This is a genomic window from Methylibium sp., assembly GCF_965279545.1.
Lineage (GTDB): Bacteria > Pseudomonadota > Gammaproteobacteria > Burkholderiales > Burkholderiaceae_C > Methylibium.
In genome coordinates this window covers 2,138,106-2,192,264 of sequence record NZ_OZ257250.1, presented here as the reverse complement: position 1 = coordinate 2,192,264, position 54,159 = coordinate 2,138,106, and the positions used below count along the sequence as shown (strand labels likewise).

At 68.7% G+C, this 54,159-nt stretch carries 54 protein-coding genes and 1 tRNA gene (2 of these 55 running past the window's edge); 33 read left to right on the top strand and 22 right to left on the bottom strand.

Annotation, left to right across the window (positions count from 1 at the left end; all coding sequences use genetic code 11):
• The 3 genes from ACQY9S_RS10195 to ACQY9S_RS10185 form a co-directional block, all read left to right on the top strand.
• Positions 1 to 705, top strand: the 3' portion of a protein-coding gene (locus ACQY9S_RS10195) for a sulfite exporter TauE/SafE family protein (protein WP_428425684.1). The gene continues 51 nt to the left of window position 1, outside the view; 705 of the gene's 756 nt are visible here — the last part of the coding sequence; the start codon falls outside the window, past its left edge; the stop codon is at positions 703 to 705.
• A gap of 159 nt (positions 706 to 864) precedes the next feature.
• A complete protein-coding gene (locus ACQY9S_RS10190) occupies positions 865 to 1,653 on the top strand; it encodes an enoyl-CoA hydratase/isomerase family protein (protein WP_428425408.1) in 789 nt (262 codons plus the stop codon).
• Positions 1,654 to 1,670: 17 nt separating this feature from the next.
• Positions 1,671 to 3,203 carry a malonate--CoA ligase gene (locus tag ACQY9S_RS10185; protein WP_428425682.1) on the top strand — a complete coding sequence of 511 codons (1,533 nt, stop codon included), beginning with the start codon at positions 1,671 to 1,673 and terminating at the stop codon, positions 3,201 to 3,203.
• 9 nt (positions 3,204 to 3,212) lie between these two features.
• Here the strand turns inward: ACQY9S_RS10185 and ACQY9S_RS10180 are convergent, their stop codons facing one another.
• The gene (locus ACQY9S_RS10180; RefSeq protein WP_428425406.1) at positions 3,213 to 3,653 is read right to left on the bottom strand and encodes an NINE protein; all 441 of its coding nucleotides are present in this window, start codon (positions 3,651 to 3,653) and stop codon (positions 3,213 to 3,215) included.
• The gene (locus ACQY9S_RS10175; RefSeq protein WP_428425404.1) at positions 3,653 to 4,222 is read right to left on the bottom strand and encodes an N-acetyltransferase family protein; all 570 of its coding nucleotides are present in this window, start codon (positions 4,220 to 4,222) and stop codon (positions 3,653 to 3,655) included. Before ACQY9S_RS10175 ends, ACQY9S_RS10180 begins: the two co-directional genes overlap by 1 nt.
• Positions 4,223 to 4,407: 185 nt before the next feature.
• Here ACQY9S_RS10175 and rpsP point away from each other — a divergent pair, with 185 nt between their 5' ends.
• From rpsP to ACQY9S_RS10145, 6 genes are all read left to right on the top strand, one after another.
• Positions 4,408 to 4,668 carry a 30S ribosomal protein S16 gene (rpsP, locus tag ACQY9S_RS10170; RefSeq protein WP_036231012.1) on the top strand — a complete coding sequence of 87 codons (261 nt, stop codon included), beginning with the start codon at positions 4,408 to 4,410 and terminating at the stop codon, positions 4,666 to 4,668.
• Positions 4,669 to 4,696: 28 nt separating this feature from the next.
• Positions 4,697 to 5,290, top strand: a complete 594-nt coding sequence (gene rimM / locus ACQY9S_RS10165) for a ribosome maturation factor RimM (protein ID WP_428425402.1) — start codon at positions 4,697 to 4,699, stop codon at positions 5,288 to 5,290.
• A 17-nt stretch (positions 5,291 to 5,307) separates the two neighbouring features.
• The gene (gene trmD, locus ACQY9S_RS10160; RefSeq protein ID WP_428425400.1) at positions 5,308 to 6,078 is read left to right on the top strand and encodes a tRNA (guanosine(37)-N1)-methyltransferase TrmD; all 771 of its coding nucleotides are present in this window, start codon (positions 5,308 to 5,310) and stop codon (positions 6,076 to 6,078) included.
• Positions 6,079 to 6,165: 87 nt separating this feature from the next.
• Positions 6,166 to 6,519, top strand: coding sequence for a 50S ribosomal protein L19 (gene rplS, locus ACQY9S_RS10155; RefSeq protein ID WP_428425398.1), 354 nt, complete (start codon positions 6,166 to 6,168; stop codon positions 6,517 to 6,519).
• A gap of 164 nt (positions 6,520 to 6,683) precedes the next feature.
• Positions 6,684 to 7,367: a CoA pyrophosphatase gene (locus ACQY9S_RS10150; protein ID WP_428425396.1), complete on the top strand. Its 684-nt coding sequence runs from the start codon at positions 6,684 to 6,686 to the stop codon at positions 7,365 to 7,367.
• Between the two features lie 62 nt (positions 7,368 to 7,429).
• Positions 7,430 to 8,419, top strand: a complete 990-nt coding sequence (locus ACQY9S_RS10145) for a CobD/CbiB family protein (protein ID WP_428425394.1) — start codon at positions 7,430 to 7,432, stop codon at positions 8,417 to 8,419.
• Positions 8,420 to 8,523: 104 nt separating this feature from the next.
• On the opposite strand, the gene argH is transcribed toward ACQY9S_RS10145, so the two are convergent.
• Positions 8,524 to 9,927, bottom strand: a complete 1,404-nt coding sequence (gene argH / locus ACQY9S_RS10140; protein ID WP_428425392.1) for an argininosuccinate lyase — start codon at positions 9,925 to 9,927, stop codon at positions 8,524 to 8,526.
• Positions 9,928 to 9,968: 41 nt separating this feature from the next.
• On the opposite strand from argH, the gene ACQY9S_RS10135 reads away from it, so the two are divergent.
• The 4 genes from ACQY9S_RS10135 (at position 9,969) to ACQY9S_RS10120 (ending at position 14,565) form a co-directional block, all read left to right on the top strand.
• Entirely contained in the window at positions 9,969 to 11,138 is a 1,170-nt protein-coding gene (locus tag ACQY9S_RS10135; protein ID WP_428425390.1) for a sensor histidine kinase, read from the top strand.
• Complete coding sequence (locus ACQY9S_RS10130) at positions 11,135 to 11,905, top strand: LytR/AlgR family response regulator transcription factor (protein ID WP_428425388.1); 771 nt, start codon at positions 11,135 to 11,137, stop codon at positions 11,903 to 11,905. Before ACQY9S_RS10135 ends, ACQY9S_RS10130 begins: the two co-directional genes overlap by 4 nt.
• 49 nt (positions 11,906 to 11,954) lie before the next feature.
• Positions 11,955 to 13,214 (top strand): RsmB/NOP family class I SAM-dependent RNA methyltransferase, encoded by a 1,260-nt coding sequence (locus ACQY9S_RS10125; RefSeq protein ID WP_428425386.1) that lies wholly within the window; start codon positions 11,955 to 11,957, stop codon positions 13,212 to 13,214.
• A 127-nt stretch (positions 13,215 to 13,341) separates the two neighbouring features.
• Complete coding sequence (locus ACQY9S_RS10120; protein WP_428425384.1) at positions 13,342 to 14,565, top strand: DesA family fatty acid desaturase; 1,224 nt, start codon at positions 13,342 to 13,344, stop codon at positions 14,563 to 14,565.
• A 174-nt stretch (positions 14,566 to 14,739) separates the two neighbouring features.
• Here ACQY9S_RS10120 and rpmG read toward each other — a convergent pair whose 3' ends face one another.
• The 3 genes from rpmG to trxB form a co-directional block, all read right to left on the bottom strand.
• Positions 14,740 to 14,907: a 50S ribosomal protein L33 gene (gene rpmG, locus ACQY9S_RS10115; protein WP_011828714.1), complete on the bottom strand. Its 168-nt coding sequence runs from the start codon at positions 14,905 to 14,907 to the stop codon at positions 14,740 to 14,742.
• A 16-nt stretch (positions 14,908 to 14,923) separates the two neighbouring features.
• On the bottom strand, positions 14,924 to 15,157 hold the full coding sequence (gene rpmB, locus ACQY9S_RS10110; protein WP_428425680.1) for a 50S ribosomal protein L28: 234 nt from the start codon (positions 15,155 to 15,157) through the stop codon (positions 14,924 to 14,926).
• A 197-nt stretch (positions 15,158 to 15,354) separates the two neighbouring features.
• Positions 15,355 to 16,305 (bottom strand): thioredoxin-disulfide reductase, encoded by a 951-nt coding sequence (gene trxB, locus ACQY9S_RS10105; protein WP_428425382.1) that lies wholly within the window; start codon positions 16,303 to 16,305, stop codon positions 15,355 to 15,357.
• 218 nt (positions 16,306 to 16,523) lie between these two features.
• Between trxB and ACQY9S_RS10100 the strand changes: the two genes are divergently transcribed.
• The 8 genes from ACQY9S_RS10100 (at position 16,524) to ACQY9S_RS10065 (ending at position 25,434) form a co-directional block, all read left to right on the top strand.
• Positions 16,524 to 17,192 (top strand): Crp/Fnr family transcriptional regulator, encoded by a 669-nt coding sequence (locus ACQY9S_RS10100; RefSeq protein ID WP_428425380.1) that lies wholly within the window; start codon positions 16,524 to 16,526, stop codon positions 17,190 to 17,192.
• 87 nt (positions 17,193 to 17,279) lie between these two features.
• Complete coding sequence (locus ACQY9S_RS10095; RefSeq protein WP_428425378.1) at positions 17,280 to 19,613, top strand: DNA translocase FtsK; 2,334 nt, start codon at positions 17,280 to 17,282, stop codon at positions 19,611 to 19,613.
• Positions 19,610 to 20,221: an outer membrane lipoprotein chaperone LolA gene (gene lolA / locus ACQY9S_RS10090; protein WP_428425376.1), complete on the top strand. Its 612-nt coding sequence runs from the start codon at positions 19,610 to 19,612 to the stop codon at positions 20,219 to 20,221. The genes ACQY9S_RS10095 and lolA overlap by 4 nt, the downstream gene beginning before the upstream one ends.
• Before the next feature lie 120 nt (positions 20,222 to 20,341).
• On the top strand, positions 20,342 to 21,673 hold the full coding sequence (locus ACQY9S_RS10085) for a replication-associated recombination protein A (RefSeq protein ID WP_428425374.1): 1,332 nt from the start codon (positions 20,342 to 20,344) through the stop codon (positions 21,671 to 21,673).
• A 196-nt stretch (positions 21,674 to 21,869) separates the two neighbouring features.
• On the top strand, positions 21,870 to 22,793 hold the full coding sequence (locus tag ACQY9S_RS10080) for a branched-chain amino acid ABC transporter permease (protein WP_428425372.1): 924 nt from the start codon (positions 21,870 to 21,872) through the stop codon (positions 22,791 to 22,793).
• A 16-nt stretch (positions 22,794 to 22,809) separates the two neighbouring features.
• Entirely contained in the window at positions 22,810 to 23,919 is a 1,110-nt protein-coding gene (locus tag ACQY9S_RS10075) for a branched-chain amino acid ABC transporter permease (protein ID WP_428425678.1), read from the top strand.
• 10 nt (positions 23,920 to 23,929) lie between these two features.
• Positions 23,930 to 24,706, top strand: coding sequence for an ABC transporter ATP-binding protein (locus ACQY9S_RS10070; protein ID WP_428425370.1), 777 nt, complete (start codon positions 23,930 to 23,932; stop codon positions 24,704 to 24,706).
• A 14-nt stretch (positions 24,707 to 24,720) separates the two neighbouring features.
• Positions 24,721 to 25,434 (top strand): ABC transporter ATP-binding protein, encoded by a 714-nt coding sequence (locus ACQY9S_RS10065; RefSeq protein WP_428425368.1) that lies wholly within the window; start codon positions 24,721 to 24,723, stop codon positions 25,432 to 25,434.
• 24 nt (positions 25,435 to 25,458) lie between these two features.
• Here the strand turns inward: ACQY9S_RS10065 and ACQY9S_RS10060 are convergent, their stop codons facing one another.
• On the bottom strand, positions 25,459 to 26,484 hold the full coding sequence (locus ACQY9S_RS10060; RefSeq protein WP_428425366.1) for a CDP-6-deoxy-delta-3,4-glucoseen reductase: 1,026 nt from the start codon (positions 26,482 to 26,484) through the stop codon (positions 25,459 to 25,461).
• 75 nt (positions 26,485 to 26,559) lie between these two features.
• On the opposite strand from ACQY9S_RS10060, the gene ACQY9S_RS10055 reads away from it, so the two are divergent.
• Positions 26,560 to 27,468, top strand: a complete 909-nt coding sequence (locus ACQY9S_RS10055) for an SDR family oxidoreductase (protein ID WP_428425364.1) — start codon at positions 26,560 to 26,562, stop codon at positions 27,466 to 27,468.
• A 78-nt stretch (positions 27,469 to 27,546) separates the two neighbouring features.
• On the opposite strand, the gene ACQY9S_RS10050 is transcribed toward ACQY9S_RS10055, so the two are convergent.
• From ACQY9S_RS10050 to ACQY9S_RS10040, 3 genes are all read right to left on the bottom strand, one after another.
• A complete protein-coding gene (locus ACQY9S_RS10050; protein WP_428425362.1) occupies positions 27,547 to 28,593 on the bottom strand; it encodes a S1C family serine protease in 1,047 nt (348 codons plus the stop codon).
• Between the two features lie 135 nt (positions 28,594 to 28,728).
• Positions 28,729 to 29,319, bottom strand: a complete 591-nt coding sequence (locus ACQY9S_RS10045) for a rhomboid family intramembrane serine protease (RefSeq protein ID WP_428425360.1) — start codon at positions 29,317 to 29,319, stop codon at positions 28,729 to 28,731.
• An 88-nt stretch (positions 29,320 to 29,407) separates the two neighbouring features.
• Positions 29,408 to 29,492 (bottom strand) — tRNA-Leu (locus ACQY9S_RS10040).
• 233 nt (positions 29,493 to 29,725) lie between these two features.
• On the opposite strand from ACQY9S_RS10040, the gene cysM reads away from it, so the two are divergent.
• From cysM to ACQY9S_RS10025, 3 genes are read left to right on the top strand one after another with little or no spacing between them, the layout of a single operon-like run.
• Positions 29,726 to 30,631 carry a cysteine synthase CysM gene (gene cysM / locus ACQY9S_RS10035; RefSeq protein ID WP_428425676.1) on the top strand — a complete coding sequence of 302 codons (906 nt, stop codon included), beginning with the start codon at positions 29,726 to 29,728 and terminating at the stop codon, positions 30,629 to 30,631.
• Positions 30,632 to 30,652: 21 nt separating this feature from the next.
• Positions 30,653 to 31,195 (top strand): NUDIX domain-containing protein, encoded by a 543-nt coding sequence (locus ACQY9S_RS10030; RefSeq protein WP_428425358.1) that lies wholly within the window; start codon positions 30,653 to 30,655, stop codon positions 31,193 to 31,195.
• A gap of 23 nt (positions 31,196 to 31,218) precedes the next feature.
• Entirely contained in the window at positions 31,219 to 31,446 is a 228-nt protein-coding gene (locus ACQY9S_RS10025) for a sulfurtransferase TusA family protein (RefSeq protein ID WP_428425356.1), read from the top strand.
• Positions 31,447 to 31,514: 68 nt separating this feature from the next.
• Here the strand turns inward: ACQY9S_RS10025 and galU are convergent, their stop codons facing one another.
• Entirely contained in the window at positions 31,515 to 32,381 is an 867-nt protein-coding gene (gene galU, locus ACQY9S_RS10020) for a UTP--glucose-1-phosphate uridylyltransferase GalU (protein WP_428425354.1), read from the bottom strand.
• Positions 32,382 to 32,502: 121 nt separating this feature from the next.
• On the opposite strand from galU, the gene ACQY9S_RS10015 reads away from it, so the two are divergent.
• Positions 32,503 to 33,615 (top strand): NAD(P)-dependent oxidoreductase, encoded by a 1,113-nt coding sequence (locus ACQY9S_RS10015; protein ID WP_428425352.1) that lies wholly within the window; start codon positions 32,503 to 32,505, stop codon positions 33,613 to 33,615.
• On the opposite strand, the gene ACQY9S_RS10010 is transcribed toward ACQY9S_RS10015, so the two are convergent.
• From ACQY9S_RS10010 to ACQY9S_RS10000, 3 genes are all read right to left on the bottom strand, one after another.
• Positions 33,566 to 36,454, bottom strand: a complete 2,889-nt coding sequence (locus tag ACQY9S_RS10010; protein WP_428425350.1) for a valine--tRNA ligase — start codon at positions 36,452 to 36,454, stop codon at positions 33,566 to 33,568. The genes ACQY9S_RS10015 and ACQY9S_RS10010 overlap by 50 nt on opposite strands.
• A gap of 115 nt (positions 36,455 to 36,569) precedes the next feature.
• Positions 36,570 to 37,235, bottom strand: a complete 666-nt coding sequence (locus ACQY9S_RS10005) for a hypothetical protein (protein ID WP_428425348.1) — start codon at positions 37,233 to 37,235, stop codon at positions 36,570 to 36,572.
• An 88-nt stretch (positions 37,236 to 37,323) separates the two neighbouring features.
• Positions 37,324 to 38,124 (bottom strand): gamma-glutamyl-gamma-aminobutyrate hydrolase family protein, encoded by an 801-nt coding sequence (locus tag ACQY9S_RS10000; RefSeq protein ID WP_428425346.1) that lies wholly within the window; start codon positions 38,122 to 38,124, stop codon positions 37,324 to 37,326.
• A 73-nt stretch (positions 38,125 to 38,197) separates the two neighbouring features.
• Between ACQY9S_RS10000 and ACQY9S_RS09995 the strand changes: the two genes are divergently transcribed.
• Both ACQY9S_RS09995 and ACQY9S_RS09990 read left to right on the top strand, forming a co-directional pair.
• Entirely contained in the window at positions 38,198 to 40,564 is a 2,367-nt protein-coding gene (locus ACQY9S_RS09995; RefSeq protein ID WP_428425344.1) for a UvrD-helicase domain-containing protein, read from the top strand.
• Between the two features lie 275 nt (positions 40,565 to 40,839).
• Entirely contained in the window at positions 40,840 to 41,328 is a 489-nt protein-coding gene (locus ACQY9S_RS09990) for a DUF1097 domain-containing protein (protein ID WP_428425342.1), read from the top strand.
• A 52-nt stretch (positions 41,329 to 41,380) separates the two neighbouring features.
• Here ACQY9S_RS09990 and ACQY9S_RS09985 read toward each other — a convergent pair whose 3' ends face one another.
• The 3 genes from ACQY9S_RS09985 to ACQY9S_RS09975 are packed head-to-tail and all read right to left on the bottom strand — an operon-like array spanning position 41,381 to position 43,528.
• Positions 41,381 to 42,175, bottom strand: coding sequence for a BPSS1780 family membrane protein (locus ACQY9S_RS09985; protein WP_428425340.1), 795 nt, complete (start codon positions 42,173 to 42,175; stop codon positions 41,381 to 41,383).
• Positions 42,176 to 42,183: 8 nt separating this feature from the next.
• Positions 42,184 to 43,158 (bottom strand): homoserine kinase, encoded by a 975-nt coding sequence (locus ACQY9S_RS09980; RefSeq protein WP_428425338.1) that lies wholly within the window; start codon positions 43,156 to 43,158, stop codon positions 42,184 to 42,186.
• A 10-nt stretch (positions 43,159 to 43,168) separates the two neighbouring features.
• Entirely contained in the window at positions 43,169 to 43,528 is a 360-nt protein-coding gene (locus ACQY9S_RS09975) for a hypothetical protein (protein ID WP_428425336.1), read from the bottom strand.
• A 66-nt stretch (positions 43,529 to 43,594) separates the two neighbouring features.
• On the opposite strand from ACQY9S_RS09975, the gene polA reads away from it, so the two are divergent.
• Together polA and ACQY9S_RS09965 are read left to right on the top strand one after the other, a co-directional pair.
• Entirely contained in the window at positions 43,595 to 46,399 is a 2,805-nt protein-coding gene (gene polA, locus ACQY9S_RS09970) for a DNA polymerase I (RefSeq protein ID WP_428425334.1), read from the top strand.
• Positions 46,400 to 46,448: 49 nt separating this feature from the next.
• Complete coding sequence (locus ACQY9S_RS09965) at positions 46,449 to 47,021, top strand: hypothetical protein (protein ID WP_428425332.1); 573 nt, start codon at positions 46,449 to 46,451, stop codon at positions 47,019 to 47,021.
• A 42-nt stretch (positions 47,022 to 47,063) separates the two neighbouring features.
• Here the strand turns inward: ACQY9S_RS09965 and ACQY9S_RS09960 are convergent, their stop codons facing one another.
• From ACQY9S_RS09960 to ACQY9S_RS09945, 4 genes are all read right to left on the bottom strand, one after another.
• Entirely contained in the window at positions 47,064 to 48,893 is a 1,830-nt protein-coding gene (locus ACQY9S_RS09960; RefSeq protein WP_428425330.1) for an ATP-binding response regulator, read from the bottom strand.
• A 64-nt stretch (positions 48,894 to 48,957) separates the two neighbouring features.
• Positions 48,958 to 49,704: a response regulator gene (locus tag ACQY9S_RS09955; protein ID WP_428425328.1), complete on the bottom strand. Its 747-nt coding sequence runs from the start codon at positions 49,702 to 49,704 to the stop codon at positions 48,958 to 48,960.
• 117 nt (positions 49,705 to 49,821) lie between these two features.
• A complete protein-coding gene (locus tag ACQY9S_RS09950; protein WP_428425326.1) occupies positions 49,822 to 50,274 on the bottom strand; it encodes a MaoC family dehydratase in 453 nt (150 codons plus the stop codon).
• Between the two features lie 4 nt (positions 50,275 to 50,278).
• Positions 50,279 to 50,899, bottom strand: a complete 621-nt coding sequence (locus ACQY9S_RS09945; RefSeq protein WP_428425324.1) for an AAA family ATPase — start codon at positions 50,897 to 50,899, stop codon at positions 50,279 to 50,281.
• 132 nt (positions 50,900 to 51,031) lie between these two features.
• Here ACQY9S_RS09945 and ACQY9S_RS09940 point away from each other — a divergent pair, with 132 nt between their 5' ends.
• The 3 genes from ACQY9S_RS09940 (at position 51,032) to ACQY9S_RS09930 (ending at position 53,831) form a co-directional block, all read left to right on the top strand.
• Positions 51,032 to 51,685, top strand: a complete 654-nt coding sequence (locus ACQY9S_RS09940) for an NAD(P)H-dependent oxidoreductase (protein WP_428425323.1) — start codon at positions 51,032 to 51,034, stop codon at positions 51,683 to 51,685.
• Complete coding sequence (gene kefC, locus ACQY9S_RS09935) at positions 51,682 to 53,493, top strand: glutathione-regulated potassium-efflux system protein KefC (RefSeq protein WP_428425321.1); 1,812 nt, start codon at positions 51,682 to 51,684, stop codon at positions 53,491 to 53,493. Before ACQY9S_RS09940 ends, kefC begins: the two co-directional genes overlap by 4 nt.
• A gap of 125 nt (positions 53,494 to 53,618) precedes the next feature.
• Entirely contained in the window at positions 53,619 to 53,831 is a 213-nt protein-coding gene (locus ACQY9S_RS09930; protein WP_428425319.1) for a hypothetical protein, read from the top strand.
• 15 nt (positions 53,832 to 53,846) lie between these two features.
• Here the strand turns inward: ACQY9S_RS09930 and panC are convergent, their stop codons facing one another.
• A protein-coding gene (panC, locus tag ACQY9S_RS09925; protein WP_428425317.1) for a pantoate--beta-alanine ligase crosses the window boundary here: on the bottom strand, positions 53,847 to 54,159 show its final stretch. 545 nt of this gene lie beyond the right edge of the window; the window shows 313 of its 858 coding nt (coding positions 546-858); the start codon falls outside the window, past its right edge — the gene reads right to left on this strand; it ends in the stop codon at positions 53,847 to 53,849.

The window sequence follows — 54,159 nt, the reverse complement described above, 5'->3', positions numbered from 1 at the left end:
GTGCTGCTGATGGGCGTGAGCAAGAGCGGCTTCGGTGCCGGCTTCGGTGCGCTCGCGACGCCGCTGATGGCGGTCGCGCTGCCGGTGCCGCAGGCGGCGGCCATCATGCTGCCCTTGCTGGCGGTGATGGACGCCTTCGGCCTGGCGGCGCTGTGGCGCGAGGCCGACCGCTCGCTGCTCGAGTTGCTGCTGCCGGCCGGGCTGCTGGGCACGGTGCTCGGCACGCTCAGCTTCGGGCTGCTGCCCTCGTCGACCGTGGCCGGCATCGTCGGTGCACTGACGCTGCTGTTCCTGGCCCAGCGCCAGTTCTTCCCGCCACGCGCCGATGCGCCGCCACCGCCACGTTGGCTGGGTTTCGGGCTCGGCATCGCGGCTGGCTACACGAGCTTCGTCGCCCACGCCGGTGGGCCGCCGGCGCTGGCCTATCTGATGCCGTTGAAGCTGCGGCCGATGGTCTTCGCCGGCACCACGGCGGTGTTCTTCGCGGCGGTCAATGCGTCGAAATGGATCCCGTACGCCTGGCTCGGGCTGATCGATCTGCGCAACCTGACGACCTCGCTGCTGTTGATGCCGCTGGCGCCGATCGGCGTGTGGATCGGCGTGCGCCTGGCGCGGCGCATCGAGCCGACGCTGTTTTACCGGCTGCTCTCGCTGGGCATGTTGCTGACCGGCGTGAAGCTGCTGTGGGACGGGCTGCGCGGCTGAGGGCCTTAGGATTCGGGCCCTGTGGCGCCGTCGGCGCCGTGACCTCGGCAGACAGGACCCCCGTATGAAGCCCTTTGCTATCGTCCCCGCGCACCAGGCCTGCGGCTGCTGCACCGACGCAGCGATTCGTCGCACGGCTGCGGCCGCGTGGGTGCCGCGATGAGCGGCACGCTGCACTTCGAGCGCGATCCGCGCGATCCGCGCATCGGCCTCGTCACACTGTCCAACGCGGGCAAGCTCAATGCGATCAGCGTTGCAATGTGGCGCGAGCTCGCCGAACTGGCGGCGGCCCTCGAAGCGATGCGGCCGGTGCTGCATGTCGTGATCGTGCGAGGCCAGGGCGGGGATTTCGCGGCCGGGGCCGACATCGCGGAGTTCCCGGCGCATCGTTTCTCGACCGAGGCGCTGCGCGATTACCACGAGCGCCTGGTGGCGCCGGCGCTGCAGGCCTTGCTGGCGACCGATGTGCCGCTGATCGCCCAGATCGAAGGCGGCTGTGTCGGCGGCGGGCTCGAGATCGCGGCGTGCTGCGACCTGCGCATCGCGCAGCACGGCGCACGCTTCGGTATCCCGATCGCCAAGCTGGGTTTCCCGATGGCGCCGGACGAGCTGTCGGTGGTGCTGAATGCGGTGGGGCCGGCAGGCGCGGCCGAGTTGTTGCTGGAGGCGCGCTTCCTCGATGCCGACGAGGCCTTGCAGCGCCGGCTGGTGCAGCGCGTCGTGGCCGACGCCGGCGCGCAGGCCGCGGCGTCGGCCCAGCGCATCGCGGCGCTGCCGGCCTCGGTGGCGCGCGCCAACAAGCGCACGCTGCGCCAACTGCGCCGCGGCGGCCCGACCGACGCCGAGCGGACGCGGCACTTCGGCTATGCCGACAGCGCGACACACCGCGAAGGCGTGCAGGCGTTTCTTGACCGGCGCTTGCCGGAGTTTCCGGACGAACTGGGATGAATGTTCCGCGCCTCCACATGGACAACGACAACCTCTTCGTCGCACTGCGCGCCGGTTTCCCGGCCGCTATGGAGGGCGTGGCGATCGAGGCCGACAACGGCCTCGTCTACACCTGGCGCGACATCGAGCGCGCCACCGCGATGATCGCCAACCTGCTGGCCTCGCTGGAACTGCCGCCGGGCGCACGCGTCGCGGTGCATACCGACAAGTCGGTCGAGACGCTGCTGCTCTACCTGGCGACGCTGCGGGCCGGCTTGGTCTACCTGCCGCTCAACAACGCCTACCAACAGGCCGAGCTCGAATACTTCATCGACAACGCCGAGCCCGGCGTGGTGGTGTGCTCGGGCCGCAACTTCCCGTGGATCAGCAAGCTGGCTTTCCGGCGCGGCGTCGGCCATGTGTTCACACTGAACGATGACCGCAGCGGCACGCTGCTGGACCGCGCGGCGCAACAGGGTGATCGGCACGAAGCGGCAGTCGTGCGCGCCGACCAGCTGGCAGCCATCCTCTACACCTCCGGCACCACCGGGCGCAGCAAGGGCGCGATGCTGAGCCATGGCAACCTGCTGAGCAATGCGCGGACGCTGCAGACCTATTGGGACTGGCGGGCCGACGACGTGCTGATCCACGCATTGCCGATCTTCCATGTGCACGGCCTGTTCGTCGCCTGCCACGGCGCGCTGCTCAACGGCAGCAGGATGCTGTGGCTGAGCCGCTTCGAGGCGCGTGCAGTGGTCGAGCGGCTGCCCCGCGCGACGCTGTTCATGGGCGTGCCGACGCTCTATGTGCGGCTGCTCCAGGAGGCCGCGCTGACGCGCGAGGCCTGTGCGCGCATGCGGCTCTTCATCTCCGGCTCGGCGCCGCTGCGGCTCGAGACCTTCCACGAGTGGCAGGCCCGCACCGGTCACGTCCTCCTCGAACGCTACGGTATGAGCGAGACCGTGATGCTGACGTCCAACCCCTGCCGGCCGGAGGACGGCGAGCGCGTCGGCGGCACCGTCGGCCGGCCGCTGCCCGGCGTGGCGCTGCGCGTGGTCGACGACGGCGGGGTATCGCAGCCGGCGGGAGAGGTGGGCAACATCGAGGTGCGCGGCCCGAACGTGTTCTCGGGCTACTGGCGCATGCCGGAGAAGACGGCCGAGGAGTTCACCGCCGACGGCTGGTTCAGGACCGGTGACGTCGGCCGGCTCGACGAAAGGGGCGGTCTGACGATCGTGGGGCGCAGCAAGGACCTGATCATCAGCGGCGGCTACAACGTCTACCCGGCCGAGGTCGAGGGCTACCTGAACGAGTTGCCCGGGGTGGCGGAGTCGGCGGTGATCGGCGCGCCACACCCGGATCTTGGCGAGGCGGTGGTCGCTGTGGTGGTGCCCAGGCCGGCGGCCGAGCTCGATGCGGGAAGCCTGGTGGCGCAGCTCAGAACGCGCATCGCCGGCTTCAAGCTGCCCAAGCGCGTGTTCGTGGTCGACGAGCTGCCGCGCAATGCCATGGGCAAAGTGCAGAAGAACCTGCTGCGTCAGCAGCACGCCCGGCTGTTCGTCGGCGACTGAGGGGGCGGCTCACTGGCTGATCTGGCGGCCCGCCTCGACCTGCGACTCGAAGTAGCGCTGGCCGCTGAAGGCGATGGTCGCGATCAGCACCGTGGCGCCGACCATCAGGGCGCCCACCACGCCGAACACCACCAGCCAGCCGCTGGACCCTGCCGCCCCCTGCGGGTTGTAGCGCGCGTTCCAGCGCTCATCGGGCGTGAGGCCGTAGACGATGGCGGCGAGCATGCTGGCGGTGAGCGAGAGCCCCAGCAGCGGGATCAGCGCCCACGCGGCGCGGTCGTCCTGGCCGAGTTCGAGCATGCGAGACACGCCATACAGGCCGAGCAGGGTGGGCGGCAGGTGCAGCCACCCCCAGGCATCGCGCAGCCCGTGCAGGTAGAAGCGGTGCAGGCCCAGGCTGCCGGTCAGGAAAGCGAGCCAGGTCGCGAGCGTTTTCGAGCGGTGCTTCATCAAGGCGGCGCCAGCGGGACGCGGTCGGTGGGGGCCGCGGCATCGCCGCCGCCGAGGGCGCGCTGCAGGATGACCACGTCGAGCCAGCGCTCGAACTTCCAGCCCGCGGAGCGCATGACGCCCACGTCGGCGAAACCGAGCGAGCGGTGCAGGCCGATCGATGCGGTGTTGGCGCTGTCGCCGATCACCGCGAACATCTGGCGCGCGCCCAGCGCCTCGCAGCGGGCGAGCAACTCGGCGAGCAGCAGGCGGCCGACGCCCTGGCCGTGCGCGCCCGGCGTGACGTAGATCGAGTCTTCGAGCGCGAATCGGTAGGCCAGGCGGGGCCGGAACGGGTTCGCATAGGCGTAGCCGAGCAGTTCGCCGGCGCGTTCGGCCACCAGCCAGGGCAGCCTTTTGGACAGCACGTCATCGCGGCGCCGGGCCATCTCGTCGAGGCTCGGCCCTTCGAGCTCGAAGGTGCCGGTGCCATGCACGGCATGCCAGCCATAAAGGGCGGTGATGGCCGGCAGGTCGGCCGCGGTGCTGGGCCGCAGCAGCAGGCCCGCGGCTGGGAAAGTGGCGCTCATCGGCAACGAGTTTATAATGCCCGGTTTCGGTGGCGGTCTCGCCCATCAGCAGCAGCGATGCGCAACGGTGGGTCGGGGCGTATCTACGACGCCGAGCAGGGGCAGCGTGAGCTGCCGTTGAGAGAGATTCGCCGGCCCCGTGTGTCCCGGGTGACGTGGATCCTGAACCAGAACAAGGAAACATCATGGTCGTGATCCGACTCGCGCGCGGCGGCTCCAAGAAGCGCCCCTTCTACAACATCGTCGCTGCCCCGGCACGCAACCGCCGCGACGGCCGCTTCCTGGAGCGCGTGGGCTTCTACAACCCGGTCGCCGCCGGTGGCGAAGAGCCGCTGCGCGTGGCCTTCGATCGCATCGATCACTGGGTCAGCCACGGCGCCCAGCTGTCGCCGACGGTGGCCCGCCTGGTGAAGGACGCCAAGGCCAAGGTCGCGCCTGCGGCCTGATGCCGCAGCGACGGGCGCCCACCGCACCGTGAGCAGCTCCGTGCTCGACGACGAAGTCGTCTGGCCCGAAGATGCGATCGAGGTCGGGCGCATCGTCGATGCCTGGGGCATCAAGGGCGGTATCAAGGTGCTGCCTTTTTCAAGCGACCCCCAGGCACTGTTCTCTTCGCGCCGCTGGTTTCTGCGGCCGCCCGAGAAGCAGACCGGCCCGAAGGCCGCCGCACCATTGCCGACGGTGCTGCGTGTCACGAGCGCCCGGGAGCAGGGTGACGTGATCGTCGCCACCGTGCAGGATGTGCCGGACCGCAATGCCGCCGAGGCCCTGCGCGGCTGCGGTGTCTTCGTGCCGCGTGCGAGCTTTCCGAGCACCGACGCGGGCGAGTACTACTGGATCGACCTGATCGGTCTGGCCGTCGTCAACCGCGAAGGTCAGGCGCTGGGCAGCGTGGCCGACCTGCTCGACACGGGTGCGCACAGCGTGCTGCGCGTCACCCAGGCCGAGGTCGACGGGGACGGCAGGTCCATCGAGCGCGAGCGCCTCATCCCTTTCGTCGCGGCCTACATCGACGAGGTGAGCCTGGCAGAGCGCCGCATCACGGTCGATTGGGGTCTCGACTTCTGAGGCGTGCAGGCCGCGCCATGCGCTTCGACGTCCTGACCCTGTTCCCGGAGCTGTTCACGCCGTTCCAGACCGTCGGCGTGACGCGCCGCGCCTTCGAAGGCGGCCGCATCGACCTCAGGCTCTGGCCACTGCGTGACTTTGCCGACAACGCCTACCGCCGCGTCGACGACCGGCCTTACGGCGGCGGTCCCGGCATGGTGATGCTGGTCGAGCCGCTGGAGCGGGCGCTGGCCGCTGCGCGCGAGGCCCAGGTGCAAGCCGGCGCGGCGCACACGCCCGTGCTGCTGTTCAGTCCGGCCGGTGTGCCGCTGACGCAAGGTCGCGCCGAGGCGCTTGCCGGCAGTGCGGGTGCAGTGCTCGTGTGCGGCCGCTACGAGGGCATCGACCAGCGTTTCATCGACCGTCACGTCGACGAGGAACTGAGCCTCGGCGACTTCGTGCTGTCCGGCGGGGAGATCCCGGCGCTTGCCTTGCTCGATGCCGTGGCGCGCCTGCAGCCGGGCGTGCTGAACGACCAGGCCTCGCACCAGCAGGACAGCTTCTCCGACGGCTTGCTCGATTGCCCGCACTACAGCCGGCCCGAGCGCCTGGGCGAGGGCGTGGCTGACGGGGTGCCGGCGGCGCTGATGTCGGGTCACCACGCCGAGATCGCGCGCTGGCGGCGCGAGCGCCAGCTCGAGCTGACCGCCCGGCGCCGGCCCGAGCTGATCGCCGCGGCGCGAGGCCAGGGGAGGCTCTCGGCGGCCGACGAGCGCTACCTGCGGACGCTCGATCTGCTTGGCCTATAATCGAAGGCTTTTCGATCCTCTACCCGGCCTTTCAGAAAAGATCCCTTCACCGGGAACGCGGCGCGGGCACGATCACTTGGAGAACCCATGGACCTGATCCAAACCCTCGAGCAGGAAGAAATTGCTCGTCTGAACAAGACCATTCCGGCCTTCGCGCCGGGCGACACGGTGATCGTCAGCGTCAACGTCGTCGAAGGCACGCGCAAGCGCCTGCAGGCCTACGAAGGCGTGGTCATTGCCAAGCGCAACCGCGGCCTGAACAGCTCGTTCATCGTGCGCAAGATCTCCAGCGGCGAAGGGGTCGAGCGGACCTTCCAGCTCTACAGCCCCTTGATCGCATCGATCGAAATCAAGCGCCGTGGCGACGTGCGCCGTGCCAAGCTGTACTACCTGCGCGAGCGCAGCGGCAAGTCGGCACGCATCAAGGAAAAGCTCGCCTGACCCGTGGTCAGCCGCGAGCATGCTCGCGGTCGCGCGCAGCGCGAAGCGAGCTCTCGACGCGACCCGGCACAGCCGGCCGCGTCAAAAGCTGGCCCCGTCGAGCGACATGGAGAGCCGCCCTCCCGGCGGCTTTTTCATTCCCGAACGCCTAAGCTTGCACCTCCATGCAGCGCATCCCCATCATCGATCCGCGCGCCGTACCGGTGATCGGGCGTGACACCCACCTGCCTGCCGTTCCGTCGGAGCGGTTCCTGCCGGCTGCGCTGCGCCAGCGCTTCCTCCTGCCGCCGCCGTGGGAAGTCGAGTTCCCGGGTGATGGCCGGCTCATCGATCGGGAACCGGCCAACGCCTCGGTGCTGATGCCGCTGGTCGTGCGCGACGGTGCGCTGGCGGTGTTGCTGACGCAGCGCACCGACCACTTGGCCGACCATGCCGGCCAGATCAGCTTCCCCGGCGGGCGTGCCGAGGTGGAAGACGCCGATGCGATCGCCACCGCACTGCGCGAGACCGAAGAAGAGGTCGGCCTGCCGCGTCGCCACATCGAGGTGATCGGCACGTTGCCGACCTACACCACGGTCACCAATTTCGTCGTCACGCCGGTCGTTGCCCTGGTCGAGCCGGGTTTCACGGCGCGGCCGGACCCGTTCGAGGTGGCCGAGGTGTTCGAAGTGCCGCTCGCCTTCCTGATGAACCCGGCCCACCACCAGCGACATCTCTTCGAAGGGCCGGGGGGGCAGCGAGTCTTCTATTCGATGCCCTGGTACCCGACGCCCGAAGCGCCCGGCTACTTCATCTGGGGCGCGACCGCAGCGATGCTGCGCAACTTCTATCGCTTCCTCAGCGCCTGACGGGTAGGCCTCGCGTCGACGGCAGCAACGGCGAAGCCGAGGCGCCTCGGTATCATCGACCCATGAGTTTCTTCGCGGTCTTGCTGGCCCTCGTCATCGAGCAACTTCATCCCCTGCCACGCAGCAACGGCATCCACGACGGGATGGTGGCGTGGATCCGCTGGACCGGCCGCAACTTCGATGCCGGACGTGACCATCATTCCTGGGTCGTGTGGATCATCACCGTGGTGCTGCCGGCCCTGGTGGTGTTTGCGGTTCACGTTGCACTCGCGCATTTCAGTGTGCTGCTCGGTCTGGGCTGGGACGTTCTGGTGCTCTACCTGACGCTCGGCTTTCGCCAGTTCAGCCACTACTTCACCGACATCCGCGACGCGCTGGAGCGCGGTGACGAGCTGCAAGCCCGCCGCCTGCTGGCCGAATGGCGACAGCTCGACGCGAGCGATCTGCCGCGCACCGAGTTGCTGAGGCACGTGATCGAGCATTCGCTCGTTGCGGCGCACCGCCATGTGTTCGGCGTGTTCTTCTGGTTCGTGTTGCTGTCCACGCTCGGCCTTGGCCCGGCGGGTGCAGTGCTGTACCGGCTGGCAGAGTTCTCGAGCCGTTACTGGGCCTTTCGCAGCCGCACCGTGGGCGTGCCGATCAACGAGCGCCTGATGCAGCGCTCGCAGCAGCTGTTCGCCTGGATCGACCACCTGCCCGCGCGTCTCACGGCATTCGGCTTTGCGGTGGTTGGCGACTTCGAAGCGGCGATCGAATGCTGGCGTCGCGATGCCGGCCTGTGGCGCTCCGCCAACGACGGCACCCTCCTCGCGGCAGCGGCCGGCGCCGTGGGCGTGCGGCTGGGCGGCAGCGCACCGCCGCCGCTGCAGCCCGATCGATCCAAGGACTTCGCCACTGGCGCCAACAGCCAGGACACGGACGCCGTGGGGTCGACCCCTGGCCTGCCCCCGGAGCTCGGTCACCTGCGCAGCGTCGTCGGCCTGGTGTGGCGCTCGGTGGTCTTGTGGATGCTGCTGCTCGCACTGTTGAGCCTGGCCAACCTGATAGGCTGACCTCGCGGGCTCGTCAGGCCGCCGGTCATGCTTGATGAAGACCCAGGCGGCGTCGAGCACGAAGGCCGCAAGGCGCAACGCCGGGTCTTGGGCGCAATGCCTCCTCAGCCGCCGAGCCGCGCGCGGTGCCTCGCGATCTGCCGCCGCACTTGCGTCGGCGCCGTGCCGCCGAGCACCTGGCGTGCATTGAGCGAGCCTCGCAGCGTCAGCGCCGCGTGCACGTCGGAGGCAATGGTCGGGTGAAAGGCCTGCAGCGCGGCGAGCGGCAACTCGCTCAGGTCCTGGCCCTGGGCGATGGCGGTCTTGACCGCATGGGCGACGATTTCATGCGCGTCGCGGAAGGGCAGGCCCTTCTTGACCAGGTAGTCGGCCAGGTCGGTCGCCGTCGCATAGCCCTTCAGTGCAGCGCGCTCCATGGCCTCGGGTTTGACCGTGATGCCGCCCACCAGCTCGGCGAAGATGCGCAGTGTGTCCTTCAAGGTGTCCACCGTGTCGAACAGCGGCTCCTTGTCTTCCTGGTTGTCCTTGTTGTAGGCCAGTGGCTGGCCCTTCATCAGCGTGATCAACGCCACCAGGTGGCCGACGACGCGGCCGGTCTTGCCGCGCGCCAGTTCGGGCACGTCGGGGTTCTTCTTCTGCGGCATGATCGACGAGCCGGTGCAGAAGCGGTCCGCCAGGTCGATGAAGCCGAAGCTCTGGCTCATCCACAGGATCAGCTCCTCGCTGAGGCGTGACACATGCACCATGCACAGCGCCGCGGCGGCGGTGAACTCGATCGCGAAGTCGCGGTCGCTCACCGCGTCGAGCGAGTTCTGGCACACGCCCTCGAAGCCGAGCGTGCGGGCGACGCGCTCGCGATCGAGCGGGTAGCTGGTGCCGGCCAGTGCGGCGGCACCGAGCGGCAGCCGGTTGACGCGCCGGCGCACATCGACCAGGCGCTCGGCATCGCGCGCGAACATCTCCACGTAGGCCAGCAGGTGGTGGCCGAAGCTCACCGGCTGCGCCACCTGCAGATGGGTGAAACCGGGCAGGATGACTTCGGCATTCGGCTCGGCCACGTCGACCAGGGCGCGCTGCAAGGCCACCAGCAGCGCGTCGATCGCGTCGATCTCGCCGCGCAGCCACAGCCGCACGTCGGTCGCGACCTGGTCGTTGCGCGAGCGGCCGGTGTGCAGGCGTTTGCCGGCGTCCCCGATCAGTTGGGTCAGGCGCGCCTCGATGTTGAGGTGAACGTCTTCGAGGTCGAGTTTCCACTCGAACGTGCCGGATTCGATCGCGGTGACGATCTGCGCCATGCCCCGGACGATGGCGGCATGGTCTTCAGGCGCCAGAATGCCCTGCGCGGCCAGCATCTCGGCATGGGCGAGCGAGCCGTCGATGTCGGCGCGCCACAGCCGCTGGTCGAAATCGACGCTGGCGGTGTAGCGCTTGACCAGTTCGCTCATCGGTTCGGAGAACAAGGCCGACCAGGCCTGCGATTTCTTGTCGAGTTGGTTGTCTTTGCTCATGGCCGGACCCGCCAGGCGGCGCTTGCCGCGGGTCGTGCAGGTTGTGGACAATCGATTGTAGGAGCCCGCCCTTCGTGACCGCACCGATTCCCGCCGCCACCCCGACCCCCGCGCCCGGCGGCGCGCAGGCCGTGGGGGGCACCGAGACCTTGCTGTTGAGCACCGGTTTCGGCAATCTCGGTGCCGATGTCGGCCGCGATGCCGGTCCGCCCGCGGCCGGCGCCGAGCGGTCCGCTTTCGACGTCTGCCATGTCGGAGTCGTGCTGCGTGCGGTGCTGTTCGTGCATGGTGTGCTCGCGCTGGCAACGGCTTTCATCGTGAGCGAGCTGGGCAGCTGGGGCCTGCAGTTCGCGACCGCCTCCGGTGTCGCGATGCCGGCCTTGCTGTGGTGGTTGCTGACCGCTTGTCTGGCGCAGGGGCAACTCGCCCGGCTGTCGCTAGGGCTGCAGTGGAGTCTTGCCACGCTCTGGGGCGGCGCTTGCAGTGCCGTGGCGTGGTGGCTCTGGAACTGGTTTCAGTGGTCCGACACCCGCCCGGCCGACGCCTTGCATGCGCTCGCCGGCGCGGCAACAGGTGCGGCCATGGCGGCGGCGTTCTTCCACTGGCTGCGCCAGCGCGCCCGGCTCGAGCAGCCCGCGGCGACCCGAGCGCGGCTGGCCGAACTGCAGTCGCGCATCCGGCCGCATTTCCTGTTCAACACGCTCAACACCGCCATTGCGCTGGTCCGCACCGATCCATCGCGCGCCGAGGCCGTGCTGGAGGACCTGGCGGAGCTGTTCCGGGTGGCCCTGAACGACAGCGGCGCCCAGGCGGCGACCCTGCGCGACGAGGTCGAGCTGGCCCGGCGCTACCTGGCCATCGAGCAAATCCGCTTCGGCGAGCGCTTGCAGGTCCGCTGGGAAATCGATCCCGAGGCCGACGCGGCGAGGCTGCCACCGCTGCTGCTGCAGCCGCTGGTGGAGAACGCCGTCAAGCACGGCATCGAGCCGGCGGCAGAGGGCGGCATGCTGCGGGTGAGAACGCGGGTGCGGCGAGGGCAGGTCGAGATCCTGGTGGCCAACAGCGTGCCGCGGCAGGCTTCGGTGCCCGGCCACGGCATCGCGCTGCGCAATGTGCACGAGCGCCTGCGCCTGATGCACGATGTGGCGGCGCATTTTCGTGCCGGTCGCGATGGCGACATTTATCGCGTGCAGATCGTCGTGCCGCTATGAGCACTGCGGCCGATCCGCTGCGCGTGCTGATCGTCGACGACGAGCCGCTGGCCCGCCTGAGGCTGGCCCAGCTGGTGCGCGAGGTCGGGGCGGGCGGAGATCCCGCGGCGCAGGTGTCGGGCGAGTTGGCGCAGGCGCAGGAGGCGCTCGACTGGCTGGCGCGGCACGACGCCGACGTGCTGCTGCTCGACATCCAGATGCCCGGCCTCGATGGCACTGCGCTCGCGGCCCGGCTGCAAGCCTTGCCGCGCTCCCCGGCGGTGGTGTTCGTGACGGCGCATGCCGAGCATGCGCTGCGTGCCTTCGAACTGGAAGCGGCGGACTACCTGACCAAGCCAGTGCGCCGCGAACGCTTGCAGGCTGCCTTGTCGCGCGTGGCGCGGCGTTCCCTGGCAGCGGGCGCGCCGGCCGCGGTTGCGCCCGTGATCGTCGTCAGTGAGCGCGGGCGCCTGGTGCGTGTGCCGCTGGCCGATGTGCTGTACCTGAAGGCCGAGCTGAAGTACGTGACGCTGCGCACTGCGACCCACACCTATGTGCTCGATGACGCGCTCACCGAGATCGAGCAGCGGCTCGGCGAGCAGTTCCTGCGCGTGCACCGCAATGCGATCGTCGCCAAGGCCGCGGTGAGCGCCCTCGAGCGCCGCGACAGCGAGGAAGAGGGCGCCGAAGGATGGGCCGTGCGCGTCAGCCTCACCGGCGAGTGGCTCGCCGTGTCGCGGCGGCAGGTCGGCGCGGTGCGTGAGGCATTGACCGCCAGCGGGCTGTAGCGGGTTCGGGCGCCCGGCGAACACGGGGCCGCCACGGATAATCGGGGCGATGCATCCCTCTGCCTTGCTCGACCTCGCCGGCGAACTGTCGCGTGCCGTGCTCAAACTCGATGCGCCGGCTGACGGCGTGGTGTCCGCGTTCTTTCGCCAGCACCGCAGCCTGGGCCACCGCGAGCGCCACGCACTGGCCGAGACCGTCTATACCGTGTTGCGCCAGCGCCTCTTGTTCCAGCATCTGGCGCAATCCGGTCAGGGCCCGATGGAGCGGCGGCTCGTGTTGCTCGGTTGGCAGGGTGGCGATGGCGTGCTGCAGGGCGCAGCGTCGCCATCGGAGCGCGAATGGCTGGCCCGCGCCCACGCCATCGACGTCGCCACGCTGCCCGAGAAGCTGCGCCACAACCTGCCCGACTGGCTGGCGCAGCCGTTGAAGGCTGCCTTGGGCGATGCAGAGTTCTGGCGGCTGGCCGCCAGCCTCAACGGGACGGCACCGCTGGACCTGCGCGTGAACGCGGTCCGCGCCAAGCGCGAAGAGGTGGCCGCCGCATTGCACGAGGCGGGCATCGAGGCGCAGCTCACGCCCCACTCCCCTTGGGGCTTGCGTGTGCAGGGCAAGCCGGCGCTGAACAAGCTCGAACTCTTCAAGCGGGGTGACGTCGAGGTGCAGGACGAGGGCAGCCAGCTGCTCGCGCTACTGACCGAAGCCCGACGTGGCGAGATGGTGGTGGATTTCTGTGCGGGCGCCGGCGGCAAGACCCTGGCGCTCGGCGCGATGATGCGCAACACGGGGCGGCTCTACGCCTTCGATGTGTCCGGTCACCGCCTCGACGCGCTGAAGCCGCGCCTGATGCGCAGTGGCTTGTCGAACGTGTACCCGGTACAGATCGCCCACGAACGGGATGAGCGTATCAAGCGTCTGGCCGGCAAGATCGACCGTGTGCTGGTCGACGCCCCCTGTTCCGGGCTCGGCACGCTGCGCCGCAACCCCGACCTGAAATGGCGGCAATCACCGAAGGCGATCGAGGAGTTGCGCGTCAAGCAGGCAGCCATCCTGGCCAGCGCCGCGCGCTTGCTCAAGCCGGGCGGACGGCTGGTTTACGCGACATGCAGCCTGCTGGACGAAGAGAACGAAACGATCGCTCAGGCGTTTGCGACCGGGCATCAGGATTTCACGCCCGTGGCCGCCGCCGAGGTGCTGGAACACGGCAAAGTCTGCGCCGCGGAGCAGCTGGTTCGGGGCGATTTCCTGCGCCTTTGGCCGCATCGGCATGCGACGGATGGATTTTTTGCTGCAATCTGGCAGCGGAAATGAGGGCTGCCGCCCTGAACGCTATCGACCGGAATTGCTCAAACGCAAACTGGCCCGGGAAAGTCCGTAGTTTCCAGGGGCTTTTCAGCGGGCTGACATTTACAATCTGCCAGCATTCAAAAGGATAGAGATGGAATTGGCTTCGACGATGTGGGATGGCGCGATCGACGGTTTGGCGCACGGGTGGCTGCACGCCAGTTGGTGGCAGGTGCTGTTGTGCGTGCTGGCGATGACGCACGTCACCATTGCCGCGGTGACGATTTTCCTGCACCGCTCACAGGCGCACCGCGCCCTCGACTTGCATCCGGCAGTGATGCATTTCTTCAGGCTGTGGCTGTGGCTGAGCACCGGCATGGTGACGAAGGAGTGGGTTGCCATCCACCGCAAGCACCACGCCAAGTGCGAGACCGAAGAGGATCCGCACAGCCCGCAGACGCGCGGTATCAAGAAGGTGTTGCTCGAGGGCGCCGAACTGTATCGGGCCGAGGCCAAGAACAACGAGACGATCGCCAAGTACGGCCTTGGCACGCCGGATGACTGGATCGAGCGCAATCTGTACACCCGCTACAGCTGGCAAGGCGTGGGCGTCATGTTGTTGGTGAACCTGTTCCTGTTCGGCGCGGTCGGCGCAGCGGTGTGGGCGGTGCAGATGCTGTGGATTCCGATCAACGCGGCCGGCATCATCAATGGTCTGGGACACTTCTGGGGCTATCGCAACTTCGAGGCGCCGGATGCGTCGACCAATGTGTCGCCCTGGGGCGTCATCATCGGCGGTGAAGAGTTGCACAACAACCACCACACCTATCCGACGTCGGCAAAGTTCTCGGTCAAGCCCTACGAATTCGACATCGGTTGGGTGTACATATCGGTGCTGGCGAAGTTCGGTCTGGCTTCGGTGCGCAAGACGGCGCCGAAGCTGGCGCTCGGTGTGATCAAGCCGGTGGCCGACAGCATGACGCTCGAGGCGATCATCGCTCACCGCTATGAGCTGATGGCGGGCTATGGACGCGAGCTGAAGGCGGCCTGCCGCGTCGAGCTCGCGCGCCTGAAGGCCGAGGGCCAGCAGCATTCCCCGAAGTGGAACCAGTTGCATTTGGCTCATCGTTGGCTGCACCGCGACGACGATCGCATCCCGCAGGCCGTGCGCTTGCAGGTGGAGACCGCGCGTGCGGAGCACCCGGTGCTCGACAAGCTCGTCACGATGCGCGAGGAACTGCGTCAGCTGTGGACGCGCACCAACGTGTCGGCCGAGCAGCTCGTTGCCGATCTGCAGGCGTGGTGCAAGAAGGCCGAGGAGAGCGGCATCGCCGCGCTGCAGGAGTTCGCCTTGCGGTTGCGTTCCGCGCATGCTTGACGCCGCAAGGGCTGCGCTGTGATCTGACTGGGCGGCGTGTGTCGGGAAAATGAAGGCGCCTCCGGGCGCCTTTTTCGTGCGCGGGGCGCACCGGGCCAAGGCATGCTGTCTTCTAGCAGGCGACAAAAAGCCCGCCGGGCCAAGGCCGGGCGGGCTTGCGTGAAGCGCGAAGCCCTATTTCAGCTTCACTTCCTTGTAGGCGACGTGCTTGCGTGCCTTCGGATCGAATTTCATCAGCTCCATCTTCTCGGGATGCAGCTTCTTGTTCTTGTCGGTCGTGTAGAAGTGACCGGTGCCGGCTGTCGATTCCAGCTTGATTTTTTCGCGTCCGCCTTTTGCCATGATCCGCTCCCGAAGTTCAGAGTTCGCCCTTGGCACGCAGATCGGCAACGACCTGTTCGATGCCGACCTTGTCGATCAGACGCAGCGCCGCGTTGGTGACGCGCAAACGCACCCAGCGGTTCTCGGTTTCGAGCCAGAAGCGGCGGTACTGCAGGTTCGGCAGGAAGCGACGCTTCGTTTTGTTGTTGGCGTGGGAGACATTGTTTCCCACCATCGGGCGCTTGCCCGTGACTTGACAGACGCGTGCCATGACGCTTCTCCGTTCGATGTGATGCAACTCAGTGTGCAGAGCAGATGAGGTTGTCGTGGCAACCCGCCTGATGCTCACCCTTCCGGTCGCCTGCAGCCTGCCGTAGAGCGGGCCGAGGGCACCGGGCCCTGTTTGACAAAGACCGCAATTATAGCCAGAACTTCGCCAGTCCTGACAGCCGACACGTGGGACGGTGCTCACCCCTGTTCCAGGAATCTCTGCGCATCGAGCGCGGCCATGCAGCCGGTGCCGGCGCTGGTGATGGCCTGGCGGTACACGTGGTCCTGCACGTCGCCGGCGGCGAACACCCCGGGCACGCTGGTCATCGTCGCGAAGCCGTTCAGCCCGGTGCGGGTGATGATGTAGCCGTCCTTCATCTCCAGCTGGCCGCGGAAGATCTCGGTGTTGGGCCGGTGCCCGATGGCGATGAAGCAGCCCTTGAGCATCAGGTCCTGGGTGCTGCCGCTGCGGGTGTCCTTCAGGCGCACCCCGGTCACGCCGCTGGCGTCGCCCAGCACCTCGTCGAGCACGTGGAAGAGCTTCAACTCGATCTTGCCGGCCGCCACCTTCTCCATCAGCCGGTCCACCAGGATGGCCTCGGCCTTGAACTTGTCGCGTCGGTGCACCAGGGTGACCTTGGCGGCGATGTTCGACAGGTACAGGGCTTCCTCGACGGCGGTGTTGCCGCCGCCGATCACGCAGACCTCCTGGTCGCGGTAGAAGAAGCCGTCGCAGGTGGCGCAGCCGCTGACGCCGCGGCCCATGAAGGCTTCCTCGGAGGGCAGTCCCAGGTACATCGCCGAGGCGCCGGTCGCCAGGATCAGCGCGTCGCAGCTGTAGCGGCCCGAGTCGCCGGTGAGCGTGAACGGCCGCTTGGAGAAGTCGACCGCATGGATGTGGTCGAAGACGATCTTGGTCTTGAAGCGCTCGGCGTGCTCCAGGAAGCGCTGCATCAGCTCCGGCCCCTGCACGCCGTGCACGTCGGCCGGCCAGTTGTCGACCTCGGTGGTGGTCATCAGCTGGCCGCCCTGGGCCATGCCCGTGATCAGCACGGGCTCGAGGTTCGCACGCGCGGCGTACACCGCCGCCGTGTAGCCGGCCGGGCCGGAACCAAGGATCAGAACGCGGGCGTGCTGGGGGGTGCTCATGGGTGGGGGTCAGATCGTTGGTTAGGGCGCTTTGGGGTCGAAATCAGGGAGGATCCGCGTTTGTGAGCGCTGACCGTCGGTTAGAGTTCGCATCGGTAAGATTTCACAGCCCCGGGGCTGTCTTGCAGCGCAGGACGGAATTGTAGGTAGTGCTGCGAGCCGGTCGCGTCAAGGGGGCCAATGGCCTCGATAGTCCAACCAGACCTAAGGATGCCGCGATGGCAATGTTGTCCAACCTCGACCTGATCCGGCGGGTGCCGCTCTTTTCGCTGCTCACCGGCGAGCAGGCGCAGGCGATCTCCGACGGCGTGGTCAAGCGGCGCTACCGCCGTGGCGAAGTGATCGTCGAACAGGGCACCAAGTCGAACGCGCTGTACATCCTGCTGACCGGGCGTGCACGCGTGGTCACGGCCGATGCGCGGGGGCGAGAGGTCATCCTCGCCGTGCTGCAGCCTGGCGACTATCTCGGCGAAATGAGCCTGATCGACAACGAGCCTCATTCGGCGACCGTGCGTGCCGAGGTGCAGTGCGACGTGCTGGTGCTGGGTCGCCCCGAATTTGCCCGCTGCCTGCCGGAGAACTCGAGCCTGTCGTACGCCATCATGCGCGGCCTGGTGGCACGGTTGAGGGCGGCCGACCGGCAGATCGAGTCGCTGGCGCTGCTCGACGTCTATGGCCGCGTGGCGCGAGCGCTCCTCGACATGTCGGAAGAGGGCGCCGAATACAAGCTGATCCGCAACAAGGTCTCGCGGCAGGATCTGGCCAAGGTGGTCGGCGCCTCGCGTGAAATGGTCAGTCGCGTGATGAAGGATCTGGAAGAGCGCGGGTTCATCAAGACGCAGGAGAACGGCGCGGTCCACATCATGGAGCGCCTGGCGCACCGCTGACATCGCTGCACGTCTTTGGGGGCAGCCCCTTGTCCCCGATCAACAGTTCGACACGAGGCCCCAGGCTCATCGGCCACAATCTGCGGCATGAGTTTTCCGTTGGGTTCCCTGAGCAAGGATGCGACCGACCGTGATGGCGTCGCTGCGCTGTCCGCACCGCGCTGGCGTTTGCAGTTCGCGGTGGTCTTCGGTGGTGTGCTGTGGTTGCTGGCTCTGCTGGCACTTGCGACCCACAGCGGCAGCGACCCCGCGTGGTCGACCTCGGGCATCGCCGACGAGATCCACAACCGCGCCGGCGTGCTCGGTGCCTGGTTCTCCGACATCGCGTTCTTCCTGTTCGGCTATTCCGTGTGGTGGGCGATGCTGGTCGCGGCGCGTGCCTGGCTCAGTGCGCTGGCGCGCCTGCTGCGCGCCGACGACGCCCCCGCGCGCAACGATGTCGTCGCGGCCCGGCCGCCCTGGTTGTTCTGGCTCGGTCTGGCGCTCGTGCTGGCAGCGAGCTGCTCGCTGGAGTGGACGCGCCTGTACCAGTGGGAGGCGCGGCTGCCGGGTGGCCATGGGGGCGGCGTGCTCGGTTATGCGCTCGGGGGTCTGAGCATGAAGGCCATCGGCTTCACCGGCTCCGGCGTGTTCTGGATCGCCGCGCTGGTTCTCGGTCTGCCGCTGGCCTTGCGGTTCTCGTGGTCGGCGGTGGCCGAGCAGCTCGGCACCGCGCTGGAAGGCCTGCGCGAGAAGCGCCAGGAGCGCATCGAGCGGGCGGAGGACATCCGCCTCGGCGAGCAGGCGATGCGCGAGCGTGAGCACGTCGTCGAGTTCGAACGCGAGCAGCTCGACGATCACATTCCCTTGGTGATCGAAGCGGCGGTGGTCGAGCTGCCGAAGAGCGAGCGCGTTGCCAAGGAGAAGCAAAAGCCGCTCTTCACCGAGCTGGCGGACACCAAGCTGCCGCAGGTCGACCTGCTCGATGCGGTGCCCGGCCGCATGGAGACCGTGACGCCCGAGTCGCTCGAGATGACCTCGCGCATGATCGAGAAGAAGCTGAAGGACTTCGGCGTCGAGGTGCGCGTGGTCGCCGCCTCGCCGGGGCCGGTGATCACCCGCTACGAGATCGAGCCGGCCACCGGCGTGAAGGGCTCGCAGATCGTCGGCCTGGCCAAGGACCTGGCGCGTTCGCTGAGTCTCGTCAGCATCCGTGTCGTCGAAACCATTCCCGGCAAGAATTACATGGCGCTGGAGCTGCCGAACGCCAAGCGGCAGACGATACGCTTGTCGGAGATCCTCGGCTCGCAGGCCTACAACGACGCCTCGTCGATGCTGACCATGGGCCTGGGCAAGGACATCGTCGGCGGCCCGGTCGTCGCCGACCTCGCGAAGATGCCGCATTGCCTGGTGGCCGGCACCACCGGCTCGGGCAAGTCGGTCGGCATCAACGCGATGATCCTGAGCCTGCTTTACAAGGCCGAGGCGCGCGACGTGCGCCTGATCCTGATCGACCCCAAGATGCTCGAGATGAGCGTCTACGAGGGCATCCCGCACCTGCTGTGCCCGGTGGTCACCGACATGAAGCAGGCGGCGAATGCGCTGAACTGGGGTGTCGGCGAGATGGAGCGGCGCTACAAGCTGATGAGCAAGCTCGGCGTGCGCAACCTCGCCGGCTACAACAAGAAGATCGACGAGGCCGCGGCGAAGGGCGACAAGCTGCCGAACCCCTTCAGCCTCACGCCGGAGGCGCCCGAGCCGCTGGAGCGGCTGCCGCACGTGGTCATCGTGATCGACGAACTCGCCGACCTGATGATGGTGATCGGCAAGAAGATCGAAGAGCTGATCGCGCGCCTGGCGCAGAAGGCGCGCGCCGCCGGCATCCACCTGATCCTGGCCACGCAACGCCCGAGCGTCGACGTGATCACCGGCCTGATCAAGGCCAACATCCCGACGCGCATTGCCTTTCAGGTGAGCAGCAAGATCGACTCCCGCACCATCCTCGACCAGATGGGTGCGGAAGCCTTGCTCGGCATGGGTGACATGCTCTACATGCCTTCGGGCACCGGCCTGCCGGTGCGTGTGCACGGCGCCTTCGCCAGCGATGAGGAAGTGCATCGCGTAGCCGACTATCTGCGCAGCCAGGGGGCGCCGAACTACATCGAAGGCATCCTCGAAGGCGGCACGCTCGACGAAGACGCGGGCGCCGGCGGCGAGGGCGGCGGCACGTCGGACGGCGAGGCCGACCCGATGTACGACCAGGCCGTGGCCATCGTGCTGCAGCACAAGCGCGCGTCGATCTCGCTGGTGCAGCGCCACCTGCGCATCGGCTACAACCGGGCCGCGCGCCTGCTGGAACAGATGGAGAAATCCGGCCTCGTCTCGGGCATGGCGACCAACGGCAATCGCGACCTGCTCGTCCCGGCGCGGAGCGCCGAATGAAGCGTCGGGCTGTGTTGCTGGTGGCGCTGTGGTGCGCTGCCGGCGCCGCGCAGGCGGATGCGATCGACACCCTCATGGGCTTCGTCTCCGGCGTGAAGACGGGACGCGCGGCCTTCACGCAGACCGTTACCTCGCCCGACGGCGTGAAGAAGAAGACCTCGAGCGGCAGCTTCGAATTCTTGCGGCCGAACCGTTTCCGCTTTGCCTACACCAAACCCTACGAACAGCTGATCGTGGCGGACGGCCAGAAGGTCTGGCTCTACGACACCGATCTCAACCAGGTGACGGTGCGCCCTTTCACCCAGGCGCTCGGTGCGAGCCCTGCCGCCCTGCTGGCGGGAGCCTCCGTGGACAAGGACTTCGAACTGAAAGCGCTGCCCGACGACGCCGGCCTGCAATGGGTACAGGCCCTGCCGCGCGCCAAGGACGGCTCCTTCCAGTCGCTGAAAGTGGGTTTTCGCGGCAAGACGCTGGCAGCGGTCGAAATCGTCGATGCCTTCGGCCAGCGTTCGCGGCTCGACTTCAGCCAGTTCGAGGCCGACCCGAAATTGCTGGCGGAGCGATTCAGTTTCACGCCGCCCTCCGGCGCCGACGTGATCGCGCAGTGAGCTTCATCCGCGACCGCCTCGTCGGCGGGGCGGTCGTGTCGGCGGGCGGTGGGTTGCGGAACGACTCCCGACGGGGCGGCGAGGTCCGTCCCGGGCCCGTCTGACTGCGACAATCGAGGCATGGCTTCGACCCTTCCGTCGCTTCCTTCGATCGGCGCGGCTGCGTCCGCCGACGCACCGCTGGCCGAACGCCTGCGCCCGGCCACGCTGGACGAAGTGATCGGCCAGGTGCAGTTGCTCGGCGAGGGCAAACCGCTGCGCGCCGCGTTCGCGTCGGGCCGGCCGCACTCGATGATCCTGTGGGGCCCACCGGGCACCGGCAAGACCACGCTGGCCCGCCTGATGGCGCGTGCCTTCGACGCCCAGTTCATCGCGATCTCGGCCGTGCTCGGCGGCGTGAAGGACATCCGCGAGGCGGTCGAGCAGGCGCAGGTGGCGCAGGGCATGGGGCGGCGCACCATCGTGTTCGTCGACGAGGTGCACCGCTTCAACAAGGCGCAGCAGGACGCCTTCCTGCCGCACGTCGAGTCCGGTCTGTTCACCTTCATCGGTGCGACCACCGAGAATCCGTCGTTCGAGGTCAACTCGGCCTTGCTGTCGCGCGCCACGGTGCATGTGCTGCGCCCGCTGGACGGAGGCGAGCTGGCCGAGCTGCTGGAGCGTGGTCGGGTGCTGCTGGGCGGCTCGCCGCTCAGCGACGCAGCACGCACGCGCCTGGTCGCCTACGCCGATGGCGATGCGCGCCGCCTGCTCAACACCTACGAGAACATCGCGCGCATGGCCGGTGCGGTGCTCGAGATCGATGAGGCCTTCCTCGAGCAGGCGCTGGGCGAGCAGCTGCGCCGCTACGACAAGGGCGGCGACCAGTTCTACGACAGCATCTCGGCGCTGCACAAGAGCGTGCGCGGCTCCGACCCGGATGCCGCGCTGTACTGGTTCGTGCGCATGATCGACGGTGGTGTCGACGCGCGCTACGTGGCGCGCCGCCTCGTGCGCATGGCCAGCGAAGACATCGGCCTGGCCGATCCGCGCGCGCTGCGGCTCGCGCTCGATGCGGCCGAAACCTACGAGCGGCTCGGTTCGCCCGAGGGCGAGCTGACACTGGCCCAGGCCGTGGTCTATCTCGCGGTGGCGCCGAAGAGCAATGCGGTCTACGTGGCCTACAAGGCGGTGCGCGCCTTCGTCAAGGGTGATGGCAGCCGCCCGGTGCCCTTGCACCTGCGCAATGCGCCGACGGCGCTGATGAAGCAGCTCGACCACGGCAAGGGCTACCGCTATGCGCACGACGAGGAGGGCGGTTTTGCGGCCGGCGAGCGCTACCTGCCGGAGGGGGTGGACCAGCGCTTCTACGAGCCGGTACCGCGCGGCCTGGAGATCAAGATCGGCGAAAAACTCAACCGGCTGCGCGAACTCAACGCCGCTGGCACCGCCAAGAAGCGCCAGGACGCGTGATCCGCGGTGTTTCGCCAGCGGGACTTCCCGCAGCAGGCCGGCTGCCGGGGCTGCCTACAATCCGCGGCGTTCGATGACAGGACGATGAACCGAGCCCGCAGCTGGCGGGCTTTTTGCTAGACATCGCAATCGCGGTCTACCGGCCGCTCGCGATGGAGCGGTGCTGATCCACAGCACCCGTACAGGGGACCTCACGATGGACATCTTCATCCAGCAGATCATCAACGGCTTGGTGCTCGGGAGCATGTATGCCCTCGTTGCACTGGGCTACACGATGGTCTACGGCATCATCAACCTGATCAACTTCGCCCATGGCGAGGTGCTGATGGTGGGCGCGCTCACCAGCTGGACGGTCGTCACGGCCCTGGCGGATTCCGGCTTGCCCGGCTGGCTGTTGATGCTGATCTCGCTGGTGGCCGCGATCGTGGTCTGCTCCGTTCTCAATTTCTCGATCGAGAAGATCGCCTACCGCCCGCTGCGCAATGCACCGCGCCTGGCGCCGCTGATCACCGCGATGGGCATGAGCCTGCTGCTGCAGACGCTCGCGATGATCATCTGGAAGCCCAACTACAAGCCCTATCCGATCCTGCTGCCCAGCGAGCCGTTCAACGTGTTCGGCGCGGTGATCAACACGACGCAGATCCTGATCCTCGTCGTCACCGCGGTCACGCTGGCCGGGCTCATGTTCCTCGTCAACAAGACCAAGCTCGGTCGCGCGATGCGCGCCACCGCCGAGAACCCGCGCGTCGCCGGCCTGATGGGCGTGCGGCCCGACACCGTGATCTCGGCCACCTTCATCATCGGTGCGGCGCTGGCCGCGCTGGCCGGCGTGATGTATGCCGCCAACTACGGCTCGGTGCAGCATACGATGGGCTTCCTGCCAGGGCTCAAGGCGTTCACCGCGGCGGTGTTCGGGGGCATCGGCAATCTGGCGGGTGCGATGGTCGGTGGCGTGCTGCTGGGGCTGATCGAATCGATCGGTGCTGGCTACATCGGGCAGCTGACCGGCGGCATCCTGGGCAGCCACTACCAGGACATCTTCGCCTTCATCGTGCTGATCCTCGTGCTGACCTTGAGGCCGCAGGGCCTGCTCGGCGAGCGCGTCGCAGACCGGGCCTGAGCAGGAGACGACCATGATGAAGAACAAGCTCGTCGTCTTCCTCGTCGCCGGTGTGCTGCTGCTGCTGACGCCGCTGGTCGCGCAGTACTTCGGCAACGCCTGGGTGCGCATCATCGACATTGCGCTGCTCTACGTGCTGCTGGCGCTCGGCCTGAACATCGTCGTCGGCTATGCGGGCCTGCTCGACCTGGGCTACATCGCCTTCTATGCGCTCGGCGCCTACATGTTCGGTCTGCTGGCGAGCCCGCACCTGTCGGAAAACTTCGCGGTCGTCAGGTCGATGTTTCCGGGCGGGCTGCACACGCCGCTGTGGTTCGCGATCCCGCTGGCGCTGCTGATCGCCGGCACGGCCGGCGTGGTGCTCGGTGCACCGACGCTGAAATTGCGCGGCGACTACCTCGCGATCGTGACGCTCGGCTTCGGCGAGATCATCCGGGTGTTCCTGAACAACCTCGACGCGCCGATCAACATCACCAATGGCCCGAAAGGTGTGTCGCAGATCGACTCGATCAAGTTCCTGGGCCTCGACCTCGGCCGCACGCTGGACCTGGGTTTCATCGCGCTGCCGTCCGTCACGCTGTACTACTACCTCTTCCTCGCGATGGTGATCGTGAGCGTGATCATCTGCTACCGCCTCGAGCGCTCGCGCATCGGCCGCGCCTGGATGGCGATCCGCGAGGACGAGATCGCCGCCAAGGCCATGGGCATCAACACCCGCAACATGAAGCTGCTCGCCTTCGGCATGGGTGCCAGCTTCGGCGGTGTGGCCGGTTCGATGTTCGGTGCCTTCCAGGGCTTCATCTCGCCGGAGTCGTTCGCGCTGCAGGAGTCGATCATGGTGGTGGCGATGGTGGTGCTGGGCGGCATCGGCCACATCCCGGGCGTGATCGTCGGCGCGCTCTTGCTCGCGGCGCTGCCCGAGGTGCTGCGTTACGTGGCCGGGCCGTTGCAGGAGATGAGCGGCGGTCGGCTCGACGCCGCGATCCTGCGCCAACTGCTGATCGCACTGGCGATGATCTCGATCATGCTGGCCCGCCCGCGAGGACTGTGGCCTTCGCCCGAACACGGCAAGGTGGCGCCGCCGCCCAGCGGGGCGGCCGGTGTCCGGCCCGTTCCCGCGAAGTGAGGAGAACACCATGAGCTCCCCCGTTCTCCGCGTCGCCAACGTGTCCAAGCGCTTCGGCGGCCTGCAGGCCCTGAGCGATGTGGGCATCACCATCGACCGTGGTCAGGTCTATGGCCTGATCGGCCCGAACGGCGCCGGCAAGACCACCTTCTTCAATGTCATCACCGGCCTGTACACGCCGGACTCCGGCGTGTTCGAGCTCGAAGGCAAGGCCTACAAGCCGAGCGCGGTGCACGAGGTCGCCAAGGCCGGCATCGCGCGCACCTTCCAGAACATCCGTCTGTTCGCCGACATGACGGCGATCGAGAACGTGATGGTCGGGCGGCACATCCGCACCAAGTCGGGGCTGATCGGCGCGGTGCTGCGCACGCCTGGCTTCAAACACGAGGAAGCCGCGATCGCGAAGCGGGCGCAGGAACTGCTCGACTATGTCGGCATCGGCAAGTACACCGAGTACAAGGCGCGCACCCTGAGCTACGGCGACCAGCGGCGCCTGGAGATCGCGCGGGCATTGGCCACCGAGCCCAAGCTGATCGCGCTCGACGAGCCGGCGGCCGGCATGAACGCGACCGAGAAGGTGGTGCTGCGCGAGCTGATCGACCGCATCCGCAAGGACGGCCGCACCATCCTGCTGATCGAGCACGACGTGAAGCTGGTGATGGGCCTGTGCGACCGCGTGACGGTGCTCGATTACGGCAAGCAGATCGCCGAGGGCGCGCCGGCCGACGTGCAGCGCAACGAGAAGGTGATCGAGGCCTACCTGGGCGCCGGTCACAAGGCCCACTGAGCAAGGAGTACGCGATGGCAGACACGTTGCTCAAGGTCACCGGCCTGAAGGTCGCCTACGGCGGCATCCAGGCGGTGAAGGGCGTGACGCTCGAGGTCAAGCAGGGCGAGCTGGTGAGCCTGATCGGCGCCAACGGCGCCGGCAAGACCACCACGCTGAAGGCGATCACCGGCCTGCAACCGGTGGGCAGCGGCGAGATCGAGTTCATGGGCCGCAGCATCAAGGGGCAGGGCGCCTGGGACCTGGTGAAGCAGGGCCTGGTGATGGTGCCGGAAGGCCGCGGCACCTTCACCCGCATGACCATCACCGAGAACCTGCAGATGGGCGCGTTCACGCGCACCGACAAGGAGATCGATGCCGACCTCGAGAAGGTCTTCGGCATTTTCCCGCGGCTGCGCGAGCGCCGCCACCAGCTCGCCGGCACGATGAGCGGCGGCGAGCAGCAGATGCTGGCGATGGGGCGCGCGCTGATGGCGCGGCCGAAGGTGCTGCTGATGGACGAGCCGTCGATGGGCCTGTCGCCGATCATGGTCGACAAGATCTTCGAGGTGGTCAACGACATCCACCAGCAGGGCACGACCGTGCTGCTGGTCGAGCAGAACGCCAGCCGGGCCCTGCAACTCGCGACGCGCGGCTACGTGATGGAGTCGGGCGAGGTGACGATGAGCGGCGATGCGAAGGCGCTGCTCAATGATCCGAAGGTGAGGGCGGCTTACCTCGGGGAGTGAGAGGGCCCGGCTCTCCTGCCGCGCTCAGTGCTTGTCCGCCTCGCTGGTGAACGAGTCGGCGTAGAAGGCCTCTGCCGGCAAGCCGCACCGCGCCACGAAGTCACGTTGCGCCGAATCCACCATCACCGGCGCGCCACAGGCGTAGACCTCATGGCCGCCGAGGTCGGGCAGGTCGGTCATCACCGCCTGGTGGACGAAGCCGGTGCGTCCCATCCATGCATCTTCGGGCCGCGGCTCCGACAGCACCGGGATGTAGCGCAGCTTGGGCATCGCCGCGGCGGCCTGCTCGGCCCAATCGTGCAGGTAGAGATCGGCCTTGCTGCGGCAGCCCCAGTACAGCACGGCGTCGCGGGCGATGCCCTTGAACTGCATGTGCTCGATGATCGCCTTGATCGGCGCGAAGCCGGTGCCCGAAGCGAGCAGCACGATGGGCTTGGCCGAATCCTCGCGCAGGAAGAAGCTGCCGAAGGGTCCTTCCAGGCGGAGGATGTCCTTCTCCTTCATCGCCCCGAACACGTGGTCGGTGAACTTGCCGCCCGGCATGTGGCGCAGGTGCAGCTCGAGCCCGGCTTGCGCGCGGTGCGGCGCGTTGGCCATCGAGTAGCTGCGGCGTGCACCATCGCGCAGGATGAACTCGACGTACTGGCCGGCGTGGTACTTGAGCACCACGTTGGCGGGCAGTTGCAGCGTCAGGATCGCCACGTCGGGCGCCGGCCGGGTCAAGGGGCCGACCCGGCACGGCATCTTCTGCACCGGGAACTCACCGGCGCCGGCGACGGTACGGGCTTCGATCAGCAAGTCGGTCTGCGGCGTGGCGCAGCAGGTCAGCATCCAGCCGGCTTCCTCTTCGGCGACGCTCAGGGCCTTGAGCTGGTGCGCGCCGTGGATCACGCGGCCTTCCAGCAGGCGGCTCTTGCACGAGCCGCAGGCGCCGTCGCGGCAGCCATAGGGCAGGCCCACGCCGGCGCGTATCGCGGCCGGCAGCACCGCTTCGTCGCGTGCCACTTCGAAGCTGCTGCCGCTGGGCTGCAACGTCACCTTGAAATTCATTTCGGTATCCTCGAACACAACTCGAATCAAACAGGATTGTGCCCGCCGGCCCGGCGCGCTGCCTGCCGTTGCCCCATGCCCTCACCCCAACCCAGCCGTCCTGCCGTGTTCCGCAAGCCGCGCCTGCTGATCGTCGGCTGCGGCGACATCGGCCAGCGGGTGCTCGAGCAGCTCGCCGGTCGCTATCGGGTGTTGGCGCTGACGTCCCAGGCGGTCCGCGTGGAGACCTTGCGTGCGCTCGGCGCGCGGCCGTTGATCGGCGACCTGGATGCGCCTGCGACGCTCGGTCGGCTGGGTGCGCTGGCGCCGCGGTTGCTGCACCTGGCGCCGCCGCCCGGCACGGGCGAGAGCGATCCCCGCACCGCAGCGCTGCTGCGCGCCCTGGCTCGCGGTGGTGTCACGCAGCGCATCGTGTACGGCGGCACCAGCGGCGTGTACGGAGACGCCGCGGGAGTGCGCTTCGACGAGACACGCGCTGTCGCGCCCGTGACGGCGCGTGCGCAGCGGCGCGTGGCGGCCGAGCGCCTGCTGCGCTGGCACGGCCGCGCCTTCGGTGTGCGGGTGACGCTGCTGCGCATTCCCGGCATCTATGCCGGCGACCGCCCCGGCGGCGCCCCGCGCGAGCGGGTCGTGCGTGGCACGCCGGTGCTGGTGGCGCACGAGGACGTGTACACCAACCACATCCACGCCGATGACCTGGCGCGAACCTGCATCGCGGCGCTGCACCGTGGCCGCCCGCAGCGGGTTGTCCACGCCAGCGACGACACCGAGCTGAAGATGGGCGACTACTTCGATCTCGTGGCCGATCTGGCCGGGCTGCCTCGGCCGCCTCGGGTCACGCGCGCGGTGGCGCGGCAAGCACTCACGCCGGCCGCCCTGAGCTTCATGAGCGAGTCGCGGCGGTTGGTGAACGACCGGCTGCGTGCCGAGTTGCGCGTTGCGCTGCGCTACCCGACGGTGCATGCGGGCCTGCGGGCTTGTTGAGTGGGGCCCGCGGGGCCGGCTTTGGGCAGTCCACCGCCGTCCGGCTGGCTGTGAGCCCCTGCCGGCGCGTGTCGCGGCTCAGATGCCGCGGGCGCGTGTGAAGGTCCGCATGCGATCGACGCTGTGCACGGGAACGGTTTGTGTATGGCCGTCGCGCAACACCTCGAGTGCGATGTCGCGCTCCGCGCTGCCGCCATTCCAGAGCATCTTGTAGAAGGATTCGAGTCCACCGACGGGCGTGCCGTCGAGGCGCCGGATCAGGTCGCCGGGCTGCACCCCCGCGGTCTCCGCCGGGCTGTCGCGGCTGACGCGCAGCACCCGCAGGCCGTCGTCCTGCTCGACGCAGTTCACACCGAGCCAGGCGCGCATGCTGGCGCGCGACAGGCCGTGCTCGCGCAGCTCGGTGAAGATCGGGGACAGCAGGTCGACCGGCACGAACATGTTGCCGGCGCGCCGCGGGCCGTTGCTCTGGGCGTCGGGGACGAGCAGCGAGCCGATGCCGATCAGCTCGCCCCGGGCGTTGAAGAGGCCGGCGCCGCTGTGGTCGGTGCGCGGCGGGCTGGTGAACAGCGCGCCGTCGATGTGGTATTCCCAATAGCCCGAGTAACTGCGTCGCGACACCAGCTGCGCTGCACTGAGGGCGCCCTCGTCGCCACCGCTGACGACCAGCAGCGGCTCGCCCTCGGCCACTGCCTGCGCCTGACCGAACTGCACCGGCTCCACGCCGAGCGGTACCAGGGCCTGGACCAGGCCGAAGCCGGATGCAAGGTCATAGGCCACCACACGTGCCGGCATGCGCTTGCCGCTGTCGAGCACCAGTTCGACGTCCTCCGCTTCGAGGATCAGGTAGCCGATCGTCAGCACCAGACCGTCGTTGCCGATCACCACGCCCGAGCCGGACCGCTGTTCGCCCAGCGTGTCGATCGAGCTTGCGTCCTCCGTTGCGGTGCTGAGCAAGCCCAGTACGGCGTCGCTGGCGCGCTTCAGCGCGAGGCGTTGCTGGGTGACGCCGGAAGGGGGGGCATCGTCGACGTGCAGCGCCGGAGCCGCGCTGACCGTCCCGGCGGACAGACCGAGTGCCAAGGCGAGTGCCATGCCAACCGCGAGCGTACGGGAGGATGCCATCGCGATCTCCTTCAAAGGCTGATCGCAGCATGGGCCGCCGTGGTCGCCGACTGAATCTTGTGGGCTTTGCGCCTGGCGAAAACCGGGGCGGCGCGAGCGTGTGTTCGCTGCGGAAAGCTCAGCCGGGCACGAGGCTCAATGCCGACCGAACGGTGGTTGGCCGCGCCAGTAACGCAGGATCAGCCAGCCGCCGGCCATCCCGCCCAGGTGGGCGAAATGCGCGACGCCACCCGTCGGGCTGATGAAACCCAGCGCGAGTTCGAGCCCGCCGAACACCATCACGAAGGTGCGCGCCTTCATCGGGATCGGCGGGAACAGCGGCATGATCGTCCGGTTCGGGAACAGCATGCCGAACGCCAGCAGCAGGCCGAACAGCCCGCCCGAGGCGCCGACGGTCGGATAGGGTGAGCCGAGCAGCAAGGCCACCAGCAACTGGGCGGTTGCGGCGGCGAGCACGCTGGCACCGTAGAACTGCAGGAAGCGCTTCGTGCCCCACAGGCGCTCCAGTTCCGAGCCGAACATCCACAAGCCCAGCATGTTGAAGAACAGGTGGCCGATACCGCCGTGAAGGAAGGCGTAGCTCGCCACCTGCCAGGGCAGGAAGCCGCCACCCAGCGGCCACAGGGCGAACAGCCGCGTGAACCAGGGACCGATGAACTGGTCGAGGCAGAACACCGCGACGTTGATCAAGATCAGGGCCTGGGTGATCGGAGGCAATGGGGTCATGGTGCGCGGGGACGGCTGCACTGGAGAGGCAAGATGCCTCTCGCGCTGGACGCGGGACAGAGGGTCGGCAAGTTGCCGACACGGGGGGTGGTGCCTCGGGTCGGACTCGAACCGACACTCATTGCTGAACGGGATTTTGAGTCCCGCGCGTCTACCGATTTCGCCACCGAGGCACGAACGCTGCAGTGTAAGCGAGCCTCTGCCAGAACTCACGGCATCGGCGCCGGTGCTGCTGCGGGTGTCGGCCGTTGCCGGGTGAAGGGTCTCGTTTGCCTGCGCGGGCACCATGAATGCGCTGGCGTCGGCGCATGCGCGGCCCTGCGGCCGCGGAGCAGCATGCCGCACAATTCCGGGACGGCGGCGGGAGCGGGGCGACACTGACACAATGCCGGCAGGAAGGTGTTCTATGCCCCGCTATCTGACAGTAGAAGACACGATCGGCCGAACTCCGCTGGTTCGACTGGTGCGCCTGCCGGGCGCTGAAAACGAGCGGCGCGGCAATGTGATCCTCGGCAAACTCGAAGGCAACAACCCGGCCGGTTCGGTGAAGGATCGCCCGGCGATCAGCATGATCCGCCGGGCCGAGGAGCGTGGCGAGATCAAGCCGGGCGATACGCTGATCGAGGCCACGTCGGGAAACACCGGCATTGCGCTGGCCATGGCCGCGGCGATCCGCGGCTACCGCATGCTGCTGATCATGCCGGAGGACTTGTCGATCGAGCGTGCGCAGTCGATGCGCGCCTTCGGCGCCGAACTGGTTCTCACACCCAAGGCGGGCGGCATGGAATACGCGCGCGACCTGGCCGAGCGCATGCAGAGCGAAGGCAAGGGCCGTGTGCTCGACCAGTTCGCCAATGCCGACAACCCGCGCGTCCACACCGAGACCACCGGTCCGGAGATCTGGGCCGACACCGATGGGCAGATCACGCACTTCGTCAGTGCGATGGGCACCACCGGCACGATCACCGGGGTCTCGAGCTTCCTGAAGTCGAAGAACCCTCTGGTTCGCATCGTCGGGGCCCAGCCCAGCGAGGGGTCCCGTATCCCGGGCATCCGCAAGTGGCCCGCGGCCTACCTGCCGAAGATCTACGACCCGAGCCGCGTGGACGAGACGATCAATGTCAGTCAGAGCGACGCCGAGGACATGGCCCGTCGCCTGGCGCGAGAGGAGGGCTTGTTCGCCGGCATTTCGGCGGCGGGGGCGCTGTGGGCGGCCTTGGAGGTGGCCAAGACGGTAGAGAACGCGACCATCGTGTTCATCGTCTGTGACCGCGGCGACCGCTACCTTTCGACCGGCGTCTTTCCGGCCTGAGCCGGCCCGCCGCACATGCCGATGGAGCACGCGTTCAAGTTCTGCCCCCATTGCGCGACGCCGCTCGAGTGGATAGTCGCCGCCGAAGACGGCGGGGACAAATCCCGTCTCCGCTGCCCGGCCTGTGCCTGGACACACTGGAACAATCCGACGCCGGTGCTCGCTGCGGTGCTGGAGTGCGAAGACCGTGGCGGGCGCTTGCTGCTGGCACGCAATGCCGCATGGTCCGGCAGGAATTTCGGGCTGATCACCGGCTTCATGGAGGCCGGCGAGACGCCGCAGGACGGCATCGCACGCGAGGTGCTGGAGGAGACCTCGTTGTCCGCCAGCCGCGTGGAGCTGATCGGCGTCTACGACTTCCAGCGGATGAATCAGCTGATCGTCGCCTACCACGTCGAGGCGCGGGGGGAGATCGTGCTGTCTCCCGAACTCGTCGAGTACCGCCTGTTCGAGCCCGCGCAAGTGAAGTGCTGGCCCGCCGGCACCGGGTATGCGCTGGCCGACTGGCTGCGCGCGCGCGGCATCGAGCCGCAATGGATCGAATGGAGCCGCCCGTCGGCCTAGAATCGCCGGAACCGAGGACGATGATGGAAGCGAACAAGGAACTCGACACCCGCGGGCTCAACTGTCCGCTGCCGATCCTGAAGGCGAAGAAGGCACTGGCCGACATGGTCAGCGGCCAGACCTTGAAGGTCATTGCCACCGACCCAGGGTCGGTGCGTGACTTTCAGGCATTCGCGCGTCAAACCGGCAACGAACTGGTCGACCAGCAGACCGAGGGCGACGAGTTCGTCCACTGGCTGCGCCGTCGCTGAACCGGGCCGACACAACACAAAGCCGCCCTGGGGCGGCTTTTTCGTGGGGTGGGGCGCGGGAGGCGTGCTCAGAGGTTCAGGGTCTTCAGGTACTCGCGCACGCTGGCACCGATCTGCGGGTGTGCCAGGCCCAGTTCGATATTGGCTTGCAAGAAGCCTTCCTTGCTGCCGCAGTCGTAGCGTTTGCCGTCGTAGGTATAGGCGAACACTTTCTGCCGGCGCAGCAGGCCGGCGATGCCGTCCGTCAGCTGGATTTCTCCGCCGACGCCGCGCGGCTGGTTGCGGATCTCGCTGAAGATGTCGGGGGTGAGGATGTAGCGTCCTGCGACACCCAACCGCGACGGGGCGTCTTCGGGGGCCGGTTTCTCGACGATGCGCGTGATGTCCATCATGCGCTCGCTGACCGGCGTGCCGGCGACGATGCCGTAGCGGCGCGTGTGTTCCGCGGGGACTTCCTGCACCGCGACGATGGAGGCGCGCCACTCCTCGAACTGGTCGACCATCTGCTTGAGGATCGGCGGCTTGCCGACCATCAGGTCGTCGGCCAGCAGCACGGCGAACGGCTCGTTGACGACCACGCACTGCGCGCACAGCACCGCATGGCCGAGACCCAGCGCCTTGGACTGGCGGATGTACACGCACTCCATGTCGTCCGGCTTGATCGAGTGCACCATCTCCAGCAGCTCGCTCTTGCCGGCCGCCTCGAGCTCGGCCTCGAGTTCATAGGCGGTGTCGAAGTGGTCGGGGATCGCCCGCTTGTTGCGACCGGTGACGAAGATCATCTGGCGGATGCCGGCGGCATAGGCCTCTTCGACCGCATACTGGATCAGCGGCTTGTCGACCACCGGCAGCATTTCCTTAGGCTGTGCCTTGGTGGCCGGCAGGAAGCGGGTGCCGAGGCCGGCGACGGGGAAGATCGCTTTGTTGATAAGCATCTGCTTACAATCCTAAGAGCAAGTTGAATCATTCTGTCATGCAGTTTCCGTCACGCGCCCTCCTGCTCTCGTGGGCTTGTGGGCGTATGTCACGGCCCGCCTTGAGTCATCATCGGTCGCCATGGATTTGTTGATTGTCGAACCGATCGAGACCGAAGTGCTGAGCTGGTTGCAGGCGCGGCACCGGGTGCGGCATGCCCCCGAACTCGCGCGCGATCCCCGCGGCTTTCGCCAGACGCTGTTCAACGTGCGCGCCGCGGTGCTGCCGCCCCAGCTGCGGGTCGATGCCGAGACGCTGTCCTTCGCGCCGCTGCTGCGTGCCTTGGGCCGCATAGAACCGGGGCTCGAGAACATCGACGTCGACGCCTGTTCGCGCTCGGGCGTGGAACTCGTCCGGGGTACGGCAGCCACCGCGCCGGCCGAGGCTGAATTCATGGTCGGTGCCCTGATCACGCTGCTGCGGCCGGGCGCCAACGGCGGCCGGGTGACGACCGGCCGCGAACTGGCCTCGGCGACCGTGGGTCTGGTCGGCCTGGCGCCGGCGGCGCGCTCCCTGTCGGCGATGCTGAGCGGTTTCGGCACCCGGTTGGTCGGCTACGACCCGACGCTGCATGCGAGCGACATGCTCTGGGGCCGCTGGCGCATCGAGGCGATGGGACTGCGCGAGCTGCTCGAGACGGCCGATGCGGTCTGCGTGCAACTGCCGTACTACAGCCGCTACCAGGGGCTGTTCGGCGAGCGCTACCTGCCGCAGTGCAAGCCGGGGCAGGTGCTGATCAGCACTTCGCATTCGGCGCTGTTCGACGAGGCGTCGCTGGCCATGGCGCTGCGCAGCGGCCGTCTGGCGAGTGCCTGGCTCGACAGTGTCGAGCCAGGCCTGCTCGATGCGGGTCGGCCGCTGAACGGCGCACCGAATCTGCACACCACCTCCCGCCTCGCGGGCTACACGCAGGAGTCCCGGGTCCGCAGCGTCTGGGCGGTGGCACAGCGGCTCGACGAGATCCTCAGCCAGACGCCGCCCGTCGCGCGCGAACTCCGTGTGGCCGTGTCGCCGCCCCATGGTCCCGTGTCGGGGCCGGCGCCACTGAGCGCTCAGGCGGCTGACCTGTCACCGGCCGGTGAGGCCACCGGCCCTGCGGCCGATGACGACGAAGCCGAGCTGCCGGAGGCGGCGGCCACCGATGTCAGCCCAGGCGCGAGCGCTGAGCCCGCAACCGATCCAAGTTCGCACTGAAATCGGCGAGGCGCTGGCGTTCCTGCGCGACCACGGCGGCAGGTGCCCGCGCGACGAAGCTCTCGTTGCCGAGCTTGGCCTGGGCCTTGACGATCTCGCCTTCGAGCCGCGCTACTTCCTTGGACAAGCGCTCGCGCTCGGCCTCCACATCGATCTCCACGTGCAGCGCCAGCCGCGCATCGCCGTGCACCGATACCGGCGCGGCGGTGGTGGCCTGCACGAAGCCGGCTTCCGAGTCGATCACGCGCACCTCGCTGAGCTTGGCCAGGGCCTTCAGCAACGGTGTCGCCTGCGCGATGAAGCCGGCGTCGCCAAAACTCAGCAGCGGCACGCGCTCGGCCGGTGAGAGGCTCATCTCCGCGCGCAGGTTGCGGCAGGCGCCGACCAACGCCTTCAGCTTCGCCACCCAGGCATCGGCCTGCGCGTCGACACGCTCCAGCTGCGGCCGTGGGTAGCGCGCCGTCGCGACCGACTCGTCGCTGCCGGCCACCTTGCGCTGCGCCACCGGCGCCACCGCCTGCCACAGTTCCTCGGTGATGAAGGGCGTCAACGGGTGCAGCAGGCGCAGCACGGTCTCCAGCACGCGGATGAGCGTGCGGCGGGTCGCGCGCTTCGCGGCGTCGTCACCGGTCGCGATCTGCACCTTGGCAATCTCGAGATACCAGTCGCAGTACTCGTCCCACACGAAGCTGTAGACGGCGTTCGCCACGTTGTCGAGCCGGTACTCGGCAAAGCCCTTCTGCACCGCCGCCTCGACGCGCTGCAGCTCGCTGGTGATCCAGCGGTCGGCGTTCGAGAAATCCAGGTAGCCGCCCGGCACGCACTGCTCGGCGGTGTGGTCGGCGAAGCCGCAGTAGTTCCGGCTCACCTCCTCCGGAGAGGGGCCTGCACTGCCACTGCGCTGCGCTTCGTGGTCCTGCGGAGGGGTGCAGTTCATCAGCACGAAGCGCGTCGCGTTCCAGAGCTTGTTGCAGAAATTGCGGTAGCCCTCGCAGCGCTTGGTGTCGAAGTTGATGTTGCGGCCCAGGCTCGCGTAGCTGGCCATCGTGAAGCGCAGCGCGTCGGCGCCGTAGGCGGGCATGCCCTCGGGGAACTCCTTCTTCACGCGCGCGGCGACCTTCGGCGCGGTCTCGGGCTTGCGCAGGCCGGTGGTGCTCTTCTTCACCAGCGTGTCGAGGTCCACACCCTGGATCAGGTCCACCGGGTCGAGCACGTTCCCTTCGGACTTGCTCATCTTCTTGCCTTCGCTGTCGCGCACCATGCCGTGGATGTAGACGGTGCGGAAGGGCACCTGGCCGGTGAAGTGGGTCGTCATCATGATCATCCGGGCGACCCAGAAGAAGATGATCTCGTAGCCGGTGACCAGCACGCTCGAGGGCAGGAAGAGCTCGAGCTCCTTCGTCTGCTGCGGCCAGCCCAGCGACGAGAACGGCACCAGCGCCGACGAGTACCAGGTGTCGAGCACGTCCTCGTCGCGCGTCAGCGCGCCGTCGTAGCCGGCCGCAAGCGCCTTGGCCCGCGCCTCGTCCTCGCTGCGCGCGACGAACAGCTCGCCGCCGCTGCCATACCAGGCCGGGATCTGGTGGCCCCACCAGAGCTGGCGCGAGATGCACCAGTCCTGGATGTTCTTCATCCACTGGTCGTAGGTGTTGACCCAGTTCTCGGGCACGAACTTCACTTCGCCCGAGGCAACCGCATCGATCGCCTTCTGCGCGATGCTCCTGCCGTCCGGCCCGGGCTTGCTGACCGCGACGAACCACTGGTCGGTGAGCATCGGCTCGACCACCTGGCCGGTGCGTGCGCAGCGCGGCACCATCAGCTTGTGCTTCTTCACCTCGACCAGGAAGCCCTGGACCTCGAGGTCGGCGACGACCTTCTTGCGCGCCACGAAGCGATCCAACCCGCGATAGGCCTCGGGCGCCGCGTCGTTGACCTTCGCATCCAGCGTCAGGATGCCGATCACCGGCAGCCCGTGGCGCTGGCCGACCGCGTAGTCGTTGAAGTCGTGCGCCGGCGTGACCTTCACGACGCCGGTGCCGAAGGCGCGGTCGACGTAGTCGTCGGCGATCACCGGGATCGTGCGGTTGCACAGCGGCAGCGCCACCTGCTTGCCGATCAGCGCCGCGTAGCGCTCGTCCTCCGGGTGCACCATCACCGCGGTGTCGCCGAGCATCGTCTCCGGCCGCGTCGTGGCCACGACCAGCGAGCCGCTGCCGTCGGCCAGCGGGTAGCGGATGTGCCACAGGAAGCCGTCTTCCTCCTCGCTCTCGACTTCCAGGTCGGAGACCGCCGACTTCAGCACCGGGTCCCAGTTCACCAGCCGCTTGCCGCGGTAGATCAGGCCCTGTTCGTAGAGCTGCACGAAGGTGTCGGTCACCACGGGCGACAGCTTCCCGTCCATCGTGAAGTACTCGTGCCGCCAGTCCACGCTGGCCCCGACCCGGCGCATCTGCTGCGTGATCGTCGAGCCCGAATGCTCCTTCCACTCCCAGACCTTGGCGACGAAGTTCTTGCGCCCGAGCTCGTGGCGGCTCTGGCCCCGCTGCTCGAGCTGGCGCTCGACGACGATCTGCGTCGCGATGCCGGCGTGGTCGGTGCCCGGCACCCACAGCGTGTTCTCGCCCTGCATGCGGTGGTAGCGCGTCAGCGCATCCATGATGGTCTGGTTGAACGCGTGGCCCATGTGCAGCACGCCGGTCACGTTGGGCGGCGGCAGCTGGATGGCGAACGAGGGCCTGGCGGCATCGAGCGTCGGCGCGAACAGGGCGCGCTGCTCCCACACGGGAGCCCACTTGGCCTCGATCGGGCCGGGTTCGAAGGATTTGGCGAGTTCGGTCATGGCAGGCCTGGAAGGAAAACGGCGCCCATGGGGCGCCGTTTCCGCTGGGTCGAAGCCCGCATTCTACGAGGCGGCCTGCGCGGCCGGCCCCGCCGCATCGGTGCGGATCCTGGCTTCAGCGCCGGTCGGCGGCGCAAGCCTCCAGGGCCATGCCGCGCAGGCGTCCTTCGCCGTCCACCCACCACGCCGCGCCCTGCAGGCGTTCGGGCTTCGCGCCCTCGGGGATGCGCAGCGCCCGCCACTGCGTCGAGCGCTGGCCGCTGGGCTCGATCACCAGCGGTCCCGCCACGTTGCGCACCAGGCGCCGCGCGACCGGGCTGCCGTCACTGCCGGCCGGGATGTTCTCGACCAGCGCCAGGTAGGCTGCCGAGCCCGCAGGGGGCTTGCCGCGGGTCTGCAACTGCAGGCCGAGGTAGCCGTTCCAGGCCGGGCCGCCGCCGACCTGCAGGTGCACCGCCGGTCGCGCGGCGAGCGCCCAGCGGAATTCACGGGCGCCGTCTGACAATGCCGGACTCGCCAGTGCCTCGAGCCGTGCGCCGGCTTCCGGCAGCGCAGCTGCCGCCAGCGGGGCGTCGGCGTTGTCGGTCGCGGGCGCAATCCAGTCCAGCACCCAGCTCGAGCGTGGCAGCGGGTGCGGGGCGGTACCGGACCAGCAGGCCTCGCAGTCCGCCGACATCAGGCGCTCGATGACCTCGCGCGGCGGGCTGCACGAGGGCGATACCGCCTGAACAAGGCCGGTCAGCAGCGCACATCCGGCGCCGACGATGGAAGGCAGATGCATGGGGTCATTCTGATCAAGCTGGTGCCTTGACGCCAGCCAGCGCCTGAATGCCCTTGCAGTGCCGGCAGCGCGCCTGCGTACCGGGCGGCTAGCTGTGGCGGCGGGCGCGCGCGGCGTCCAGGAACTCGCGCAGGATGGGCCGGCCGTCGAGCTGGTCCGGGTGGAACTGGCGCTGCGCCATGAACTCCGGGTGCCACTGCATCCCGAACACATAGCTCGGTCCGCGCCAACGGACGGCCTCAATGAGCCCGTCGGGCACTGCAACGGCCTCGATGTCGAGCTCGCGGCCGAGGTCCTTGATCGCCTGGTGGTGGATGGAGTTGATTTCGGCGCGGTGCGCGCCCGGGTAGAGCGAGGCCAGCTGGCTGCCCTGCACCAGGCTGATCTCGTGGAACTGGTTCTCGTAGCGGGCGTCGTCGACGTGGGCGATGGCTTCGGGAACCTGGGTCGAGATGTCCTGGTAGAGCGTGCCGCCGAAAGCGACGTTGATCAACTGGAGTCCGCGGCAGATGCCGATCACCGGCTTGCCGGCTGCCACGAAGGCGTTGAACAGCTCGATCTCGTAGCGGTCGCGCACCCGGTCGCCCGTCCAGGCGGGCGCCAGCGGCGATTCGCCGTAGCTCTGGGGCGCGACATCGGCGCCTCCCTGCAGCACCAGCCCGTCGAGCCGCTGTGCATAGGCGGCCAGGCTGACCTCGCTGGGGCGCAGCAGACCTTCCCGTTCGACCGGCGGGATCATCAGCGCGAGCGCGTCGGGTTGCAGAACCCAGTGCGCGACCGACTGCTCCAGGTAGTGCAGGGTTCGGGTGAAGATGCCACCGATGTCGGCGACCGGCGTGCTCGGGTGGTAGATGCGCGCGGAAATGCCGATGAGCAGCGCGTCGTGCATGGCGGGAGCAGGCGAGATGGCGATGACGCCAAGGATACCCGTGGTGCACCGCGCGGCTCCATAGAATCCCTGGATGAATGTGCCGGATGAAAACGATCGCGCGCCCTCGGGCGAGGCCGCAGGCCTGCTGCGTCACCTGAACCCGGAGCAGCTCGCCGCGGTGACGCTGCCGGCCGGCAACGCGCTGATCCTGGCCGGTGCCGGCTCCGGCAAGACGCGGGTGCTGACGACGCGCATCGCCTGGCTGGTGCAGACCGGGCGGGTTTCACCGGCCGGCGTGATGGCCGTGACCTTCACCAACAAGGCCGCGAAGGAGATGCTCACGCGCCTGTCGACGCTGCTGCCGATCAACCCGCGCGGCATGTGGATCGGCACCTTCCACGGGCTGTGCAACCGCTTCCTGCGCGCGCACTGGAAGCTCGCCGGCCTGCCGCAGGGCTTCCAGATCCTCGACGCACAGGACAGCGTCTCGGCCGTTAAGCGCATCGTCAAGGCGATGAAGCTCGACGAGGAGCGCTATGTCCCCAAGCAGTGCGCCTGGTTCATCGCCAGCGCCAAGGAAGACGGCCGCAGGCCGAAGGACATCGAGGTGCGTGACGAGCTCACGCGCACCCAGCAGGCCATCTACCAGGCCTACGAGGACCAGTGCCAGCGCGAGGGCGTGGTCGACTTCGCCGAGCTGATGCTGCGCACCTACGAGCTGATGCGCGACCACGCCGAGCTGCGCCAGCACTACCAGCGGCGCTTTCGCCACATCCTGGTCGACGAGTTTCAGGACACCAACAAGCTGCAGTACGCCTGGCTGAAGATGTTCGCCGGCACCGACAACAACGTGCTCGCCGTCGGCGACGACGACCAGAGCATCTATGCCTTTCGCGGTGCGCAGGTCGGCAACATGGCCGACTTCGAGCGCGAGTTCCACGTGCAGCAGGTCGTCAAGCTCGAGCGCAACTACCGCAGCTTCGGCAACATCCTCGACAGCGCCAATGCGCTGATCGCGCACAACTCGCGCCGCCTGGGCAAGAACCTGCGCACCGAGGCCGGCCCGGGCGAGCCGGTGCGCGTGTTCGAGGCCACCAGCGACTTCGCCGAGGCGCAGTGGTTCCTCGACGAGGCGCGCCAGCTGCAGCGTGACGGCTCGCCGCGCAGCGAGATCGCGGTGCTCTACCGCAGCAATGCGCAAAGCCGGGTGATCGAGAGCGCGCTGTTCAACGCCGGCGTGCCCTACCGCGTCTACGGCGGCCTGCGCTTCTTCGAGCGCGCCGAGATCAAGCATGCGCTGGCCTACTTGCGCCTGATCGAGAACCCGAACGACGACACCAGCTTCCTGCGCGTGGTGAACTTCCCGACCCGCGGCATCGGCGCGCGCACCATCGAGCAGTTGCAGGACGCCGCGCGCAGCAGCGGACGCAGCCTCGGCCAGAGCGTCGCCGCGGTGGCCGGCAAGGGCGGATCGAACCTCGTTGCCTTCAGCGCGCTGGTCGACGCGATGCGCGACGCCACGCGCGGCCTCACGCTGCGCGAGATCATCGAGCACGTGGTGCAGGACTCGGGGCTGGCCGACTTCTACCGCAACGAGAAGGAAGGCGCCGAGCGGCTCGAGAACCTCGATGAACTCGTCAACGCGGCCGAGGCCTTCGTCACGCAGGAGGGCTTCGGCAAGGACGCCGTCGCGCTGCCGGTCGACGAGCAGGCCGGCCGCATCGCCGCCGGCGTGCCGAACGCGATCGCGCTGGCCGACGTGCAGCCCGATGCCGAGACCGGCGAGATCATGAGCCCGCTCGCGGCGTTCCTGACGCATGCCGCGCTCGAGGCCGGCGACAACCAGGCGCAGGCCGGCCAGGATGCAGTGCAGCTGATGACGGTGCATGCGGCCAAGGGCCTGGAGTTCGACCAGGTCTTCATCACCGGGCTCGAGGAAGGCCTGTTCCCGCACGAGAACGCGGCCGCCGACCTCGATGGCCTGGAAGAGGAGCGCCGCCTGATGTACGTCGCGATCACGCGCGCCCGCAAGCGCCTCTACCTGAGCTTCAGCCAGACCCGCATGCTGCATGGGCAGACCCGCTACAACCTCAAGAGCCGTTTCTTCGACGAATTGCCCGAGGCGGCACTGAAGTGGCTGACGCCGAAGCTGCAGGGCTTCGGCTCGGGCTTCGCTCGCGACTACCAGGCGGCGTGGCAACGTGGCTCCGGCCTCGGCTCGATGGTGGGGGCCGGGCGGGTCTCGGCACCAACCGCGCCGGCCGCGTTCGAGGCGCACGCGCGCAGCACGCCGAACGGTCTTCGCTCGGGGCAGGGCGTGTTCCATACCAAGTTCGGCGAGGGTGTGATCGTCACTCTCGAAGGCGTGGGCGCCGACGCTCGCGCGCAAGTGAACTTCGGCCGCCACGGCATGAAGTGGCTGGCACTGAGCGTCGCGAAGCTGACCCCGGTGGACTGAAACCCGCGGGCCACCGGCCGCGGACCGCTGTACGTCTGTCGCGTCGGCGCCACGAACCGCTCCCTCATGGTGCGTTCTGGTCCCATGTGGCACAGCCGGTCGCAATTTGTAAGCAAATGCTGCAGTGCATGCGAAGGTTTCCCCGTGCTTGCGCGTGTCCGGGGCAGTCCGAACACTGCGGCACCCCTGCGTCGCCACTCGAGCGGGTGGTGCGCCATGCCGGAGGGTGGGCGCTTTCTCTTTGAACCCATGATCAGACTTGAGGAGACAAGACCATGCCCATGCTCATTGCCCTGGCGATCTCGATCGGCGTGCTCGCCGTCGTGGCCACCTGGTTGTTTCTCGGCCCATTGGCCGCACTCAACTTCCAGATCTGGCAGGCCTTCGTGGCCTGGGCCAGCTTCTATCACTGCGGTGGCAAGACCGCCGGTGCGCGCACGACGGTGATTTGCATGTCCTTCGGTGCGCTGATCGGTGCGCTGTCGGTGATGCTGGCCGGCCAACTCGGTGCGCTCGGTGCGCTCGCGGCGCCGGTGGCCGTGGGCATTGGCGCCGCGGCGATCGTGCTGGCCGCACACGTCGGCCTGCTGGCCACCATTCCGGCCTGCGTCTACGGCTTTGCCTGCGTCGCCGGTCTGATCCTGCTCAAGGGCGTGGCGCCGCTCGATGCCTTGGTGCCGACCATCGGCTCCATCGTTCTCGGCGCGATCTTCGGCTGGGTCTCGGAGACCGTCGCCGGCAAGTTGACCAAGCCGTCGGCCTGAAACCTGGCGCGCACTGCCGGCCAGCACGCCGGCAGTGCCGGTGCCGGCCTTTTCACGCTGCCGGTGTTTCCTCGCTGCTGTCGAACTCGAAGGAATCGACGAAGCTGAAGTACAGCGACGCATAGAAGATCGTCGACACCAGCAGGGTGATCGGCAGCGCCGCCATGCCCACGACCTGCTCCAGACCCAGCAGTGCGGCCACGACCTGCAGCAGCGTCACGAACAGCATCGTCAGCCCGAACCAGGTCAGACCGTAGACCATGAAGGCGCCCCGGCTGCGCCAGCACGCGATGGTGCTGGCGAACAGCGCCTGGCCCACCGGCATGCGGCCCCAGCACACCAGGGCCGGTGCATGCCAGAACGCCAGCGACAGCAGGGCCATCAGGCCCAGACGCAGCAAGACGCTCCAGGGCAGCAGCGGATCCTGCAGGGCTGCTTCGGTCGTGGTTTCGTTGGCGGCGATCGCCTCGACCGCCGCCGCAAAGCGCCCGCCGTCCAGCAGATGGGCGAGCAGCACGATGGCCACGGCCGCCGCCGCGTAGGCCGCGCCCAGCTGCAGCAGCCGGCCACGGTGCAGCGGCGAGCGCAGCGGCAGCAGCATCAGCTTCGGCCCCGCGATGCGCCCGGCGAGCACCTCGCGAGTCGCCAGCAGGAACGCGACGGTCGCCACCGGCATCAGCGACAGGGCGACGACGGGGCCGATCAGCGGCAACTGCAGCAACACGAACACCCCGAGCCCGAACAAGGCGAACAGTGCGCTGAAGGCCAGCGGTTGACGGAAGAACACGGTGAATCCGGCGCGCACCCACAGCACACCCTGGCGGGCCCGAACGGTCTTGAGCTTCATGCGCGGGGTCAGTTTCCGGCCGGGTGCCAGGGCGTCGCGATGCGCTCGCGCAGCACACGCTCGAAATGGGTGGGGTCGTGGGGAACCAGCATGCTGGCTTCGCGCGGCAGGTACACGTCCCACAGCCGCGAGATCCAGAAACGCAGCGCCGCGGCCCGCAGCAGCGCCGGCAGCAGCCGCAGCTCGTCGCCGGTGAGAGGGCGCACCGCGTCGTAGGCGGACACGAAGGCGCTGGCGCGGTCCTCGATCAGGCGGCCGCTGGCGAGGTCGATGCACCAGTCGTTCAGGCACACCGCGATGTCGAACGCGAAGCGGTCGACACCGGCGAAGTAGAAGTCGAAGAAGCCCGTGAGCACCGGCGCGCCGTCGCTGCCGGTGTCGAACATCACGTTGTCGCGGAACAGGTCGGCGTGGACCGGTCCGCGCGGCAGCGCGGCGTCGGAGGCCGAGGCCGAGACGCTGTGCTGGAACGCCAGTTCGTCCTCCAGCAGCGCGCGCTGGGACGGCGCGAGGAAGGGCAGGATCTGCGACACCGTCTCGTCCCACCAGGCCAGGCCACGCAGGTTGGGCTGGTGGCGCGGGTAGTCACGGCCGGCCTCGTGCATGCGCGCGAGCATCGCGCCGACCTGCTGGCAGTGCATCGCGCTGGGCGCCAGCACGTGGCCGCCGCGCAGCCGCTCCACCACCGCCGCCGGCTTGCCGCACACCGCGTGCAGGATCTCGCCGCTGTCGTCGGCCTGCGGCGCCGGCACCGGGATGCCGTGCCCGGCCAGGTGCTTCATCAGGTGCAGGTAGAAGGGCAGCTGCCCGAAGCTCAGGCGCTCGAACAGCGTCAGCACGTACTCGCCGCGTTCGGCGGTGAGGAAGTAGTTGGTGTTCTCGATGCCGGCGGCGATCGGCTCGAGCGTCTTCAGCGACCCGAGGCCGACCTTGTGCGTGAGGGCTGCGGCTTCGTCGAAGCCGACTTCGGTGAAGACCGCCATCGCTGGCGGCCTAGAAGGTGAGGACGCGCCAGACGCGCCGGCCGGCGCCGCCCTTGGCCGAACTGGGGCCTTCCGAGGTGTCTCGCCCGGCATCGATCGGCAGCACCTCGTACTCGGCCTTCAGGGGGCCTTTCGGTTGCACCTTGATGCTCTGGACCGCGCCGCGCACGCGCAATTCCTCGACGCGGGCATTGTCGTCCTCGATCACGTTGCGCTTGACCGCCGGCTCGCCCGCCGGTGCCGGTGGGGCGGTCTGCGCGCGCGGCGGCGTCTGCGTCGGGGCCGGCGCGGACGCCGCCTGGGCCGATGCGATCACGGGCGCAGTGCAAAGGCCGCACAGAACGGCGATGGACAGGAGGCGCGACAACATGGTCTCGATTGTAGGACGCAGCCCGCAGTTGCCCGCGCCCGCGGGAGCAGCGGCCACAATCGGCGCATGAGTGCTCACGACGATGCCTGCCTGCTGCTGGTGGACGGCTCCAGCTACCTGTACCGCGCCTATCACGCACTGCCCGACCTGCGCAATCCGGCCGGCGAGCCGACCGGCGCGGTGCGCGGCATGGTGGCGATGCTGAAGAAGTTGCGCGACGAGTTCCCCTCGGCCCACGCGGCCTGCGTGTTCGACGCCAAGGGCAAGACCTTCCGCGACGACTGGTACCCGGAGTACAAGGCCAACCGGGCCTCGATGCCGGAGGATCTGGCAAAGCAGATCGCGCCGATCCACGAGGTGGTGAAGCTGCTCGGCTGGCCGGTGCTCGAGATCCCGGGCATCGAGGCCGACGACGTGATCGGCACGCTGGCGCGGGCGGCTGCCGCGCGCGGCCAGCAGGTCGTCATCTCGACCGGCGACAAGGACCTGGCGCAGCTCGTCGACACCCATGTGACGCTGATCAACACCATGAGCAACGAGCGGCTCGACGCGGCCGGCGTGACCGAGAAGTTCGGCGTGCCGCCCTCCGCGATCGTCGACTACCTGACGCTGGTCGGCGACGCGGTCGACAACGTGCCGGGGGTCGAGAAGGTGGGTCCCAAGACGGCGGCCAAATGGATCGCCGAGCACGGCTCGCTCGACGGCGTGGTGGCGGCGGCCGACGCCATCAAGGGCGTGGCCGGCGAGAACCTGCGCAAGGCGCTGGACTGGCTGCCGATTGGGCGCCGCTTGGTGACGGTGAAGACCGACTGCGACCTCTCGGAGGCCTTGCCCGGCTGGGCCGGCGCGGCCGCCTGGGACGCGCTGACGTGGCGCGAGATCGACCGCGAGGCGCTGCTGGCCTTCTACACGCACAACGATTTCCGTGCGTGGCGCAATGAACTGGAGTTGGCACGCGCCGCTGCCGCGCCGGCGCCGCAGTCGGCGGCGCGGGCCGAGGGCGGGCAGAGCGCGCTGTTCGCGGACCCGCCAGCCGCTGCGCCGGCCGGCGTCGCCCTCGCCGTCGACAAGCGCTACGAGACCGTGCTGACGCGCGAGGCCTTCGACGCCTGGCGTGCGCGCATCGAGGCCGCCGACCTGGTAGCGCTGGACACCGAGACCGACTCGCTCGAAGCGATGCGGGCCCGCATCGTCGGCCTGAGCTTCAGCGTGCAGCCCTACGAAGCCTGCTACATCCCGCTGACGCATACCTATCCGGGCGCGCCCGACCAACTGCCGCTGGACGAGGTGCTGGCCGCGCTGAAGTCCTGGCTCGAGGACGCCTCGCGCGCCAAGCTCGGCCAGCACGTCAAGTACGACACCCACGTGTTCGCCAACCACGGCATCACCGTGCGTGGCTACGCCCACGACACCATGCTGCAGAGCTACGTGCTGGAGGCGCACAAGCCCCACAACCTCGAGAGCCTGGCGAGCCGGCACCTGGACCGCAAGGGCCTGAGCTACGAGGACGTCGCCGGCAAGGGCGCGCAGCAGATCCCGTTCGCGCAGGTGGAGCTGTCGCGCGCGACCGAGTACTCGGGCGAGGACAGCGACATGACGCTGCACGTGCACCAGGTCCTGTGGCCGCAGCTCGAGGCCGAGCCGCGGCTGCGCGAGGTCTACGAGCGCATCGAGATGCCGACCTCGGCCCTCCTCGGCCGCATCGAGCGCCACGGCGTGCTGATCGACAGCGCCGTGCTGGCGCGCCAGAGCGCCGAGCTCGCGCAGCGCATGGTGGCGCTGGAGCAGGAGGCGCATGCGCTGGCCGGCCAGCCCTTCAACCTCGGCAGCCCCAAGCAGATCGGCGAGATCCTGTTCGGCAAGCTCGGCATCCCGGCGAAGAAGAAGACCGCCAGCGGTGCGCCGAGCACCGACGAGGAGGTGCTGGCCGAACTGGCCGCCGACTACCCGCTGCCGGCCAAGCTGCTGGAGCACCGCTCGCTCGCCAAGCTCAAGGGCACCTACACCGACAAGCTGCCGCTGATGGTGAACCCGGACACCGGCCGCGTGCACACCAACTACGCGCAGGCGGTGGCGGTCACGGGCCGGCTGGCGAGCAACGACCCCAACCTGCAGAACATCCCGATCCGCACGCCCGAGGGCCGGCGCGTGCGCGAGGCCTTCATCGCGCCGCCGGGGCACGTGATCCTGAGCGCCGACTACTCGCAGATCGAGCTGCGCATCATGGCCCACATCTCCGAGGATCCGGGCCTGCTGCGCGCCTTCGCCGAGGGTCTGGACGTGCACCGCGCCACCGCGAGCGAGGTGTTCAACGTGCCGGTGGCTGAGGTGAGCAGCGAGCAGCGGCGTTATGCCAAGGTCATCAACTTCGGGCTGATCTACGGCATGGGCGCGTTCGGCCTGGCCAGCAACCTCGGCATCGAGCAGAAGGCCGCGAAGGACTACATCGAGCGCTACTTCGCGCGCTTCGCCGGCGTGAAACGCTACATGGACGAGACGCGCGCGCGGGCCAAGGAGCAGGGCTATGTCGAGACGCTGTTCGGCCGCCGCATCTACCTGCCCGAGATCAACGGCGGCAACGGCCCGCGCCGCACCGGCGCCGAACGCCAGGCGATCAATGCGCCGATGCAGGGCACCGCGGCCGACCTGATCAAGCTGGCGATGATCGCGGTGCAGGCCGCGCTCGACGCCCAGCAGCGCGCCACGCGCATGGTGATGCAGGTGCACGACGAACTGGTGTTCGAGGTGCCCGACGCCGAACTCGACTGGGCCCGGACCGCGCTGCCGGAGCTGATGGCCGGCGTGGCCGAGCTGAAGGTGCCGCTGCTGGCCGAGGTGGGCGTGGGCGCGAACTGGGACCGGGCGCACTGAGCGTAAGTTTCGGCGCGAGGCATCGACAAACGGCTTTGGAGGCAGCACGATGAACAAGACGACAAGTGCGTGTGGGGCTGCGCTGCTGGCACTGGTCGTGGTCGGCTCAGCGGCGTCGCAGGCCGTGCGGGCGCAGGACCTCACCGGCGACAAGCGCGTGACGCTCGTCAGCGCGAGCGGTGAGCGGCTGGAGATCGGCAGGGTGCGCTTCGAGCCGGCTGGCGCCGATCGCTGGCGCTTCGGTTTCGTGCTGGCCGCGGAAGGCTTCACCGAACGTTTCCTCGCGATGCGGCCGTTCCGCTGCGTGGCCAGTGCGACGCACCAGCTCTGCCACTTCCCCTATGGCAGCGAGGACACGGTGTCGCGCCACGACCTGATGCCGCTCGAGTACGCCCTGATGTTCATCGCGACCAAGCCGGGCGCGCTGCACATCAGTGGGCGCGACGGCCTGTTCTACAAGCTGGCCTTCACCGACCGCGGTCTGCGCGGCGAGCTCCACGACGTGGACATGGACCCGATCATCACGCCGCGCGAGGGGGGCAGCCGCCGGCCCATCACCTACCGCCAGCTCGAGCGGGCCGACCCGAAGTCGCACTGGATGCCGGCGCTGCTGATCGAGTGAGGACGCCGTGCGCGGCGGGCCGGTCGTGCGGTGCCGGCGCGCTCAGCGCAGCCCGAGCTTGAAGGCGATCATCGCGCGCAGCTTGTTCGGTGCCACCGGCTTGATCAGCAGGTGGAAGTCGTGCCGGCTCGATTCCTCCTCGTGGCCGGTCATCGTGCTGCCGGTGACCAGGATCGCCGGCAGCGACGGGCCGAAGGCCTCGCGCAGGCCGGTGAGTGCCTCGATGCCGGTGCGGCCCTCGGGCAGCCGGTAGTCGACGATGGCGAGGTCGGGCGGCGTCATGCTCGGTCCACCGGCCCAGGCCTCGACCGCCGAGACGGTGTCGAAGGAGTCGACGCTCGCGCCCCAGCCCTTGAGCAGCAGCACCAGGCCTTCGCGCACGGCCGGCTCGTCCTCGACCACGACGATATGCCGGTGTTCCAGGGTCAGCCCCAGGACCGGCTTGCCCGCGCTGGGCTCGGGGACCAGGCTGCGCTGCGTCTTGCCCAGCGGCACGGTCAACGTGAAGACGGTGCCGCGACCGGGCACCGATTCGAGGTCCAGCTTCGCTTCCATCAGCCGCGCCAGCCGCTGCACGATGGACAGGCCCAGACCCAGGCCCTTCGGCTGGTGCACGCCGAGCGAGGTGTTCGCCTGCACCTGGTAGAACTCGTCGAACACGCGCGGCTGCTCGGCGGGCGGGATGCCCACCCCGGTGTCCCACACCTGCAGCATCACCTCGTCGCCGCGACGGCGCGCGCTGACGAGCACGCCGCCGTCCTCGGTGTAGCGGATCGCATTCGACAGCAGGTTGCGAACGATGCGGTCGATCAGCACCGGGTCGCCGTACACGACGTGGTGCGCGCCGCGAAAGCGCAGGCCCAGGCCCTTCTCGAAGGCCGTCGGTTCGTACTGCAGCTTCAGGCGCTGGAACAGCTCGCGCAGCGCGAAGTGCCGCGGCTGCGGCTCGACGCCGCCGGTGTCGATCTTGGTGATGTCGAGCAACTCGCCGAACAGGCCTTCGAGTGCGTCGACCGAGCTGTTGATGCTGTTGACGAGGTGGGTGACCTCCTCATCGCCGCGGCTCTTGGCGCGCAGTGCCTCCGCGAACAGGCCCATCGCGTGCAGGGGTTGGCGCAGGTCGTGGCTGGCTGCGGCGAAGAACTGGGTCTTGGCGCGGTTGGCGGTTTCGGCCGCGCGCTTCGCTTCGTCGGCCGCGGCCTTCTCGAGCTGCAGCTGTGCGGCCAGCAGTTCGGTGCGCACTTTCAGCTCGATGGCACGGTCGAAGGTGCGGCGGTAGGCGCGGCCCAGCACCGTCGTCATGATGAACACGAGGCTCAGCACGCCGGCCAGCAGCAGGGTGTCCGTCGTGCCCAGCGTCGCGATGCGCACGATCGTCGGCACGAAACACAGCGAAATGAAGGCGAAGAAGGCCAGGTGCTGCGAAGCCATCAGCGGGATCGCGCCGACACAGAAGCTGTAGATGATCAACAGCAGCGTGGTCTGATGGAAAGCGCGGCCGTCGCTGTAGAACAGCCAGGCCGCGAGTCCCCAACAGGCGCCGGAGGCCATGGCACCGGCGTTCCACCAGCGCTGCCAGCGAGCGGCGTCGCGCGACGCGGCCGGCCAGCCGGCATGTGCATAGCGCCGCAGCGTCAACAGGCGCAGCACCCAGATCCAGCCGAACAGCAGGCTCCAGCCGAGCAACGCGCCGTGCGGCGCCACCGGCCAGTAGATCATCAGCAACACCACCGCGCCGAGCAGGTTGCCCGACAGCGACACGCCGGTCTGGCTGTAGAGCGTGCGCACCACGTCGGGCAGCAGGTCGGCGCGGCTGACCGCCTTGCGCTCGGGGGGGGCGGGCAGCGGGGGCAGCGGGGGCAGGGCGTTCATTCGTTCGTGTTCGGGGCGCACGGCGAGGGCGGGCCGGTGTGGCCCCCGAGCGCCGCGCGCGTGGTCAGCGGTTGCCCAGGCGCCAGGTGGACGTGAGTCCGCCGGACTGCTGCGTCATCTGGCTCACCGCCAGCACCGCCTGCGTGCGCGAGTTCACGCCGAGGGCGCGCAGCACCGCGGCCACGTGGTCCTTGATCGTTTCCACCGACAGGTTGAGGTCGCGTGCGATCAGCTTGTTGGGCTTGCCCTGCAGCAGCAGCGCCAGCACGTCGGTCTGGCGCGGGGTCAGGCCCAGCGCGGCGAGCGTCGGCGTGGTCTGGTAGTCGCTCTGCGTGGCCTGGGCGCCGATCACCTTCATGTAACCGGGGACGGTGTCCGGTTCCGTGGAAGGCGGACCGCCCGCTGCTCCACTGTCGATGCCCATCGTCATCGGTGGCACGTAGATGCCACCGGACATCACCAGCCGCAAGGCCTCGAACAGCGTGTCGTTGCTGGCGCGCTTGGGCACGAAGCCCATGGCGCCCATGTCGATGGAGCGGATCACGTCGCTGGTGCGGTCGCTGGCCGACACCACGACCACCGGCAAAGCCGGGTAGGCGCTGCGCAACTCGGTGAGCACGTCGAAGCCGTTGGCGTCGCCGAGCTGCAGGTCGAGCAGCACGAGGTCGAATTCGGCATCGGCCTTCAGCGTGGCACGTGCAGCAGCGGCGCTGCCCGCGCCGACCACGGTGACGTCGTCACCGAGGCCCTGGATCACAGCCTTCAAGGCCGACAGGATGAGCGGATGGTCATCGACCAGCAGGACCTTCATCGCGTGCCTCCGTGCGTTGGGTTGAGCCGCAGCGATGGTAGCGGAGGGTCATGCCCCTCCAGGCCCTCTTTTGGGTGAGGCGAGTCGCCGCGCGCCGCCCTGCGGCGGCGCGCGGCATCAGGTATAGCAGCGGATCAGCGACTCGGCGACGCAGACCGGCTTGGCGCTGCCGTCGCGCTCGATCAGGGCCTCGATGCCGAGCTGCGCGCCGCCATCGACAGCCTCCCAGGTGCGCAGCGTGAAGCGTGCCCGCAGGCGGCTGTCCACCGGCACCGGTGCGGTGAAGCGCACGCGGTTGACGCCGTAGTTGACGCTCATGCGCACGTCGGCAATGCGGTAGGCGCTCTCGAAGAACACCGGCAGCAGGCTCAGCGTCAGGAAACCGTGCGCGATGGTCGCCCCGAACGGCCCCTGCGCGGCGCGCTGCGGGTCGGTGTGGATCCACTGCCGATCGCCGGTGGCGTCGGCGAAGTGGTCGATGCGGGCCTGGTCGATCGTGAGCCAGTCGCTGTCGCCGAGCGGCTCGCCGATGAGGGCCGGCAGATCGGCAAGGTGTTCGAAGCTTCGCATGCGCTCAGCGGCCATCGGCCCAGCGCGTGATCGGCGTCCACTGCTCGAGATCCTTCTCGACACGGCTCGGCGCCACGTCCCACAAGGTCAGCCCGCGGGCCGCGAGGTGGATGTAGTTCTGCGTGTCGCGCAGGTGGCCGAGCAGCGGCACGCCCAGCGTAGCGAGGAAGCTGTCGAGCTGCCCGGCCGAGATGCTGCCGTCGCGCACGCGGTTGCCGATCACGGCGATGTCGACCTTGTCGCTCTTGCGCCGGGCCTGCAGCTGCGTGATGAACTCGCGCGTCGCATAGATGTCGAAGATGCTCGGCTGCAGCGGCACCAGCACGCGGTCGGCGATCTTCATCACCTCGTCGAGCTTCTTGCCGTGCAGCCCGGCCGGCGTGTCCAGCACGACATGGCTGGTGCCTTTGGGCGGGCGGACCAGGTGGTCGGGCTGGAGCTCCCAGCCGGCAATGGCCGGCAGGCCGGCCGGCCGCAGCCCGAGCCAGGTGCGAGCCGATTGCTGGCGATCGGCGTCGCCGAGCATCACCGCGTGCCCTTGCCGGGCCAGATAGCCGGCAAGATTGGTCGACAGCGTGGACTTGCCCACGCCGCCCTTGGGATTGGCCACCACGATCACGGGCATCGCTCGCTCCTGGTCAGTAAGGAACTCGGGTCGCTGGGAGAATGCGCGGCGTATGTTAGCGGCAGGTCGTGCCGCCGACCCGATCGCTCTGCCCGCAGCCTGCGCTGCCGAACCACGGAATGCCGACCTGCCATGGCCCATGTGCTGGTGCTTGCCGCTCACCCCGACCTCCGGCTTTCCCGCGTGAACCGTGGCCTGCTCGTGGCCGCCCGCGAACTGGCCACGCCGCCGCCCTCGGCGCGCGGCAACACGCTCGAGGTGCGCGACCTCTACGCGCTCTACCCCGACTACGTGATCGACGTGGCGGCCGAACAGGCCAGCGCAGCGCGCGCCGACCTGATCGTCTGGCAGCACCCGATCCACTGGTACGCGGCGCCGCCGCTGATGAAGCTGTGGCTCGACGAGGTGCTGGCGTTGGGCTGGGCCTATGGCGACGGCGGCACGGCGCTGCGCGGCAAGGACGTGTGGCTGGTCGCATCGACCGGCGGCGCCGAATCGGCCTACCGGCCCGACGGCTACAACCGCTATTTCTTCGACGCCTTCCTGCCGCCCTACGAGCAGACCGCGGCCCTGTGCGGCCTGCGCTTCCTGCCGCCGCTGGTGCTGCACGGCGCCCACGGCGTGACCGGCGCGCAGTTCGCCGCGCACGAGGTGGCCTACCGGGAGCGTCTCGCGAGCTATCCGGACTGGCCGGAACTGGCCGACCTGGAGGACTGCCCGACCTGCGAGATGCCGCAAGGCGACCGGCCGCAGGCGGCTGCGGCTGCGGCCGAGGGGCTGTCATGAGTGCCGTGACCCCCTGGCTGACCGGCAGCCTCGTGTTCCTGGGCGCGGCGGTGATCGCGGTGCCGCTGTCGAAGGCGCTCGGCCTCGGCGCGATCATCGGCTACCTCGCGGCAGGGCTGGTGATCGGGCCCTTCGGCCTCGGGCTGGTCAACGACCCCGAGACCATCCTGCATTTCGCCGAGTTCGGCGTGGTGCTGATGCTCTTCCTGGTGGGGCTCGAACTGGAGCCCAAGCGCCTGTGGGCGCTGCGCCGGCCGATCTTCGGCTGGGGGGCGGCGCAGGTCCTGGGCTGTGCCGCCGTGCTGTTCCTCGCCGGCTGGGCGCTCGGTGCCCCCTGGAAGCTGGCCCTGGTGGCCGCGCTGGGCCTGGCGCTGAGCTCGACGGCGATCGCGCTGCAGGTGATGGGCGAGCGCAACCTGATGCCCACCAGCTCGGGCCAGGCCGGTTTTTCGATGCTGCTGTTCCAGGACGTTGCCGCCATCCCGATCCTCGCGTTGATCCCGCTGCTGGGCGTCGCGGAGTCCAGCGAGGGCGCCGCCTGGTGGGAGGCGGCCCGCGCGCTCGGCGTCGTCGTCGCCATCGTGCTCGGCGGGCGCCTGCTGCTGCGCCCGCTGTTCCGCTGGATCGCGCGCAGCAACACGCCGGAGATCTTCACCGCGGCGTCGCTGGGCCTGGTGGTCGGCCTCGCGGCGCTGATGCAGGGGGCCGGCCTGTCGATGGCGCTGGGCGCCTTCCTCGGTGGCGTGCTGCTGGCCGAGAGCGAATACAAGCGCGAGCTCGAGACCGATGTCGAGCCCTTCAAGGGCCTGCTGCTCGGCCTGTTCTTCATCGCGGTCGGCATGTCGGTCGACTTCGACGCGCTGCTGGCGCACCCCGGCATCGTGCTCGGCCTGCTGGCCGGCTTCCTGGCCATCAAGGCGCTGGTGCTGTGGGGCCTGGCGCGGGCGATGGGCGTGCCCTGGCAGGAGCGGCCGGTGTTCACGCTGCTGCTGGCCCAGGGCGGCGAGTTCGCCTTCGTGGTCTTCCAGGCCGCGGCGACGGCCCGGGTGTTCAGCGGCGAGGTGGCTTCGGTGCTGATCGGCGCGGTGGCGCTGTCGATGCTGGTCACGCCGCTGCTGTTGGCCGGCTTCGACCGCTGGGTGTTGCCGCGCTACGCGAGCCGCGCCCGGCCGGAGATGGCCGAGCTGAGCGAGCCGCAGGACGCGCCCATCATCATTGCCGGCTTCGGCCGCTACGGCCAGATCGTCGCGCGCCTGCTGTATGCGAACGGCTTGAAGGCCACGGTGCTGGAGCACGATGCCGAGCAGATCGAGGTGCTGCGCCGCTTCGGCTTCACCGTGTACTACGGCGACGCGACCCGGCTCGACCTGCTGCGCACCGCCGGGGCCGCGACGGCCCGGGTGCTGGTGATCGCGATCGACGACGTGGAGCAGAGTGTGAAGGTGGCCGACCTGGCGAAAGAGCATTTCCCGAACCTGCAGGTCGTAGCGCGGGCGCGCAACGTGCAGCACTACTACGCACTGCGCGACCGTGGCGTCGAGCATGTGGAGCGCGAGATCCTGGACTCGTCGCTGATGAGCGCGCGCAGCGTGCTCGAGTTGCTGGGCTGGGAGCCGCACCGCGCCCGCACGCTGGCGATGCGTTTCCGGCGCCACAACATCGACCAGCTCGAGAAGACCTGGCCGCACCGCAAGGACCAGGCGAAGCTCGTCTCGATGGCGCAGGCCGGCCGCCAGCAGCTCGAAGAGCTGTTCGCGCAGGACCGCGCGAACCGCGAGGCGCGGCGGCGGGAGGGCTGGGGGGAATGAATCACCGCTGCCGGCCCGGCCGCGCCGCGATGTAGGAGATCGGCTACGGCGCGGCGCGCGGCTTTCTTCTATCGAGGCGCCCGCCGCTCGGCGACGATGGGGTCACACCGCCTCGAAAGCACGCCATGGCCCAAGCTGCACAGATCCTCGGCAAGGTCGAGTACCGCGAGGGTGACGGTCCGATGATCGTCATCCGCCCCGGCCCCGTCGAGGTCGAGACCACCCGGATGGACGCCCTGCTGAGCTGGACCGACGAGGACACGCATGGCGCGGCCACGATGCCGATCGCCGACTTCCAGCGCTACGTGGCGGCGGGCGCCATCTGGCTCGAAGGCTGACGGCCCACGCGCCGCTCAGATCTCGAGGTTGTCGATCAGCCGCGTCTTGCCCAGCCGCGCGGCGGCCAGCACCACCAGCGGCTCGGCGGCGCCATCGGGTCCGGCGGCGGCGGGCGCCTGCAGGTCGCTGCGACGGCGCAGCGCCACGTAGTCCGGCGTCCAGCCGCGCGATCGCAGCGTCGCCATCGCCTGCGCCTCGAGCGCGGCGACGTCGAGGGTCGCGCCGGTTTTCGCGGCGGCCAGCACCGCCGCCTGCACGGCGTGCAGCGTGGCCGCCAGCTGCGGCGCCTCGGCGCGCTCGGTCTCGCTGAGGTAGGCGTTGCGCGAG

Excerpts from the sequence above, each read along its gene's own strand:
- ACQY9S_RS10145 (WP_428425394.1), top strand. The coding sequence starts at position 7,430 with ATGAGTTTCTTCGCGGTCTTGCTGGCCCTCGTCATCGAGCAACTTCAT.
- ACQY9S_RS10125 (WP_428425386.1), top strand. The coding sequence starts at position 11,955 with ATGCATCCCTCTGCCTTGCTCGACCTCGCCGGCGAACTGTCGCGTGCC.
- ACQY9S_RS10150 (WP_428425396.1), top strand. The coding sequence starts at position 6,684 with ATGCAGCGCATCCCCATCATCGATCCGCGCGCCGTACCGGTGATCGGG.
- ACQY9S_RS10070 (WP_428425370.1), top strand. The coding sequence starts at position 23,930 with ATGAGCTCCCCCGTTCTCCGCGTCGCCAACGTGTCCAAGCGCTTCGGC.
- ACQY9S_RS09990 (WP_428425342.1), top strand. The coding sequence starts at position 40,840 with ATGCCCATGCTCATTGCCCTGGCGATCTCGATCGGCGTGCTCGCCGTC.
- argH (WP_428425392.1), bottom strand. The coding sequence starts at position 9,927 with ATGAGCAAAGACAACCAACTCGACAAGAAATCGCAGGCCTGGTCGGCC.
- ACQY9S_RS10055 (WP_428425364.1), top strand. The coding sequence starts at position 26,560 with ATGCCCTCACCCCAACCCAGCCGTCCTGCCGTGTTCCGCAAGCCGCGC.
- ACQY9S_RS10180 (WP_428425406.1), bottom strand. The coding sequence starts at position 3,653 with ATGAAGCACCGCTCGAAAACGCTCGCGACCTGGCTCGCTTTCCTGACC.
- ACQY9S_RS10185 (WP_428425682.1), top strand. The coding sequence starts at position 1,671 with ATGGACAACGACAACCTCTTCGTCGCACTGCGCGCCGGTTTCCCGGCC.
- ACQY9S_RS10060 (WP_428425366.1), bottom strand. The coding sequence starts at position 26,484 with ATGAATTTCAAGGTGACGTTGCAGCCCAGCGGCAGCAGCTTCGAAGTG.
- ACQY9S_RS10120 (WP_428425384.1), top strand. The coding sequence starts at position 13,342 with ATGGAATTGGCTTCGACGATGTGGGATGGCGCGATCGACGGTTTGGCG.
- kefC (WP_428425321.1), top strand. The coding sequence starts at position 51,682 with ATGAGTGCCGTGACCCCCTGGCTGACCGGCAGCCTCGTGTTCCTGGGC.
- ACQY9S_RS09930 (WP_428425319.1), top strand. The coding sequence starts at position 53,619 with ATGGCCCAAGCTGCACAGATCCTCGGCAAGGTCGAGTACCGCGAGGGT.
- rpmG (WP_011828714.1), bottom strand. The coding sequence starts at position 14,907 with ATGGCAAAAGGCGGACGCGAAAAAATCAAGCTGGAATCGACAGCCGGC.
- trmD (WP_428425400.1), top strand. The coding sequence starts at position 5,308 with ATGCGCTTCGACGTCCTGACCCTGTTCCCGGAGCTGTTCACGCCGTTC.
- ACQY9S_RS09995 (WP_428425344.1), top strand. The coding sequence starts at position 38,198 with ATGAATGTGCCGGATGAAAACGATCGCGCGCCCTCGGGCGAGGCCGCA.
- ACQY9S_RS10025 (WP_428425356.1), top strand. The coding sequence starts at position 31,219 with ATGGAAGCGAACAAGGAACTCGACACCCGCGGGCTCAACTGTCCGCTG.
- trxB (WP_428425382.1), bottom strand. The coding sequence starts at position 16,305 with ATGAGCACCCCCCAGCACGCCCGCGTTCTGATCCTTGGTTCCGGCCCG.
- ACQY9S_RS10085 (WP_428425374.1), top strand. The coding sequence starts at position 20,342 with ATGGCTTCGACCCTTCCGTCGCTTCCTTCGATCGGCGCGGCTGCGTCC.
- ACQY9S_RS10190 (WP_428425408.1), top strand. The coding sequence starts at position 865 with ATGAGCGGCACGCTGCACTTCGAGCGCGATCCGCGCGATCCGCGCATC.
- rpsP (WP_036231012.1), top strand. The coding sequence starts at position 4,408 with ATGGTCGTGATCCGACTCGCGCGCGGCGGCTCCAAGAAGCGCCCCTTC.
- ACQY9S_RS10080 (WP_428425372.1), top strand. The coding sequence starts at position 21,870 with ATGGACATCTTCATCCAGCAGATCATCAACGGCTTGGTGCTCGGGAGC.
- ACQY9S_RS09940 (WP_428425323.1), top strand. The coding sequence starts at position 51,032 with ATGGCCCATGTGCTGGTGCTTGCCGCTCACCCCGACCTCCGGCTTTCC.
- galU (WP_428425354.1), bottom strand. The coding sequence starts at position 32,381 with ATGCTTATCAACAAAGCGATCTTCCCCGTCGCCGGCCTCGGCACCCGC.
- ACQY9S_RS10005 (WP_428425348.1), bottom strand. The coding sequence starts at position 37,235 with ATGCATCTGCCTTCCATCGTCGGCGCCGGATGTGCGCTGCTGACCGGC.
- ACQY9S_RS09960 (WP_428425330.1), bottom strand. The coding sequence starts at position 48,893 with ATGAACGCCCTGCCCCCGCTGCCCCCGCTGCCCGCCCCCCCCGAGCGC.
- cysM (WP_428425676.1), top strand. The coding sequence starts at position 29,726 with ATGCCCCGCTATCTGACAGTAGAAGACACGATCGGCCGAACTCCGCTG.
- ACQY9S_RS09975 (WP_428425336.1), bottom strand. The coding sequence starts at position 43,528 with ATGTTGTCGCGCCTCCTGTCCATCGCCGTTCTGTGCGGCCTTTGCACT.
- ACQY9S_RS10130 (WP_428425388.1), top strand. The coding sequence starts at position 11,135 with ATGAGCACTGCGGCCGATCCGCTGCGCGTGCTGATCGTCGACGACGAG.
- rpmB (WP_428425680.1), bottom strand. The coding sequence starts at position 15,157 with ATGGCACGCGTCTGTCAAGTCACGGGCAAGCGCCCGATGGTGGGAAAC.
- ACQY9S_RS09985 (WP_428425340.1), bottom strand. The coding sequence starts at position 42,175 with ATGAAGCTCAAGACCGTTCGGGCCCGCCAGGGTGTGCTGTGGGTGCGC.
- ACQY9S_RS10045 (WP_428425360.1), bottom strand. The coding sequence starts at position 29,319 with ATGACCCCATTGCCTCCGATCACCCAGGCCCTGATCTTGATCAACGTC.
- ACQY9S_RS10015 (WP_428425352.1), top strand. The coding sequence starts at position 32,503 with ATGGATTTGTTGATTGTCGAACCGATCGAGACCGAAGTGCTGAGCTGG.
- ACQY9S_RS10100 (WP_428425380.1), top strand. The coding sequence starts at position 16,524 with ATGGCAATGTTGTCCAACCTCGACCTGATCCGGCGGGTGCCGCTCTTT.
- ACQY9S_RS09945 (WP_428425324.1), bottom strand. The coding sequence starts at position 50,899 with ATGCCCGTGATCGTGGTGGCCAATCCCAAGGGCGGCGTGGGCAAGTCC.
- ACQY9S_RS10030 (WP_428425358.1), top strand. The coding sequence starts at position 30,653 with ATGGAGCACGCGTTCAAGTTCTGCCCCCATTGCGCGACGCCGCTCGAG.
- ACQY9S_RS09950 (WP_428425326.1), bottom strand. The coding sequence starts at position 50,274 with ATGCGAAGCTTCGAACACCTTGCCGATCTGCCGGCCCTCATCGGCGAG.
- rplS (WP_428425398.1), top strand. The coding sequence starts at position 6,166 with ATGGACCTGATCCAAACCCTCGAGCAGGAAGAAATTGCTCGTCTGAAC.
- ACQY9S_RS10050 (WP_428425362.1), bottom strand. The coding sequence starts at position 28,593 with ATGGCATCCTCCCGTACGCTCGCGGTTGGCATGGCACTCGCCTTGGCA.
- ACQY9S_RS10095 (WP_428425378.1), top strand. The coding sequence starts at position 17,280 with ATGAGTTTTCCGTTGGGTTCCCTGAGCAAGGATGCGACCGACCGTGAT.
- ACQY9S_RS10010 (WP_428425350.1), bottom strand. The coding sequence starts at position 36,454 with ATGACCGAACTCGCCAAATCCTTCGAACCCGGCCCGATCGAGGCCAAG.
- ACQY9S_RS09965 (WP_428425332.1), top strand. The coding sequence starts at position 46,449 with ATGAACAAGACGACAAGTGCGTGTGGGGCTGCGCTGCTGGCACTGGTC.
- ACQY9S_RS10175 (WP_428425404.1), bottom strand. The coding sequence starts at position 4,222 with ATGAGCGCCACTTTCCCAGCCGCGGGCCTGCTGCTGCGGCCCAGCACC.
- ACQY9S_RS10075 (WP_428425678.1), top strand. The coding sequence starts at position 22,810 with ATGAAGAACAAGCTCGTCGTCTTCCTCGTCGCCGGTGTGCTGCTGCTG.
- ACQY9S_RS10000 (WP_428425346.1), bottom strand. The coding sequence starts at position 38,124 with ATGCACGACGCGCTGCTCATCGGCATTTCCGCGCGCATCTACCACCCG.
- lolA (WP_428425376.1), top strand. The coding sequence starts at position 19,610 with ATGAAGCGTCGGGCTGTGTTGCTGGTGGCGCTGTGGTGCGCTGCCGGC.
- polA (WP_428425334.1), top strand. The coding sequence starts at position 43,595 with ATGAGTGCTCACGACGATGCCTGCCTGCTGCTGGTGGACGGCTCCAGC.
- ACQY9S_RS09980 (WP_428425338.1), bottom strand. The coding sequence starts at position 43,158 with ATGGCGGTCTTCACCGAAGTCGGCTTCGACGAAGCCGCAGCCCTCACG.
- ACQY9S_RS10065 (WP_428425368.1), top strand. The coding sequence starts at position 24,721 with ATGGCAGACACGTTGCTCAAGGTCACCGGCCTGAAGGTCGCCTACGGC.
- ACQY9S_RS09955 (WP_428425328.1), bottom strand. The coding sequence starts at position 49,704 with ATGAAGGTCCTGCTGGTCGATGACCATCCGCTCATCCTGTCGGCCTTG.